The 57,671-nt window shown below is 59.6% G+C and carries 48 protein-coding genes and 1 riboswitch (2 of these 49 only partly in view); of the genes, 17 read left to right on the forward strand and 31 right to left on the reverse strand.

The window, feature by feature from the left end; genetic code table 11:
• The 8 genes from TBK1r_RS32820 to TBK1r_RS32855 all read right to left on the reverse strand — a co-directional run.
• Positions 1-288, reverse strand: partial view of a hypothetical protein gene (locus TBK1r_RS32820; protein ID WP_145219776.1) — the 5' portion only. 36 nt of this gene lie to the left of the window's left edge; 288 of the gene's 324 nt are visible here — the first part of the coding sequence; it begins with the start codon at positions 286-288; its stop codon lies off the left edge, out of view.
• A 601-nt stretch (positions 289-889) separates the two neighbouring features.
• Positions 890-1,744 carry an endonuclease/exonuclease/phosphatase family protein gene (locus TBK1r_RS32825; protein ID WP_145219778.1) on the reverse strand — a complete coding sequence of 285 codons (855 nt, stop codon included), beginning with the start codon at positions 1,742-1,744 and terminating at the stop codon, positions 890-892.
• Positions 1,745-2,434: 690 nt separating this feature from the next.
• Positions 2,435-2,860: a hypothetical protein gene (locus TBK1r_RS32830; RefSeq protein WP_145219780.1), complete on the reverse strand. Its 426-nt coding sequence runs from the start codon at positions 2,858-2,860 to the stop codon at positions 2,435-2,437.
• 135 nt (positions 2,861-2,995) lie between these two features.
• A complete protein-coding gene (locus TBK1r_RS32835; RefSeq protein ID WP_145219782.1) occupies positions 2,996-3,469 on the reverse strand; it encodes a DUF3806 domain-containing protein in 474 nt (157 codons plus the stop codon).
• A 44-nt stretch (positions 3,470-3,513) separates the two neighbouring features.
• Positions 3,514-3,999 carry a hypothetical protein gene (locus tag TBK1r_RS39290; protein ID WP_419580628.1) on the reverse strand — a complete coding sequence of 162 codons (486 nt, stop codon included), beginning with the start codon at positions 3,997-3,999 and terminating at the stop codon, positions 3,514-3,516.
• Between the two features lie 432 nt (positions 4,000-4,431).
• A complete protein-coding gene (locus TBK1r_RS32845; protein ID WP_145219786.1) occupies positions 4,432-4,899 on the reverse strand; it encodes a hypothetical protein in 468 nt (155 codons plus the stop codon).
• 111 nt (positions 4,900-5,010) lie between these two features.
• A complete protein-coding gene (locus tag TBK1r_RS32850; protein WP_145219788.1) occupies positions 5,011-5,601 on the reverse strand; it encodes a hypothetical protein in 591 nt (196 codons plus the stop codon).
• A gap of 16 nt (positions 5,602-5,617) precedes the next feature.
• Positions 5,618-6,091: a hypothetical protein gene (locus tag TBK1r_RS32855; RefSeq protein WP_145219790.1), complete on the reverse strand. Its 474-nt coding sequence runs from the start codon at positions 6,089-6,091 to the stop codon at positions 5,618-5,620.
• Positions 6,092-7,383: 1,292 nt separating this feature from the next.
• Here TBK1r_RS32855 and TBK1r_RS32865 point away from each other — a divergent pair.
• Together TBK1r_RS32865 and TBK1r_RS32870 are read left to right on the forward strand one after the other, a co-directional pair.
• Complete coding sequence (locus TBK1r_RS32865; RefSeq protein WP_095740871.1) at positions 7,384-7,704, forward strand: flagellar biosynthesis anti-sigma factor FlgM; 321 nt, start codon at positions 7,384-7,386, stop codon at positions 7,702-7,704.
• A 291-nt stretch (positions 7,705-7,995) separates the two neighbouring features.
• Positions 7,996-8,544 (forward strand): Fur family transcriptional regulator, encoded by a 549-nt coding sequence (locus TBK1r_RS32870; protein ID WP_095740872.1) that lies wholly within the window; start codon positions 7,996-7,998, stop codon positions 8,542-8,544.
• 163 nt (positions 8,545-8,707) lie between these two features.
• Here TBK1r_RS32870 and TBK1r_RS32875 read toward each other — a convergent pair whose 3' ends face one another.
• Complete coding sequence (locus TBK1r_RS32875) at positions 8,708-9,142, reverse strand: hypothetical protein (protein ID WP_145219792.1); 435 nt, start codon at positions 9,140-9,142, stop codon at positions 8,708-8,710.
• Positions 9,143-9,519: 377 nt separating this feature from the next.
• On the opposite strand from TBK1r_RS32875, the gene TBK1r_RS32880 reads away from it, so the two are divergent.
• The 4 genes from TBK1r_RS32880 to TBK1r_RS32895 all read left to right on the forward strand — a co-directional run bounded on the left by TBK1r_RS32880 (position 9,520) and on the right by TBK1r_RS32895 (position 12,668).
• Positions 9,520-10,419, forward strand: coding sequence for a tetratricopeptide repeat protein (locus TBK1r_RS32880; protein WP_145219794.1), 900 nt, complete (start codon positions 9,520-9,522; stop codon positions 10,417-10,419).
• Between the two features lie 115 nt (positions 10,420-10,534).
• Entirely contained in the window at positions 10,535-10,753 is a 219-nt protein-coding gene (locus TBK1r_RS32885) for a hypothetical protein (RefSeq protein WP_145219796.1), read from the forward strand.
• 115 nt (positions 10,754-10,868) lie between these two features.
• Entirely contained in the window at positions 10,869-11,087 is a 219-nt protein-coding gene (locus TBK1r_RS32890; protein ID WP_145219796.1) for a hypothetical protein, read from the forward strand.
• Between the two features lie 1,257 nt (positions 11,088-12,344).
• Complete coding sequence (locus tag TBK1r_RS32895; protein WP_145219798.1) at positions 12,345-12,668, forward strand: hypothetical protein; 324 nt, start codon at positions 12,345-12,347, stop codon at positions 12,666-12,668.
• Between the two features lie 21 nt (positions 12,669-12,689).
• Here the strand turns inward: TBK1r_RS32895 and TBK1r_RS32900 are convergent, their stop codons facing one another.
• From TBK1r_RS32900 to TBK1r_RS32910, 3 genes are read right to left on the reverse strand one after another with little or no spacing between them, the layout of a single operon-like run.
• Positions 12,690-13,634: a CNNM domain-containing protein gene (locus TBK1r_RS32900; RefSeq protein ID WP_419580629.1), complete on the reverse strand. Its 945-nt coding sequence runs from the start codon at positions 13,632-13,634 to the stop codon at positions 12,690-12,692.
• A complete protein-coding gene (locus TBK1r_RS32905) occupies positions 13,631-14,923 on the reverse strand; it encodes a CNNM domain-containing protein (protein WP_419580630.1) in 1,293 nt (430 codons plus the stop codon). Before TBK1r_RS32905 ends, TBK1r_RS32900 begins: the two co-directional genes overlap by 4 nt.
• Complete coding sequence (locus tag TBK1r_RS32910) at positions 14,924-16,690, reverse strand: ABC-2 transporter permease (protein WP_145219799.1); 1,767 nt, start codon at positions 16,688-16,690, stop codon at positions 14,924-14,926.
• A gap of 253 nt (positions 16,691-16,943) precedes the next feature.
• Between TBK1r_RS32910 and TBK1r_RS32915 the strand changes: the two genes are divergently transcribed.
• Positions 16,944-17,138 (forward strand): Flp family type IVb pilin, encoded by a 195-nt coding sequence (locus TBK1r_RS32915; protein WP_095740877.1) that lies wholly within the window; start codon positions 16,944-16,946, stop codon positions 17,136-17,138.
• A 245-nt stretch (positions 17,139-17,383) separates the two neighbouring features.
• A complete protein-coding gene (locus TBK1r_RS32920; RefSeq protein WP_145219800.1) occupies positions 17,384-18,286 on the forward strand; it encodes an NAD-dependent epimerase/dehydratase family protein in 903 nt (300 codons plus the stop codon).
• A gap of 23 nt (positions 18,287-18,309) precedes the next feature.
• Here TBK1r_RS32920 and TBK1r_RS32925 read toward each other — a convergent pair whose 3' ends face one another.
• On the reverse strand, positions 18,310-19,128 hold the full coding sequence (locus tag TBK1r_RS32925; RefSeq protein ID WP_145219801.1) for a DUF4465 domain-containing protein: 819 nt from the start codon (positions 19,126-19,128) through the stop codon (positions 18,310-18,312).
• An 82-nt stretch (positions 19,129-19,210) separates the two neighbouring features.
• Positions 19,211-20,035, reverse strand: a complete 825-nt coding sequence (locus TBK1r_RS32930; RefSeq protein WP_145219802.1) for a DUF1559 domain-containing protein — start codon at positions 20,033-20,035, stop codon at positions 19,211-19,213.
• Between the two features lie 140 nt (positions 20,036-20,175).
• Positions 20,176-20,455: riboswitch (cobalamin riboswitch) on the reverse strand.
• 52 nt (positions 20,456-20,507) lie between these two features.
• Here TBK1r_RS32930 and TBK1r_RS32935 point away from each other — a divergent pair.
• The 3 genes from TBK1r_RS32935 to TBK1r_RS32945 are packed head-to-tail and all read left to right on the forward strand — an operon-like array spanning position 20,508 to position 23,424.
• Positions 20,508-21,395: a 3-deoxy-manno-octulosonate cytidylyltransferase gene (locus TBK1r_RS32935; protein WP_145219804.1), complete on the forward strand. Its 888-nt coding sequence runs from the start codon at positions 20,508-20,510 to the stop codon at positions 21,393-21,395.
• Positions 21,392-23,032 carry a CTP synthase gene (locus tag TBK1r_RS32940; protein ID WP_145219806.1) on the forward strand — a complete coding sequence of 547 codons (1,641 nt, stop codon included), beginning with the start codon at positions 21,392-21,394 and terminating at the stop codon, positions 23,030-23,032. Before TBK1r_RS32935 ends, TBK1r_RS32940 begins: the two co-directional genes overlap by 4 nt.
• A gap of 20 nt (positions 23,033-23,052) precedes the next feature.
• Positions 23,053-23,424: a DUF1844 domain-containing protein gene (locus TBK1r_RS32945; protein ID WP_145219808.1), complete on the forward strand. Its 372-nt coding sequence runs from the start codon at positions 23,053-23,055 to the stop codon at positions 23,422-23,424.
• Positions 23,425-23,848: 424 nt separating this feature from the next.
• Here TBK1r_RS32945 and TBK1r_RS32950 read toward each other — a convergent pair whose 3' ends face one another.
• The 10 genes from TBK1r_RS32950 to TBK1r_RS32990 all read right to left on the reverse strand — a co-directional run bounded on the left by TBK1r_RS32950 (position 23,849) and on the right by TBK1r_RS32990 (position 36,760).
• Entirely contained in the window at positions 23,849-25,558 is a 1,710-nt protein-coding gene (locus TBK1r_RS32950) for an IS1182 family transposase (protein ID WP_419580133.1), read from the reverse strand.
• A gap of 743 nt (positions 25,559-26,301) precedes the next feature.
• Positions 26,302-28,011: an IS1182 family transposase gene (locus tag TBK1r_RS32955; RefSeq protein WP_419580133.1), complete on the reverse strand. Its 1,710-nt coding sequence runs from the start codon at positions 28,009-28,011 to the stop codon at positions 26,302-26,304.
• Positions 28,012-28,754: 743 nt separating this feature from the next.
• Positions 28,755-30,464, reverse strand: coding sequence for an IS1182 family transposase (locus TBK1r_RS32960; RefSeq protein ID WP_419580133.1), 1,710 nt, complete (start codon positions 30,462-30,464; stop codon positions 28,755-28,757).
• 367 nt (positions 30,465-30,831) lie between these two features.
• Positions 30,832-31,299, reverse strand: a complete 468-nt coding sequence (locus TBK1r_RS32965; protein ID WP_145219812.1) for a DUF420 domain-containing protein — start codon at positions 31,297-31,299, stop codon at positions 30,832-30,834.
• Between the two features lie 55 nt (positions 31,300-31,354).
• Complete coding sequence (locus TBK1r_RS32970; RefSeq protein ID WP_145219814.1) at positions 31,355-32,023, reverse strand: SCO family protein; 669 nt, start codon at positions 32,021-32,023, stop codon at positions 31,355-31,357.
• Positions 32,024-32,026: 3 nt separating this feature from the next.
• On the reverse strand, positions 32,027-33,106 hold the full coding sequence (cyoE, locus tag TBK1r_RS32975) for a heme o synthase (RefSeq protein WP_145219816.1): 1,080 nt from the start codon (positions 33,104-33,106) through the stop codon (positions 32,027-32,029).
• Between the two features lie 6 nt (positions 33,107-33,112).
• Positions 33,113-34,135: a COX15/CtaA family protein gene (locus TBK1r_RS32980; RefSeq protein WP_145219818.1), complete on the reverse strand. Its 1,023-nt coding sequence runs from the start codon at positions 34,133-34,135 to the stop codon at positions 33,113-33,115.
• Between the two features lie 70 nt (positions 34,136-34,205).
• On the reverse strand, positions 34,206-34,382 hold the full coding sequence (locus TBK1r_RS39295; protein ID WP_372895783.1) for a hypothetical protein: 177 nt from the start codon (positions 34,380-34,382) through the stop codon (positions 34,206-34,208).
• Positions 34,379-35,656 carry a cytochrome c gene (locus TBK1r_RS32985; protein WP_145219820.1) on the reverse strand — a complete coding sequence of 426 codons (1,278 nt, stop codon included), beginning with the start codon at positions 35,654-35,656 and terminating at the stop codon, positions 34,379-34,381. Before TBK1r_RS32985 ends, TBK1r_RS39295 begins: the two co-directional genes overlap by 4 nt.
• Positions 35,657-35,977: 321 nt before the next feature.
• Positions 35,978-36,760 (reverse strand): cupredoxin domain-containing protein, encoded by a 783-nt coding sequence (locus TBK1r_RS32990; protein WP_145219822.1) that lies wholly within the window; start codon positions 36,758-36,760, stop codon positions 35,978-35,980.
• A gap of 1,048 nt (positions 36,761-37,808) precedes the next feature.
• Here TBK1r_RS32990 and purD point away from each other — a divergent pair.
• On the forward strand, positions 37,809-39,098 hold the full coding sequence (gene purD / locus TBK1r_RS32995) for a phosphoribosylamine--glycine ligase (RefSeq protein WP_419580631.1): 1,290 nt from the start codon (positions 37,809-37,811) through the stop codon (positions 39,096-39,098).
• Between the two features lie 175 nt (positions 39,099-39,273).
• Here the strand turns inward: purD and TBK1r_RS33000 are convergent, their stop codons facing one another.
• From TBK1r_RS33000 to TBK1r_RS33030, 7 genes are all read right to left on the reverse strand, one after another.
• Positions 39,274-40,317: a hypothetical protein gene (locus TBK1r_RS33000; RefSeq protein WP_145219826.1), complete on the reverse strand. Its 1,044-nt coding sequence runs from the start codon at positions 40,315-40,317 to the stop codon at positions 39,274-39,276.
• Positions 40,314-42,437: a hypothetical protein gene (locus TBK1r_RS33005; RefSeq protein ID WP_145219828.1), complete on the reverse strand. Its 2,124-nt coding sequence runs from the start codon at positions 42,435-42,437 to the stop codon at positions 40,314-40,316. The genes TBK1r_RS33000 and TBK1r_RS33005 overlap by 4 nt, the downstream gene beginning before the upstream one ends.
• Positions 42,434-43,864, reverse strand: a complete 1,431-nt coding sequence (locus TBK1r_RS33010; RefSeq protein ID WP_145219830.1) for a MotA/TolQ/ExbB proton channel family protein — start codon at positions 43,862-43,864, stop codon at positions 42,434-42,436. The genes TBK1r_RS33005 and TBK1r_RS33010 overlap by 4 nt, the downstream gene beginning before the upstream one ends.
• Positions 43,865-44,263: 399 nt before the next feature.
• Positions 44,264-47,017: a hypothetical protein gene (locus TBK1r_RS33015; RefSeq protein ID WP_473772472.1), complete on the reverse strand. Its 2,754-nt coding sequence runs from the start codon at positions 47,015-47,017 to the stop codon at positions 44,264-44,266.
• 203 nt (positions 47,018-47,220) lie between these two features.
• Positions 47,221-47,643: an ExbD/TolR family protein gene (locus TBK1r_RS33020; protein WP_145219832.1), complete on the reverse strand. Its 423-nt coding sequence runs from the start codon at positions 47,641-47,643 to the stop codon at positions 47,221-47,223.
• Positions 47,644-47,646: 3 nt separating this feature from the next.
• A complete protein-coding gene (locus tag TBK1r_RS33025) occupies positions 47,647-48,669 on the reverse strand; it encodes a MotA/TolQ/ExbB proton channel family protein (protein ID WP_419580632.1) in 1,023 nt (340 codons plus the stop codon).
• Between the two features lie 2 nt (positions 48,670-48,671).
• On the reverse strand, positions 48,672-51,986 hold the full coding sequence (locus tag TBK1r_RS33030; RefSeq protein ID WP_419580633.1) for a tetratricopeptide repeat protein: 3,315 nt from the start codon (positions 51,984-51,986) through the stop codon (positions 48,672-48,674).
• A gap of 296 nt (positions 51,987-52,282) precedes the next feature.
• On the opposite strand from TBK1r_RS33030, the gene TBK1r_RS33035 reads away from it, so the two are divergent.
• The 5 genes from TBK1r_RS33035 to TBK1r_RS33055 all read left to right on the forward strand — a co-directional run.
• The gene (locus TBK1r_RS33035; protein WP_145219834.1) at positions 52,283-53,278 is read left to right on the forward strand and encodes an NAD-dependent epimerase/dehydratase family protein; all 996 of its coding nucleotides are present in this window, start codon (positions 52,283-52,285) and stop codon (positions 53,276-53,278) included.
• 333 nt (positions 53,279-53,611) lie between these two features.
• Positions 53,612-53,851, forward strand: coding sequence for a 50S ribosomal protein L31 (gene rpmE, locus TBK1r_RS33040; RefSeq protein ID WP_095740899.1), 240 nt, complete (start codon positions 53,612-53,614; stop codon positions 53,849-53,851).
• 176 nt (positions 53,852-54,027) lie between these two features.
• Positions 54,028-55,107, forward strand: coding sequence for a peptide chain release factor 1 (prfA, locus tag TBK1r_RS33045; protein ID WP_145219836.1), 1,080 nt, complete (start codon positions 54,028-54,030; stop codon positions 55,105-55,107).
• On the forward strand, positions 55,107-56,006 hold the full coding sequence (prmC, locus tag TBK1r_RS33050; RefSeq protein ID WP_145219838.1) for a peptide chain release factor N(5)-glutamine methyltransferase: 900 nt from the start codon (positions 55,107-55,109) through the stop codon (positions 56,004-56,006). Before prfA ends, prmC begins: the two co-directional genes overlap by 1 nt.
• 381 nt (positions 56,007-56,387) lie before the next feature.
• On the forward strand, positions 56,388-57,671 hold the 5' portion of the coding sequence (locus tag TBK1r_RS33055; protein WP_419580634.1) for a circularly permuted type 2 ATP-grasp protein. It continues 1,272 nt past the right edge of the window; only the first 1,284 of its 2,556 coding nucleotides appear in the window; it begins with the start codon at positions 56,388-56,390; its stop codon lies off the right edge, out of view.

A 57,671-nucleotide genomic window follows, 5' to 3' on the forward strand; every position in this document is an offset into this window, starting at 1 on the left:
GGATTGCGTGTATCGGATCAGAGCATCGGCAACAGCTTCTGCATCTGCGTGAGATTCAAGCAATTCAGACAAAGCAGCACCGTGTTGGCTCATCGTGATCTCTTCGTCGTCCGGCGGGTGTTTCTCTGCTGTCGCGACGTCCCGGGCCAGCGACAAAACTTGCTCATCATTATCACCATCGTAGTGGCGCGGCGTGATCTTGATGCCCGCACCACGACCGCGTCCATACACAAAGGATTTCAACTCGTCGATCGGGTGCATCAGTACGGCCTGCGAATACTTGGTCAAGAAAGCGAGTCATTCGCAGAACGTCGGTGGTCACCGCGTCGGTGCGATGGACCTGAACTCAAAAACAAACTCGACTCGCCGACTGCGGTGCACCACTTGGTTCACGCGGATCGGCCACGACGCCAGTTTGAGCCATCGCCGCTGGTTGCCAATGTACTCACTCCGAAACGCCGCGGGAAATCGAGACGCCCATTTTCCGGTCGGCATGCCAGGCGACGGTTGTCAGCGTTGGTATCGACAGGCGTCGGTTTGCCTCGTTCGGCCGAAACGACCGCGCACCAAGTGAGACAAGAATCACGCAAAGGCGCCAAGCCGCAAAGGAGCGGGTTCAAATCTTTGCGGCTTGGCGACTTTGCGTGAGCTCCTTCCGGCAAGTACGGCAGCGCACCTGTCGAACCGTGACTTCAGGAGCGAACCCCAGGAAACAGAGGTCTGATGAAATCCGGTGAGCGCAATTCGAGCGTACCAATCGCAGTCGGGATGTCAGGCGTTGGACAACGCTGGGAACCGCGGAAGCGAGGTGACCACGAAACAGACCAATCACACGAAAGAGAAATCGGCATTGTCGTCAGGCGTCGGTTAGCAGCGTGAACGTTGCGGATCACGGGGACCGAGCGGTTGACCCTGGCTTCAGGATCGACTGCGCCGAGGTCTCCCGTGCATCCGATGGTTCGCCGCATTTGAGCACGGCGACTACCAGAGAATGGTCAGACCCATCTCGACGGACAATCTCGGATTCCATGGTTGTGAAGTGTTGTGTATGAAAAATGTAGTCGATTCGTAGTGCGAGGGGCAACGGTCGGGTGGGCCAACTCCAGGTTGGGTGAGTGTCAGCATCATCGTGAACCGAGGCGTACGCATCGATCAAGCCGAGTCCAGCGAGTCGTCTTGGAGCCCGAAAGGAGGAGATGCTATTGAAATCACCAACAACGATCGTCGGACGTTGACAATCAATTGCGTCGACGATTGCATCAATCTCGATTGCGTGCTTATCTTCGGTTGTCGATAGTGCAGCCATCGCATCACGAATCCCGCCGCCGCGTTTGATCTGGAGCGGCGTCAAATGGACGTTGACAATGCGTACATGCGTCCCAGAGAGATTCAGATTAGCGGAATAGAAACCAAATAAGCCGGCGGTAGGCGGGACGAAGGTCACGTCCGTGAGTTCGATCTTCGAGGCGAACGCGAATCGTTCACCGGCGTAGCGTCCGTCGTGTCCCGTCGCGTGGAAATACGGGTAAGTCTTGGCGAGACGTTCGCGAAGAAACCGTTCGGATGGCACGGTCGTTTCTTGGAAGCAAATTAGATCAGGGTTAGCAGCGCCGATTGCGTCCAGCACTTGGTCCCCGCGACGGTTGCCCCAATTCAAGTTATACGTCGCAACTCGGATCGAATCGGCACTCGCATTAGAAGCAAGTGTCAATGCGACGATCAGCAATGATGCGAGTGTCTTCATTCTGTGTCGGCGAACGGCGGTGGTCACCGCGTCGGCGCGATCGACCGGAACTCAAATACAAACTCAACTCGCCGACTGCGGTGCACCACATGGTTCACGCGGATCGGCCACGACGACAGTTTGAGCAATCATCGCTGGTGGCCAATGTACTCGATTGGAATCGCCGAGGGAAATCGAGTCTCCCAGCCAGCAGTCGGCTTTTAGGCGTCGGTTGTCGGCGTTGATATCAACAGACGTCGGTTTGTCGTCATTCAACCGAGACGAACCGCGCACCAAGTGAGACAAGAGTCACGCAAAGGCGCCAAGCCGCAAAGGAGCGGGTTCAAATCTTTGCGGCTTGGCGACTTTGCGTGATGCCCTTCCAGCAAGTATGTCAGCGCACCTATCGAACCGTGAGATCAGGAACGAATACCAGGAAACAGAAGTCTGATGAAATCCGGTGGGCGCAAGTTCGGGTACTGGCATTAGCGTTCATCAGTGTTCATTAGCGGTGCAAAAACTTCGGAAACACGAACCGCTAATCCACGCGAATGAACGCTAATCTCGGAACCCGTTTCAAGCAGTCGAGAGCGTGAACGTTGGCGATAACCGAGTCCGAGCGGACAAGTCACCACTTGTAAAATCGTTTTCGAGGACTTCGGTTCATCGCATGGTTCCCCGCTTTGTTGAGTCAGGGCAAACGGTGAACCGTCAACCAATATTGAACCCGAGATTCATGCGTTCAGCAACATCCAGAGCAGAACGAAATCGGTTCACGTAAGTTCGAATATCTCGCGCGCCACGTACGCGAAGCCGTCGAGCGCGTTGTGAGCGTTGCACCGGGCAGAACCGATCAATTACCTCATAAGGCCAGATGTCGTGAGCGATCGCACGAGCATTCCGATGGATCATGGCAAGTTCATCGCGAAACGCATCGAATTGGTCGGGCGTCACATACAAGTCGCTGTTCTTAAGCGTCGGCATGAACGTAGCACCACGTTCGGTCAACGAGCGAGATCCCCACAACCGTGTCCGGTAGCATTCAAAACCCGCCGCGCAACGGTTGTCGATATCGGGGACGGAAACGAATTCAAGTCGTTCGGTGTCATGACGATAGAGCGAGACGGAAAGTGTCATCGATACGCCGAGGTGTCAACGGTTGCGTTTCACTCAGTCGGGGAACGGTACGGATCACGCGGTCGCCGCGAGCGATCCTCCACTTCAATAACCACGACTCGGCGACTCGTCCTGCATCCGATTGTTCTGCCCAGTCTACCAAAACTTCCACCATGGCGATTTCGACTGGGCGTCCCACGAATCGCGAACACTGTTGCGTTGATCAATGACTGCGTGATAGATGGGCACAAGGAAATCTGCCTCTGTTGATTCCCATCTCTTGGCAACCATGCTCGCGGGGCAAATCAAAATGTCACCTCTTTTCGGTAACGCGCGAACACCAACTTCCGTTCCAAATTGATCCGTTACGAGCGTCCACTCGAATCCATCTTTGGCGACCAGAAACTGACCGAATGCAAATCCGATCGCGTGCACAACGTCATTAGCCTGTTTGTCGATCTCGGTTCCGCTATTTAGCCAATGTCTATACGCGGCGTCGAGGATTTCGGGAGTCATATCGCCGTTGCCATCATCAGCGTGTGCAGCCTCTACGAGCGCACGCGCATTTGCAATTGAGAGTGAAATCCATTCCCGTTCCGCATCGTTGAGCTCGCTGAACTTCTGTTTCATGTCGTTGGCAGAACGGCAGCGGTAACCGGGCCGCCGCCAAGAATCTATGATTTCAAATCCCGCGTCATCGGCGGCTCCGGTTCACCGCATTGTTCTGTGCCGGGCGCTGCGAGAACAGCATCCACAGGGACAGCCAGTGGCACATTGTATTTTTCCGTGATCGTTGCAGCACGTGACGAAGACCGAGGTTTGATTGTAATCGTATCGTCGCGGACGGCAATTGATCCGCAGAGTGGGTAGACGTCATTTGCAGACAACAATTTCGCAAGCGTCAAGCGGCCGTTTTGCCCCGTTCGTTTGTCGAAGTAGGACACGAACGCAATGGATTGTTCTTGAAGCGGCCGAATTTGAAATGACACATCCACCCGATAGGATGCGGTCTCTTTCGTTTTCACGATCACTTCGAGTTGAGAACGATATCGCTTCAGGTCATTGGCGACATTTGTTAGTGTATCGGCATAGACATCAATAGCAGTGAGCGCCGCACACGTTAGGTCGACAACGTGGTCATGTTTTGAGTTGTCATCCAACGAGTTCCAATGATCCTGCGAGAGTCCGACATCGACGTATCGAATTCGGGCGTCAAGGTTCAGTGTTGACGGTTGAACATGGCCGGGCGGCAATGCGGGCGTGAAGATTACGTAAAGGTGATCGAAACCGGGAAGCGAGAATTCATGTTCGCGAAGCTTGCAAGCAAACCGGTCGCCAATTGCGCCAAAGGATCGGAACGGAATCGGGAAAAGCGTTCCGAGCGAATCGTGGCGAACGCTTCCGTACTCGGTACGCCCCGGATTCTCGTAGTAGCGGATGTCCGCAATCAGTTTGGGTTTCGCGTTCATCCGAGAAAGTTGAGGCACAGAACGGTAGGGTTCAGCGGGGCCGCGCGAACGACTCACCACTTCAACAACGGCAACTCGCGGCCTCCGTTGCAACCCATGGTTCGCCGCAATCGGTCACGCCGTTCACTTTGTCCCGTGAAATTGTAATGAGATTGCAAACCGCTTAGTCGACGCATTATACACGCCGTAGAGTTTGGGGAACCGCCCACCATATCCGAACAAGACATCGGGCGTTTCGTCGGAAGTGGATTCCGGCAATGCGATCTTTCGATCCACCAAGTACTCCAGAATGTCATTTCGGTCAGCGATGTTCGTTCCGTTCTTGGACAGCGAAACCTCTGCGTCATGGCAGAACGCAAGCACCGATTCCGAGGTTGCAGTTCCAGTGATGGTGAATGTTCCGCCACCGTGGGGATGTTCGTAACCGCGGAAACTGGCAGGTTCGAGAAACACCAGTTCGGACAGATCCGCTCCAACGATCGGGATGTCGTTCGGCGTTGTCACATCACCGCTGAATCGGGAACCGGTCGCTTGATATGCGAGCCAAGCAAGCAAACCAATGACGGAGATGATGATCACGGCTTTGCGCATGTGTCAGACGAGAGTTGGCCATCTTCAGTTGGCGAACGGTAGAAATCACGCGGGACGGGCGAAAGACTCGCAAGCAGACCAATATCCGCGACTCCCGTCCTCGCGTGCATTTCATGGTTCTGCATTTCCGAGTTGATGTTTCGCCCAGGCGAGCGTTTCCGTGTCGACATAGTATCCATCACCACGGATGACTTGTTCCAACGTGTCACGAAACACGTCGCCAGGTGATTCACGCTGCAACCATTCTAGCGTTTCAATATCCGGTTCGCCAATTTCAAGATTGGTCATCATTTGGGTTTGTAGCTCGATATCCCGCGATCGTTGCAGAATGTTGTTGAAATACTGGCGCGACTCCGGTTTGCCATCAACGATTATCTCGTAGGTGCTGCCGAGTCCGTCAAGTTGGCGGAGCACTGCCAAGATAGACTGTTCGATCTCGTCGTGGTCGAGGCCAAAAACCGAACCAACCGGGATGGCAGTTTGTCGACTCAGAGCTTTCCGGATATCGGATACGGTGGCATTCGATGCTACGCGGAAAAGTTTGATGACAGCGACCTCCTTGTCCACACTGACGACGCGAATTGCCACGGGTGTTCCGCGATCTGACATTTGATTTGCCTTGTATGCAGAACGGCGGACATAACCGAGTGACGGCGGACGACTCACCACTTCAAAAACCCCGACTCCGTCACTTCGGTTCATGTCATGGTTCGCTGGCTCAGCCAACGGTTTTCTCCAGGGCAGAAAGTATCTCAGGTCCCAGATCAGGCATAGCGTAGCACATTAGCCAACAGATCAGGGTCGTCGAAAACATCAATCCGAGTGGAAGAAACTCGGGCGATACGATCCACGATCTCGACACTGCAAGCACAAGTCCGATCACCAACCCGAATCCGGTGCCCGAAACAATTCCGAACACACCGGCGATACGTCGTGCAGTCGCCGGATCATTCATCGCGCCATCGCGGTTGGTTTCATCTGCGTCCGATTTGGCGAATGGGAGTCTAGCAAAGAACAAGGCACCATAACCCCAACAAACGCATGCAAGCGTGCATAGCGAAGCAAGCTCCCATTGCCGAAAAACGGCACATGCGATAGACGCAAGCAGTGCAGCAAACGCCCATACAAGAAGTGACCCGATCCAGATTGCGATGGCGAGCCCGATGAGGGTGGACAGGATTTTTCTCAGCATCAGGTTTGAACGATCTTGTCCAGCGAACGTCAGCGATCACCTCGCACACGGGCCTTCACGATTGAGACGGCGTGAGCGTGATGATCGAATCTGGGTGAAAGTTTGCGTCTCGCAATAATGAGTGTGCTGGGGTGCATCGCCGGGTTCGTGGCGCCGGTCGGCACGCCGGGTTGAAACATCGTCGCGGTTTGCCAATGTACTCGATTTGAATTGCCGTGGGAAATTACAACGTCCCAATCTCCAGCCGGCACGTCAGGCGTCGGTCGTCAGCATTGAAGTCGACAGGCGTCGGTTTGTCTTTCGTCAGGTGAGTCGACCGCGCACCCGTCAAACCGTGACATCAAGAGCGAATCCCAGGCAACGGAGGTTCGACGATATCAAGTGGGCCAAATTCAAGCGCACCCGTCAGCAGCATGGACGACAGGCGTTGGACATTGGCAGTCACGTCTACCGCCACGAACAATCAATTATTGGTGGTCCGACCACGGTAAAAAGTACATATTCCGTGGTTGGACTGCGGAATATCTCCCGCCACCCAATCTTACGGCACCCTGCAGGGGTAATCAAGTCGCTCTCGAGACGATAGGTTTGTTCCATTGATGAAAAAGGTCGTCAATGGGCGTTGGTGTCTCGGTGTGGTGAATCTGTCTGATCGGGATCGCGAGTGGTTTCCCAAGGGAGTGGGCAGCGATGCTAGCTTCCCCGCCGTATGAACCCAAACAGGTGCTTCCGAAGACCTCGTGGTCCAGCGTGATCTGGTGATCGAGGTCCTTCGTCGCCACCTTGCCTCCAAGACTCCCGCGTGACAGCGGCTTCCGCCGGCACGGGCGACTCACATGCTCGATGACGGGGCGGACGTTCGTAGCGTGCAGGAATTGGGCGGGCACAAGGAGGTAGAGTGGACGCAAGCTGGAAGCTGACGCCACTTCCAGAAATCGACTTGCAATTGCCGCGGCCGCTTTGCTACCGTCGCTGCGAGTGTCTCGGGTTGACCCCCAGAAAGTTCACGAATGGACTCAACTGACGCAGAGCGGCGAGCCGAAACCTATACTGTTTCCGCTGCTTCGCGCTTAGCAAAAGTCTCTTCAAAGCTGTACGGATTGCATCCTGGGACACGGATCGCGGCGCTGACGGTCGATGCGGAAATGACTGAATAAGTCGGTGGGGGCTCCCCCCATCGGTCCGGTCCGGCCTACGTCGCCTAAATCCCCTCATTGCTATCAACCGATCTGTTTCAGCAGTCGTTTGTGATGCGGTGGGGTAGTCCATTTTGTCTCCGGAGCATCGCTCAAATGCAGATTTACGGTCCCTATCGGGTTTCCACCACGCAATCCGCTTCCAACGTCCAATCCACTTCGCAAGTCGATCGCGGCTCCGCTGCGTCCAAGGTCGATCAAGCGTCGTCGCCGGCGTCGGCCGGCCCGGTCGACCAGCTCGACCTCAGCCAAGCAGCTACCTCGGCCAATCGCATCGAAGGCAACGCCGCGGTCGCCGGTGAAGGCATTCGATTTGAACGGGTCGCCGAGCTGCGGCGGCAAATCGCCGACGGATCCTACGACTCGCCCGAACGGATGGACGCCGCCCTGGATCGGTTCTTGGACCTGTTGGGTTAACGGCCTGTGACACCAATCGGGGTCGATCTTGGTCGCGGAAGGGCGCCAGCCCTCCGGTCGTCCAAGGTGTTTTCCAGCTGAAACCGGACGGCTCGCGCCGTTCCGCGAACTCGTTCGTGCCACAGAAAGTGGCCATCGGAAGACAGGTGCCCGGCGGAGACAGACCCCGGCGAAGACAGCGATTGACCGGTCGTGTAGACTTCTAGATGACCGGACTCGTCGACCAAGCGTTTCGAGAGGGTGCTCGCCCCGCGCTGACGGGCTGTTTCTACGTTCCCTCTGACACGCACCATGGCTGAATTGTCGGACTCAACCTCCGAAACGGCGAACTCGAATTCCGAAACGGTTGCGACAAAAGTCGAGCCGTTGGAGGTTTCGCTTTCGCCTCAAGAACGGTTCAGCGAGTACCTGCAGTCGCGCGGGCTGCGGCAAACCAGCCAGCGGAAATTCTTGATCGACCAAGTGTTCAGCCAGCACGAGCATTTTGACGCCGAAGAGTTGATCGAACGACTGCCACGGCGGGGGGAAGCGAACTACGTCAGTACCGCGACGGTCTATCGCACCCTGCGTGAATGTGTCGACGCCGGGCTGCTCAATAGTTTTCAACTCGACGGCCGCACCGTCTACGACCACGATTACGGCTACCCCCAGCACGACCACCTGTACTGCACGCGGTGCCGAAAATTGCTGGAATTTCAAAGCGACGAACTGGTCGAAATCCGTGACCAAATGGCCGCCTTGCACGGCTTTCGCGTCGAATCCCACCGGATGATCATCAGCGGCGTCTGCCGTGAGTGCTCGCGGCGGCGGCGAAAGAAACGCAAACAGGACCTGGTGTAGCGGGACCCGAGGGCTCCGTGTCACCTTGCGTTTCGGGTAGGCGGTAGTGGACGAGGCGACGAGTCCTTGCCAATACGCCCACTGCAGAGGACTCGTCGCCTCGTCCACTTGCAGAGGACTCGTCGCCTCGTCCACTACCGGAAATTTGAGCTGGGACGGAGCACTAGGGTGCGATCTGTTTCAGGATCGCCGCAAACACGGCCTCGTTTTTGTCAAAATCGCGGCTCTCGGCCTGCATCTGAACCATCAGCACGTCCTCGCCGGCGGGGTCCCCGTCGGGCCGCAGGATCACGATCCGGCTGACGATCAACAGATCCAGGTAGTAGAACCGCAGGTCCGTCACCGGCGTGTCGGCCGGCAGCACCTCCATCGTGACATCTTCACGCTCCAGGTCCTCGTAATCTGCCGCGATCGCGTCGACGATCTGCTCGATCAACCCCGGGACTTCGTCGGCCTTGGTCCGTTCGATCGAAAAAAAACCTCCCCCCGGAATATCCAACGTCGCCCCCTGATCCCCTTCCTCGTCGGCACGGTCGGCGACGGTCCAGTTGTCGGGATAGAGAAAACGGAGTCCGAAAGAATCAAATTGAGCAGGCATCAAATTGGCGGGCAAATCAGGAGGCTGTAAAAGGCGCAATTGCAGTGCAACGCATTTCGCTGGTATTTCTTGTTTCTGTCAATGCGTCGAAGTGCCAAAAATCCCCTCGGCCGTCACGGCCCCCCTCGGCGTCGACCTTTTCCACCCAGACTCGTCCGGTGACCTGCGTGCGTTCGAACAACCGCCCCAACCCGCCCCACGTGGCGCCGCCGCGCGACACCGGCACCCGCTGGCGTGCGCCGCCCGGGCAACGCTGTGACGCATTTTTTAGCGGCAGGGCGCGAGCCCTCCGGTGTGTTGGCAAAGATGCGGAACCGGCGGGCTCGCGCCCTGCCGCTAACAACTTACGAAACAGAGGGAAAAAATGCTTCACAGCGTTGCCGGTCGTAGTGGCGTTGCTGTCATTGCTGTGTTGCACCGCAGGCTGCCGTGCGATTCACGGGATTGGCGAAAGCCGACAATCGATCGCCGCGCGAAAGTTGTCACGCCAGGGGCTGCAGAAAATGCGAGTGGGCAAGTGGACCGACGCCGAACAATTATTTGGCGAAGCCCTGGCCCTGTCCGATAAAGATGATCGAGCCCATCGCGGTCTGGCGGAGACCTATTGGAATCGGGGGCAGCGGGTTTCCGCGATCGAGCATATGGAAAAGGCGGTCGCGTTGAGCGCCGGTGATCCACGTTTGGTCGGTCGGCTCGGCGAAATGTACTTGCAGGAAGGGCAGCTCGAAAAAGCGGTGACGCAAAGTGAAATCGCACTCGCTTCCGAACGCAACTCCGCCGAAATCTGGACCCTGCGGGGCGACTGCCTGCGTCAGAAAGGAAACGAGGAGGAGGCGTTGGCGGCCTACCATCGCGCGCTCGCCCTGCAGCCGGATTACGTCGAAGCCAAACTGCATGTCGCCGAGTTGTATCTGAACAGCAATCAGTACGATCGCATCCTGGCAACACTCGACCAGCTCGATCCGGTCGGTGACGAATCCGCCGCCCCCACTCGCGTGCACATGCTGCGTGGGATCGCGATGCGGAACCTGGATCGCCCCGAATTGGCAGCAAAACACTTTGCCAAGGCCGCCGAGAGTGACCCGCTGCGCGCTGAGCCGCATCTGCAACTCGCCGCGATCGAACTGGAAAAGGGCCGTCCCGACCTGGCCAGCCGATCCGTCGCCCGCGCCCTGCAACTCGATCGCCAGCTGGTCGAATCGAGTGGCTGGAAGAGCTACCTGTTGTCGCCGGAGCAATTGGCGGCGCAGCAAGCCGACGACGAGACACGTCGCTGAGGCTCCCGCCCCGACCGCCCGGGGACTGTCCCCGGTTGGCGTCAGCCGAGACAGGATGGGTCGTGAGGAATTTGGGCGGACGGAAGATTGCAAATTGAGAATTGAGAATTGAGAATTGAAAAATGTAAATTTGCAATTGGAAGTGTTCAATTTGCAATTTTCAATATCTTGCTCCTTGTCCTGCAACGGCATTGGCCCGGGGTCTGTCCCCGGTTGGCGTCCCCGCGCCCTGCAACTCGATCGCCAGCTGGTCGAATCGAGTGGCTGGAAGAGCTACCTGTTGTCGCCGGAGCAATTGGCGGCGCAGCAAGCCGACGACGAGACACGTCGCTGAGGCTCCCGCCCCGACCGCCCGGGGACTGTCCCCGGTTGGCGTCAGCCGAGACAGGATGGGTCGTGAGGAATTTGGGCGGACGGAAGATTGCAAATTGAGAATTGAGAATTGAGAATTGAAAAATGTAAATTTGCAATTGGAAGTGTTCAATTTGCAATTTTCAATATCTTGCTCCTTGTCCTGCAACGGCATTGGCCCGGGGTCTGTCCCCGGTTGGCGTCCCCGCGCCCTGCAACTCGATCGCCAGCTGGTCGAATCGAGTGGCTGGAAGAGCTACCTGTTGTCGCCGGAGCAATTGGCGGCGCAGCAAGCCGACGACGAGACACGTCGCTGAGGCTCCCGCCCCGACCGCCCGGGGACAGTCCCCGCGTGGCGTCAGCCGAGACAGGATGGGTCGTGAGGAATTTGGGCGGACGGAAGATTGCAAATTGAGAATTGAGAATTGAAAAATGCAAATTTGCAATTGGAAGTGTTCAATTTGCAATTCTCAATATCTTGCTCCTTGTCCTGCAACGGTATTGGCCCAGGGTCTGTCCCCGGTTGGCCCAGGGTCTGTCCCCGTTGGCGTCTGGGGTCTGTCCCCGGTTGGCCTTGGGAGCAATTGGCGGCGCAGCAAGCCGACGACGAGACACGTCGCTGAGGCTTCCGCCCCGACCGCCCGGGGACTGTCCCCGGTTGGCGTCAGCCGAGACAGGATGGGTCGTGAGGAATTTGGGCGGACGGAAGATTGCAAATTGAGAATTGAGAATTGAAAAATGCAAATTTGCAATTGGAAGTGTTCAATTTGCAATTTTCAATATCTTGCTCCTTGTCCTGCAACGGCATTGGCCCAGGGTCTGTCCCCGGTTGGCCTGGGGTCTGTCCCCGGTTGGCCCGGGGTCTGTCCCCATTGGCGTCTGGGGTCTGTCCCCGGTTGGCCTTGGGAGCAATTGGCGGCGCAGCAAGCCGACGACGAGACACGTCGCTGAGGCTTCCGCCCCGACCGCCCGGGGACAGTCCCCGGGTGGCGTCAGCCGAGACAGGATGGGTCGTGAGGAATTTGGGCGGACGGAAGATTGCAAATTGAGAATTGAGAATTGAAAAATGCAAATTTGCAATTGGAAGTGTTCAATTTGCAATTCTCAATATCTTGCTCCTTGTCCTGCAACGGTATTGGCCCAGGGTCTGTCCCCGGTTGGCGCGGCTTGGCCTGGGGTCTGTCCCCGGTTTGTGTGCCGTGTCCCCGGTTCGTGTGCCCGACCGCATCAGGGTCTGTCCCCGGTTGGGGCGCGGGGTCTGTCCCCGGTTGGGGTGCGCCGCGGCCCGATGGACGCGGTCTGACGATTGTGCCGATTGTCGGGCGTTGCCTGCCGCCGGCGTGCCCGTAACCGGAACCTAACGCGCAGGAACCGGTATTCCCCTGATGGGACGCAGCGTTTTTTGGGCACTTTGGACGCGTCTTCCCCGCCAATGACCTACGGTTGAGTGACGAACTGCGCGGGACGGGGTGAATTCGGCCACACGGCAACGTCGCCGATTCCGTCGTTACGGACACTCAACGGAAGCCGAACTCCCAATCCTTCCTCAGTCCTTTTCTTAACGAGAGCTCTTCATGTCGCTATACAATGCTGCCAACGCAACGCCATCGAGTGATTTCGCTGCTTCACCCATCGCCCCGGGCGTCACAGGGCAGGGCAGCAGTCACGACCGATCACAAGCTAACGAGTCCGGTGGATTTGTCGATCGACGTCGCGAAGGCGGGTCACAGGCAGGATCCGAGCGACGTCAATTCGGCAGCTCACACGACGGCCTTTCCGACGCCGGACGCGAACTGGCACTGGCAATCGACCAGTACAAACTGGAGCACCATCGCCGGTACATCACCTGCGACGAAATGCTGCTGGTGATCACCAATCTCGGTTACGCCAAGTCGTAATCGGTTCCGCGATCGTTCGGTCTACTTGTTCATCGGCTGCAAGAGTTGGCGGCGGGTGACGACGGAGCGGACCTCATCGTGATCATCGCACAACAGCGCGACCTCGCTGGCTTCGTCATACAACTTCAGCAACGTCGTCAGGTGACGTTCGGCGAGATTGACTCGGATCACCGGTCGGATTTCCACCTGAGCTTTGCCGGTCGCCAGTTCGGAGTACCGCAGGTAGCCGACGATCTTCTTTTTCTGCTGGACCAGCACGATGGGGTGGTTCTGCCGTCGGGCCGCTGCCGTCGTGGCGAGCTTGTCGATCGGCAACTCGACCGTGGCCAATCGATCCAGCGGGACGGCGAACGAGACGGCCAGTTCGTTCCCCACGTCGAACAACTTGCCGGCAAGCGAACGCTGGCCCGAGTGCAGGATGCCCGCTTCTTCTCCCGCGCGGAACAATTGCGTCAGTTCCCCGCGGGCCATCGCGACGGAGATCCGAAACGGCGCCTGGCCGGTCAACGCGCCCAGGGCGGCCGCAAGCACGCCTAGAAAAATCGAGACCGGCAGGAACAACACGGTCGCCAACAGCAACACCGGCCGGACCAGGGTCAGCAGCCGGTACGGAGCTTGAAAGAACCAATGCTTGGGCAGGAGTTCGCCGAACACAAACACGACGGGCGTCATCAGGATCGGCCCGATCAGTTCGGCCGCGGACGAATCACCGAAGAGTGCGATGACGGCCAGAACGATGGCGAAACTGGTCAGGAAATTCGCCAAGTTGTTTCCCACCAGCGCCGTCGCGACGAACAACACGGGTCGATTCAAAACCCAAATCAGCGCGCGGGCGCTGCGGGAACCGTCCAAGCCGTCGAGCACCAATCGGGTGCGGGAGACGCGATACATTCCCGTTTCGCTGCCGCTGAAAAACGCGCTCAACACGAGACCGAACAAGAACAGCACGATGGCGAAAAAGATCATCGGAAATCTCGCTCGTCGTGTGCATGGGATGCATCGGATTGCGATTGCCGCCGGACTTCAATTCGCAATGCCCCCTCCAGCTCTTCGACGACCGTCAGCAGGTAGTCTTCCAGCGTGGCTTGATCGCCCAGTCGCGGCAAGCGTTCATTGGTGCGTTGAATGAATCCGGCGACCGTGGCCACCGATTCGTCGGGGACATTGACGGCCAATTGTTTGGCCAACTGACGCAGCGAGATGCCCCCGGCGACACGATACAAATCAGGCTCGAGCTGCTCGATCGCGGCCGAATCGGTGTCTTCTTCGAACTGGTCATGTTCGGGCGCGAGCAGGCGGCGAAAGATCCGGTCGATCGAAAGCGCCCCGATCCCATCGCCGTATTCATCGACCACGATCGCCACGCTCAAATCGTTCTCGTTCAATAGATCCAAGACTCGCGCCACCCGCGCGGACCAGGGGACATAGATCACCGGTTCGACCAGATCTTCGAAATGATCGATCTGGCTGGGCCGCAACATCCTGACGCCGAGAGCACCGACCATCGTCTCGCCCGTTTCATCGGTGATGATCGCATAGCCGCCCGGCGGCGATCGGGCAAACAGGGCCTCGGCTCGGATCGGGGATTCGACCAGGTGCAAACGACTGCGGGGACGCATCAGCTCACTCGCCCGCATCTCCGCGATGGCGACCAAATTCTGCAGCGCCAAACGCTCCCGTTCCAGCAGCGCGGCATCGTCGGTGCCCAGTTCCACGGCCCGCTCGATGTCCACCAAGTCGATTTCATTCTCGGGCTGAAACGACGGCCACAGCAATCGGCCGGCCAACAGGTTGGACGTCTTGATGATCGGCAGCAACGGACTGACCAACCGCACCGCCAGGTTCAGCACCGGCGCGATCAAGACCGAAGCCTGCATCGGAGCCAGCAACGCCAGACTCTTGGGCAGCATCTCACTGAAAAAAATGATCGTCAACAAACTGGCCGACGTGAACACCAACGCCACGCTCGCCCCGGCATCGACGGAGGCATCGAGCCGGCTGGCAACGATCGAAGCGATCGCGAAGTAGGTCATGTTGATCAGCAGGTTCCAAAACAGAATCGCCGACAACAGTTTTTCCGAATCGCTGAGCATCCGATCGGCGATCCGGCCGCCGACGCCACTGCGCCGCAGTTGCCGGCGCTGTCGCAGGGTCAACGAGAACAGGGCCGCTTCGCTGCCACTGAACAACGCACTCAGCAGAATCAAAACCGCCATCGGCACCAACCAGCCGACGTACTGCAGCAGCTCGCTCAATCAGCCATTTCCCTCGGCCCCTCGATCGCGTTCGAGCGACACATCGAATTCGCTGAGAGCGGGGATCATCAACGCAGCAATCGTGAACCCGTAACCCACCGCCATCGAAAAGAAGACGAACAGGTGGTCGGTTTGCAGCAAGAACTGTGTGATCGAATAAAACGTGATCAGGGGCAGCGTGAAGGACGCCAGGAAGATCGCCGAGGAAGGGTTCCGCCAACCCAGTGACGCGAACAACGCGGCGCCGCCGCCGAGAATCATGACCAAAAACGGCGCCAATTGCAGCTGAAACGCACCCCGAAAACTGACCATGATCGTCATGCAAATGGCGATCCCGACACAGAGAAAAAAGACCGTTCCCAGACTCGCCAGCGTCGCCGTCCGACCGGCCACGTAGTTAAGCCCGGCGTGAATCCCCAGCATGCTGACGAATACGTACAAGATCGCCGCCCCCAACATCGCGTAGACCATATTTTCATACGTCATCACGCCGTTGACGGCCAAAAACAACAACAACGCCAGCGGCAACAAAATCATCTCCTTGCCGACATACAGCACCCCCAACAATTTGCCGAACACAAATTCGCGGGGACTTAAGTCCGTCACCAACAACAGATCCAGAGCCAGACCGTCACGTTCGCCGGTGACCGCGTTGACGGCCAATGCGTTGATCAACACCAAACTGACCACGCCGATCGCCGCGACGGGCAACGTCGCCGCCGGCAGCGCGCGACCGATCCGAGCCGCCGGCTCAAACGCGGTCCCGTTTTGCATCTGCCCATAAATCACCGCCGCGCCGAGCAGAAACAACAATCCAAACGCGAACCGGATCACCACGACCTTGCGACCATAGGCCCACGTACGGACTTCGCGCCAGAGGATCGGATTTTTCCAAACCTGTCGCGGCGCCCGGACTTTCCAACTGCTCGGTGCTTGCTGGTTTTCCATCTCTTCGCTCGTCTCCGGCTCGGGCGCTTTGAGCCGCACTTCGCGGGACGGGTTCCAGACACGCACGCGGGCGACGCCGACGGCCAACACAACGACCGAGGCGATCAGCGTGGCGGCGGTGAACGACCAGACGCCCAGCGACGTCTGCGGCGAAAGACTTCCCAGCGGCGACGCCGCCGCGGCAAGCGCTCGCACGGGGCTGAGAGACAACACCAGGACCTCGGGTAAATTCAGCGAGGCAATCGCGATCTCGCCGGCACCCAACAACATCAACAAGATCAATACCGTCAACGCGATCGCTTGGAACGTCTTCTCACGCCACAGCCCGACCACGGTACCGATCGATCCGGCAAAGATCACGGTCGCAGCGGTCACCAGAAAAACCGAGAACACCTGTCCGGGCGAAACGCCGCCCAACAGCGGCAGCACCAAAAACAACGGCAGCGCGGCGAGCAACATGGCCAACGGCCCCAGCAGTGTCGCGGCCAGCTTCCCGACGACGACCTCAAATCCGCTCAGACGCGTCATCAGCAACAACAGCAGCGTCCGCCGGTCCTTTTCTTGCGCCACACTGGCCGCCGATCCCACCGCCGCCAGACTGGACAACACCAAGAGCTGCAGCGGAGCGAGCATCAAGAACATCCAACCGCCGAAACGGGCCGAATCGGACACCGTCGCCAACGACCGCGAACCGTCCAGCACCAGGTACCCGGTGCAAAGCAGCCCGAACAGCGTGATCAGGTACAAGCCGCGGGCCAAATACGTCTTGGGACGTTTGGGAACAACGGTCGCCTCGCGATTGAATACTGGACCGATCATGTGAGCTTGGGTGGGAGGACGAAACTGGCACCAGGGTAAAACGCGGACAAGCCGATGACAATGCGCGATCCAAAGGCGTCACCGAGCCGGGGAATCCGAAAGGACGCTGCAATCCCTACCGGATGAACCCCGCGGTGACGTCCGGGCATGCAAAAAGTGTGCGTATTCGAAGTGAGTACGCAGATTCCTGGCCTATGTTTCCTTGGCTGTGCCTTTTCCCCGAGAAAACCAACCAAAAAGATATATCCCCACCATGACCAACCAAGACCCACTCCCCGAGCGACAGTCGCTGTGGCGGGATGAGGAGGGCACAACGGCGGTTGAATACGCCGTCATGCTCGCCCTGATCATCGCCGTCTGCGTCGGCTCGGTCGCCACCTTGACCACTGAAACCCAAAAAAGCTTCGACGCCTCTGGAGCCGCGATTTCCGGCGCCATGGGCAACTAATCAGCGGGTGAACCGTGCGTGGGATAGGCTTCCAGCCTGTCCTTTCCAAGCTCAACAGGCGGGAAACCGATCCCACTTCGAAGCTTCGACTCCTCTCCTCCTAGCCTCCCCTCACGACCAACCGCCTTAGCCGGCAGCCGGAATGAATCCGCCGCCAACGCTGGAGGCGGTTGTTTGCTGCGCGATTGCATGTTTCGATAGGGCGCTTGATCGCCCGATTCCCACTCGCAACAGGCACTCCCTACATGCGCATCGCACTCACCGGCGCCACCGGATTCCTGGGCCGTTACCTGATCCGCCGGCTTCTCAACGACGGCCACACGATCACGGCGTGGTATCGCACCCCACCGGCAACGGCGCCCGAATTCGACCCGATCAGCTGGATCCGCGGAGAACTCGGCGTCCTGGACCACGCCGAACAACTGGTCGAATCTGCCGATGCCGTCGTCCATGCCGGTTTGTTTCGCAGCGGAGCGTCGTTCATGGACAGCGGCGACGACCCGCTCGAGTACTGGCAACGCAACGCGACCGGGTCGCTGCAATTGCTCGACGCCGCCGAGCGGGCCGGCGTCAAACGCTTCGTGTTCGTTTCCTCGGGCACCGTCCACGACACCGTGCTGCCGGACCGCCCACTCGATGAAACCCACCCCTTGCTGCCGTCGACGCTCTACGGCGCCTACAAGGCATCGGTCGAAACCCTGGTGCACCACTACGGCGCCAGCGGAAAACTGCTCGCCGCCACGGTTCGTCCGCCATCGATTTATGGCCTCGCCGATCCCGCCCAAGACTCACGCTGGTTCGATCTGGTCGCCCAGGTCTGTGCCGAAAAAGACGTCCGAGCCGGCGGCGGCAGCAAAGCCGTTCATGCTGACGACATCGCCAAAGCCGTCTCGCTGCTGCTCACACAAGACGACGCGATCGCCGGCCAAACCTACAATTGCTGTGACCGAATGATCAGCGATTTTGAAGTCGCGACGATCGCCAAACGCATCACCGGCAGCTCGTCCAACATCAGCGGCCATGCCAAGACCGCCAAACACGAAATCGTCACCGAGAAACTGCAAGCCTTAGGCATGCGATTCGGTGGCACCGCGTTACTCGAGCAAACGATCGCGGAATTGATTTCGGCGATTCGCGGTGACGCGTGAACAAAGGCAGCCCCGACGAACCACTAGCGCCGACGTCGTAAGGCGCAAACGCCACCGACCAGCGCCAAGAATCCTGCCGCCGTCGGCTCCGGGATCGCCGTGACCGAGTACTGCAGATTGTCGATGAACAGATACACCGGCGTGTTGATTCCGAATTGTCCTGAGTCGCTGGATTGGAACGTCAGGTCGATCGAACGAGCGTTGCCAAGCGGCGTCAAATCTTCATTCACCTGCCACGTGTCGACGATGTAGTCTTGGTTATCGTCGCTGAACGTGTAATCGGCCAGATCCAAGGTCACCGATCCGGTGGCGGCGCCGGTCGCGTTCAAGTCGCTGTAACCGGTCAGGATCACACGAAAGTAGTCCGGCTCGGATCCACTGGCACCGCCAAACTGCGTCGCGAACGCGTCCCCGTCTCGCATCGAGAGATACGGGTACGTCCCGTTGGTCCAATCGACGCTTTCAATCAGGGCGCCCGTGGGCAGGTTGATCGTTGCGCCGGAGCCGAATGCCAACGCATAGGTTTCACCACTGACCGATCCGCCGGCGCCGTTGCTGCCGCCGCCGGTGATCGCGGAATGCTCGTTGGTGAACCCCGGCGTCGTCGTATCGGTGGTGTTGCTGTACGCCCAACCGCTCCAATAACCCACAAACGTGGTTCGGTTACTGAATTCAAACCCGTCCACCACCCACGGATCATTGTTGATCTGTGACGTCTCGCCTTTGTAAAACGAATCGGGTGTGGTCAGCAGGTTTTCAAACGTCACGGTTTCGGCGCCGGCCATCGAACAGAGCGAACCGGCGGCAAACAGGACAAACAGACACTGGCGAGAGATATTCATGGTGAAACGATTTCGTTGTTGTGAATCTTGGAGTTCAAAGGTTGGAGTTTCAGATTGATTTGCGCGTCGGCACGACGCGTCACTACCAGGCGTCGGCCGGGATCACTTCGTGACCGTCCCGCGTGATCAGCTGGCCGAGCACGATCGTGTCGAGTGATTCGTTCAACAGATGCACACTGCCGTCGAGAAACAGAACCATGGCGCCGGCGGGATGCAGCGATCGGATTTCGTTGTCGCCGACCCAGGCTCGATCATCGTTGATCGGATGGGCTTGAACGAACACGTTTCCGCCGTTGATCCATTCGCTGTCCGGCCCGACCATGTCTTCGCCGGTAGCCATCGTGTTGGACAAACCGTCCAAACAATCGCGATACCGGATCCGCTGCTCGTACAAAAACACGCCATCGTCGGGGCGTCGATCGACCAGACGTTCGCCGAACAGGCCGCCGTAACTGATCTCGGCGCGGCGATTGCCTTGAGGAATTTCCGTCGGACACAGATACGATTCGACCACCACCGACGCCGCATCGGCATTGCGTGGATGGTCAAACGCGTAGTTGAAATCGACGGCCTCGTACAACGCCTGTTCGCCCATCTGCGGCAACAGAAACGCCGACCACGCCAAGTTCTTTCGCGTGCTCGGCTGGCCCCAAAACCGCCACTCCAAACATCCGATCGGCAACGACCGGTGCATGTTGTGATAGGCGTGGAGCGCGACACCGATCTGGTGCTGGTGGTTGCGACAATTGGCCTGACGAGCCGCCTCGCGGGCGAACTGGACCGCAGGCAACAACAACGCGACCAGGATCCCGATGATGGCGATCACCACCAACAGTTCGACCAGGGTAAACCCGATGCGAATCGGCCCGCTGGCGGTGCGACGGATTTGACGGTTACGGTAACGCATGACCAGACTCGGATGTCCCGGCGGCAGCGAACGCTCTAGTGTACAGACCGATGCGCGCATCCCGCATCCGACACTAGGGGCGATGCAGTCGTGCGTGCGCAAGCCAATCTGTTGACGCCGACCTCACCCTGGAAGGTCCCTAAAGCGTCCGTCGGGTGGTAGGTCTTCTGACTCCCGATGACGTCCTGACGCTTCGCCTTCTCGTCATTCGGTCATCTTGCATCGAGCAGGATGATCCGCGGACAATGGCTAAAAGAGTGAAGCGTAGACGGCTGATCCCCGCGTCGCCTTTGTTCAGACGACGTGAAAACCAACAGCATCGGTTACAGCGGCCGGGCCGTCTTGGAGTTTCACCAAAGTTCCCTGTTCCCGCGGACGATTCATCACCGCCCAATCGGCACCACCAAACGTTGATTGCGAAAGGTAGACCCGCCCGCACCAACTGTCAACCGTTTTCCCGACGCGACCCCACATGCCCGAAACCCAAATCGTGCTGCCCGCACGCCTTGCCTCGACCCGTTTGCCGGAGAAATTGCTGCAGAAAGTGGCCGGCAAGAGCGTGTTGCAACACACCTACGAGTCGGCGTCGCGGGCCGCATCGGCGTCGGCCGGCGTGATCGTCGCGGTCGACGACCGGCGGATCGCGGACGAAGTGGAATCGTTCGGGGGCCGCTGGATCATGACCCCGACCGATTGCCCCAGCGGCACCGACCGCATCGCCCTGGTCGCCGACCAGTTTCCCACCACCGAAATCTTTATCAACGTCCAAAGCGACGAACCGGAGATCGACCCGGCCGCGATCGACGCGGTCGCCGAGGCGCTCGCCGGCGATCCGCAGGCCGACATGGCGACCGCGGGGACACCGATCCGGTCGGCCGAGGCGTTGCACGACCCGGCGATCGTGAAAATCGTGATGGCGGATTTCTCCCCGACCGGCAGCCCCCAGACCGACAGCCAGACAGCGACCCGGACGGCCGCCGCAGCAGGCCAGGGCAGTCTCGCAGCAGGGCAGGGCAGGGCGGTCTACTTCAGCCGCGCCTGTGTCCCCCACCGTCGCGGCGGCGACCCGGCCGAGCTGCTCGCGCAAACCCCGCCGATTTACTGGCACCACCTGGGGCTTTATGCCTATCGCCGCGACTTCTTGTCCTGGTTCGCCGGCTCGCCCCCCAGCGTGCTGGAAGAAACGGAGAAACTCGAACAGCTGCGGGCCATCGAAGCGGGAAAAAAAATCGTCGTCGCCGCAGTCGGCCCTGCCATGCCCGGAATCGACACGCCGGAAGATCTTGCCGCGTTTCGACGTCGCATCGAGGATCCCGCCACTTCCGGTTTTTCCTCAGCGCGGTATCATCCGCGTCCATGACCAAACACATCTTTGTAACCGGCGGGGTTGTTTCCTCGCTAGGAAAGGGCCTGACGAGCGCCTCCCTGGGCATGCTGCTTGAATCTCGCGGATTGCGAGTGCGAATGCAGAAGCTGGATCCCTACATCAACGTCGATCCGGGCACGATGAGCCCCTATCAGCACGGCGAAGTCTACGTGCTCGATGACGGCAGCGAGACCGATCTGGACCTGGGGCACTACGAGCGTTTCACCAGCGGGGCGCTCACCCGCGACTGCAACTACACGACCGGCCAGATCTATCTGTCGGTGATCGAAAAGGAACGCAAGGGGCGCTTCCTGGGGAAAACCGTCCAGGTCATCCCCCACATCACCAACGAGATCAAATCCGTCATCTCCCGGATGGGCGGCGACGACGTCGACGTCGTGATCACCGAAATCGGCGGCACGGTCGGTGACATCGAAAGCCTGCCGTTCCTCGAAGCGATCCGCCAATACTCCCAGGACGTCGGCCGCGACAACGTGCTGTACATGCACCTGACCCTGGTGCCGTACCTGAAAGCCGCCGACGAGCTGAAAACCAAACCGACCCAACACTCCGTCGGCCAACTGCGTGAAATCGGCATCCAGCCCGACGTCCTGGTCTGCCGCTGCGAACACTCGATCAGCCGTGAGGAGCGTGACAAGATCGCACTGTTTTGCAACGTCCCGACCGAAGCGGTGATCGAGGAAAAAGACAAGGACTTTTCGATTTACGAAGTCCCGATCTCGCTGGTCGACAACAAACTCGATGAATTGATCGTCAAGAAACTCGGGCTGCCCAGCAAGGCGCTGGACATCACCCCCTGGACCGACCTGCTGCATCGCCTGCGCAACCCGCGGCACGAAGTCAGCATCGCCGTCGTCGGCAAATACGCCGAACACAAAGACGCCTACAAATCGATCTACGAATCGATCGACCACGCCGGAATGCACCACCAGGCGCAGATCCGCATCGGCCGAATTCAAAGCAGCGATATCGAACGCGAAGGATGCGAACGCCTGCTGAGCGGATTTGACGGCATCCTGATCCCCGGCGGCTTTGGCGAACGCGGCGTGGAAGGCAAAGTCCAAGCCATTCGTTTCGCCAGGGAACGCGGCATCCCGTTTTTCGGCATCTGCCTGGGCATGCAGTGCGCCGTGATCGAATATGCACGCAACGTGTGCGACCTGGAAAACGCCCACTCCAGCGAATTCGACAAAGACACCCCGCACCCGGTGATCTGCTTGCTGGACGAACAGCAAAACGTGACCCAAATGGGCGGCACCATGCGACTGGGCAGCCAGCCGACGCACCTGTCCGACGACAGCCGGGCGCAGCAGTGCTACGGGACCGATGACATTCACGAACGCCACCGGCACCGCTACGAATTCAACAACGCCTATCGCGATCAATTCCGCGAACACGGCATGAAATTCTCGGGAACCAGCCCCGACGGAAGCCTTGTCGAAATCGTCGAATTGCCCGACCATCCCTGGTTCCTGGCCGTACAATACCACCCCGAATTCAAAAGCAAGCCGCTGAAAGCGCATCCGCTGTTTGCCGGATTCGTCGAGGCCGCGATTGATCGAGGAACACGCAAACACGAACGGGAACAACCCGCCGTCAGCCAACGTTAATCCCCACGCCTGAAATCCTGATGTCTGAAAACAAAGAAGAACCGGAATTGGTCGTCGACAACGATTGGAAATCGCAGGTCGAGAAAGAAAAGACGCTCGCTGAGGAACCCCAGCAAGCCGCCGAGGAGGACCCCACCGGCGACCTGCCCCCGGCGTCCTTGGCGATGCTGATCAGCACCTTTTACAGCCAAGCGATGGTCGCACTGGGCGTCATGGAAAACCCCGCGACCGGCGAAAAATCGACCGACCTGCGGATCGCCAAACACTTCATCGACACCTTGGAAATGCTCGAAGAAAAAACCAAGGGCAACACCGACAAAGACGAAGACAAGATGTTCGACGAAGTCCTGCATCTGCTCCGCATGGCCTACGTCGGCGCCAAGAAGGCGTAGCGATCGCGCATGAGTGTTGGTGTTTAGCCTTTAGGCGATTCAGGGTCGCTGCGTCGCAGCGACAGCAGGCGGCGCGTGACGGGCTCACGCCCAATGGCACCCACAGTGACACAAACGCTGGCAGCATTTGTTAGCGGCAGGGCGCGAGCCCTCCGGTCTTTCGAGCCGGCACCGGACGGCTCACTCCGTTCCGCAAACGCGGGCAGCATTGTTAGCGGCAGGGCGCGAGCCCTCCGGTCTTCTGAGCCGCCACCGGACGGCTCGCGGCCTGTCGATTTAGTTCCTGGGGACGGTTGATTCGATTTTGGTTCCGGACGAGGCTTTTATGGTGCTATGCGGGGCATCCAGAGTCGTTGGTAAGCGTGTTGACGGGATCGTGGCGTTCGCTTGTGGCGGATTTCGTTCGAAATGCCCCCTATCTCCCCTAGTTTGCTGTTCCGAGCGATTGTGTCGCCGCGGCGGCGCGCAGCTTCGCCAAGTAACTCATGATTTTCTTCAGATTGAATCCGGTCGCCGCCCAGCGCCATTCTTGATTCACACCTGCGATACCTCGAAGCAGGAATCGCCGCATATCAAGCGTGCTCTTGATCACGGCGAAAGGCGTTTCACCGAAATGCTGACGACGAGAGTAAGCCTCTTTGGCTGCAGGCGTTTCCATTCGCGCACGCTGCCGACGTCGCGCTCCTTCATGCTCATCATGCATCGTCTCGCGACCACGTGGCGGGCCAGGCTTGCGACCACGTCGCTTGCCCGCTCGCTTGTCCGACGAGGTCGCTTCGCTGGACTCCTGGGACGATGCCTCGCTGCTGCTTGCCTCGTCTTTTGGCTTCACGTTCTTGCGACAACGCCCAGCCAGCGTGCAGCCCTCGCATTCAAAACAGGTGTAAACCTTTCGCTGCACCGGAGAGCCGTCGCCATGCGTCGTGTTCTCGGTCGTCCGATGTGAAAGCACTTTGCCTGCCGGGCAGTAATAGCAGTCGTTCGCTTCGTCGTACACAAACGCTGCTTTGTCAAATCGTTTGGTTTGTGGATTAACCGGCAACTGATCAATCTGATCGGCGGCAACGGGCTCAGTCAAATCCGAACGCTCGGCAGGGTTGTTCTCGCGATTGGTTTCGGCAAGCGGGCCAATCAGTTCGATCTGTTTTTCCTCAGCCGCAGTGAGGTTTTTGCCCGTCGTGTAAGCCGAGTCAGCCATGACTCGCTTAATGTCAATTCCAAAGTCGTTGGCCACACAGTCGACGATGGTGGCAAATTCGTGGTGTTCGACGTTGCCGATCAAGACGTCCGCCGCAACGATCAGGCCGCTCTGCGTTTCGGTCGTCGCCATCGGAGTAAAGTTGGCTGCGTAACCACCCTCCTTATTGGGAAGAATGCGACTGTCCGTGTCAGTCTTGGGTAACTGGGCGGGGCCCTTCGTCCCATTTTTCCTGCGGACTTCGTCCATCGCATTGACCGTCTCCAGATGAGCGGCCAGTTGTGAGCGGCGTGACTTCAAGTTGGCGACGGCGGCGGGGAGGCGGTCCGCCGAAACGTCCTGGCCGATGAGATCTTCGTCGCATGCGTCGTTGACTTCGAAGGTTTCCAGGGCCTCATCAATTTGCGCGTCAAGTTCTTCGAGTGCTTTGGCTAATCGTTTGGCCGTCCAAGTCTTGTATTTGTTGGCGTCAGCCAGGATGCGTGTGCCGTCGATGCACAGTTCCGAGAGATTGGCGATCCCCAGGTTGATCGCCAGCTTGACCATTTGTTTGAAGATGCCTTTGACTGCATCACTATTGTTTCGGCGGAAGTCGCTGATCGTGCTGTGATCGATGCGGCGACCGCTGCTAAGCCAGATAAAATCGATCGAATGCTTGAGTTCGTATTCAATGTTCCGGCTGGATCGGATTCGCCGAATCATGGCAAACAGCAGGATCTTTGCCATTACGCTGGGATGGATCGGCGGCTGACCGAATCCGCCGTTGTAGGCCGCCTCCCAATCAGTCCAGTCCATCTGATCGAGAATCTCGTCGACCAAGCGAACGGGATGATCCTGAGGGATGAGTTCCTCCAGGGCGGTGGGAATGAGGACCAGTTGCCCGCGTGGTGTAGGAGCTTCCTGCCAATAGCTGGTCTTGGGTTGTCTCTGGCTCACTGGGCAAGCCTCCCTGCGTGAGAAGTGAATCGCGACGACGATCCGCCAAGAATAGCAAACATCGTGACGATGCCTACTAAGCCACCTCCCCTCGTTTTGTGGATACACTAAACCGACAGGCCGCTCGCGCCGTTCCGCAAACGCGGGCAGCATTGTTAGCGGCAGGGCGCGAGCCCTCCGGTCTTCCAAGCCGGCACCGGACGGCTCGCGCCGTTCCGCTAAAACGGGCAGCATTTGTTAGCGGCAGGGCGCGAGCCCTCCGGTCTTTCGAGCCGACACCGGACGGCTCGCGCCGTTCCGCTACAACGTGCAGCATTTGTTAGCGGCAGGGCGCGAGCCCTCCGGTCTTCCAAGCCGGCACCGGACGGCTCGCGCCGTTCCGCTAAAACGTGCAGCGTTTGTCAGCGACAGGCCGCGAGCCCTCCGGTCTTCTGAGCCGGCACCGGACGGCTCACTCCGTTCCGCAAACGCGGGCAGCGTTTGTTAGCGGCAGGGCGCGAGCCCTCCGATCTTCCGAGCCGACACCGGACGGCTCGCGCCGTTCCGCTAAAACGTGCAGCGTTTGTCAGCGGCAGGGCGCGAGCGGCCTGTCGATTTAGTTCCTGGGGACGGTTGATTCGATTTTGGTTCCGGACGAGGCTTTTATGGTGCTATGCGGGGCATCCAGAGTCGTTGGTAAGCGTGTTGACGGGATCGTGGCGTTCGCTTGTGGCGGATTTCGTTCGAAATGCCCCCTATCTCCCCTAGTTTGCTGTTCCGAGCGATTGTGTCGCCGCGGCGGCGCGCAGCTTCGCCAAGTAACTCATGATTTTCTTCAGATTGAATCCGGTCGCCGCCCAGCGCCATTCTTGATTCACACCTGCGATACCTCGAAGCAGGAATCGCCGCATATCAAGCGTGCTCTTGATCACGGCGAAAGGCGTTTCACCGAAATGCTGACGACGAGAGTAAGCCTCTTTGGCTGCAGGCGTTTCCATTCGCGCACGCTGCCGACGTCGCGCTCCTTCATGCTCATCATGCATCGTCTCGCGACCACGTGGCGGGCCAGGCTTGCGACCACGTCGCTTGCCCGCTCGCTTGTCCGACGAGGTCGCTTCGCTGGACTCCTGGGACGATGCCTCGCTGCTGCTTGCCTCGTCTTTTGGCTTCACGTTCTTGCGACAACGCCCAGCCAGCGTGCAGCCCTCGCATTCAAAACAGGTGTAAACCTTTCGCTGCACCGGAGAGCCGTCGCCATGCGTCGTGTTCTCGGTCGTCCGATGTGAAAGCACTTTGCCTGCCGGGCAGTAATAGCAGTCGTTCGCTTCGTCGTACACAAACGCTGCTTTGTCAAATCGTTTGGTTTGTGGATTAACCGGCAACTGATCAATCTGATCGGCGGCAACGGGCTCAGTCAAATCCGAACGCTCGGCAGGGTTGTTCTCGCGATTGGTTTCGGCAAGCGGGCCAATCAGTTCGATCTGTTTTTCCTCAGCCGCAGTGAGGTTTTTGCCCGTCGTGTAAGCCGAGTCAGCCATGACTCGCTTAATGTCAATTCCAAAGTCGTTGGCCACACAGTCGACGATGGTGGCAAATTCGTGGTGTTCGACGTTGCCGATCAAGACGTCCGCCGCAACGATCAGGCCGCTCTGCGTTTCGGTCGTCGCCATCGGAGTAAAGTTGGCTGCGTAACCACCCTCCTTATTGGGAAGAATGCGACTGTCCGTGTCAGTCTTGGGTAACTGGGCGGGGCCCTTCGTCCCATTTTTCCTGCGGACTTCGTCCATCGCATTGACCGTCTCCAGATGAGCGGCCAGTTGTGAGCGGCGTGACTTCAAGTTGGCGACGGCGGCGGGGAGGCGGTCCGCCGAAACGTCCTGGCCGATGAGATCTTCGTCGCATGCGTCGTTGACTTCGAAGGTTTCCAGGGCCTCATCAATTTGCGCGTCAAGTTCTTCGAGTGCTTTGGCTAATCGTTTGGCCGTCCAAGTCTTGTATTTGTTGGCGTCAGCCAGGATGCGTGTGCCGTCGATGCACAGTTCCGAGAGATTGGCGATCCCCAGGTTGATCGCCAGCTTGACCATTTGTTTGAAGATGCCTTTGACTGCATCACTATTGTTTCGGCGGAAGTCGCTGATCGTGCTGTGATCGATGCGGCGACCGCTGCTAAGCCAGATAAAATCGATCGAATGCTTGAGTTCGTATTCAATGTTCCGGCTGGATCGGATTCGCCGAATCATGGCAAACAGCAGGATCTTTGCCATTACGCTGGGATGGATCGGCGGCTGACCGAATCCGCCGTTGTAGGCCGCCTCCCAATCAGTCCAGTCCATCTGATCGAGAATCTCGTCGACCAAGCGAACGGGATGATCCTGAGGGATGAGTTCCTCCAGGGCGGTGGGAATGAGGACCAGTTGCCCGCGTGGTGTAGGAGCTTCCTGCCAATAGCTGGTCTTGGGTTGTCTCTGGCTCACTGGGCAAGCCTCCCTGCGTGAGAAGTGAATCGCGACGACGATCCGCCAAGAATAGCAAACATCGTGACGATGCCTACTAAGCCACCTCCCCTCGTTTTGTGGATACACTAAACCGACAGGCCGCTCGCGCCGTTCCGCAAACGCGGGCAGCATTGTTAGCGGCAGGGCGCGAGCCCTCCGGTCTTCCAAGCCGGCACCGGACGGCTCGCGCCGTTCCGCTAAAACGGGCAGCATTTGTTAGCGGCAGGGCGCGAGCCCTCCGGTCTTTCGAGCCGACACCGGACGGCTCGCGCCGTTCCGCTACAACGTGCAGCATTTGTTAGCGGCAGGGCGCGAGCCCTCCGGTCTTCCAAGCCGGCACCGGACGGCTCGCGCCGTTCCGCTAAAACGTGCAGCGTTTGTCAGCGACAGGCCGCGAGCCCTCCGGTCTTCTGAGCCGGCACCGGACGGCTCACTCCGTTCCGCAAACGCGGGCAGCGTTTGTTAGCGGCAGGGCGCGAGCCCTCCGATCTTCCGAGCCGACACCGGACGGCTCGCGCCGTTCCGCTAAAACGTGCAGCGTTTGTCAGCGGCAGGGCGCGAGCGGCCTGTCGATTTAGTTCCTGGGGACGGTTGATTCGATTTTGGTTCCGGACGAGGCTTTTATGGTGCTATGCGGGGCATCCAGAGTCGTTGGTAAGCGTGTTGACGGGATCGTGGCGTTCGCTTGTGGCGGATTTCGTTCGAAATGCCCCCTATCTCCCCTAGTTTGCTGTTCCGAGCGATTGTGTCGCCGCGGCGGCGCGCAGCTTCGCCAAGTAACTCATGATTTTCTTCAGATTGAATCCGGTCGCCGCCCAGCGCCATTCTTGATTCACACCTGCGATACCTCGAAGCAGGAATCGCCGCATATCAAGCGTGCTCTTGATCACGGCGAAAGGCGTTTCACCGAAATGCTGACGACGAGAGTAAGCCTCTTTGGCTGCAGGCGTTTCCATTCGCGCACGCTGCCGACGTCGCGCTCCTTCATGCTCATCATGCATCGTCTCGCGACCACGTGGCGGGCCAGGCTTGCGACCACGTCGCTTGCCCGCTCGCTTGTCCGACGAGGTCGCTTCGCTGGACTCCTGGGACGATGCCTCGCTGCTGCTTGCCTCGTCTTTTGGCTTCACGTTCTTGCGACAACGCCCAGCCAGCGTGCAGCCCTCGCATTCAAAACAGGTGTAAACCTTTCGCTGCACCGGAGAGCCGTCGCCATGCGTCGTGTTCTCGGTCGTCCGATGTGAAAGCACTTTGCCTGCCGGGCAGTAATAGCAGTCGTTCGCTTCGTCGTACACAAACGCTGCTTTGTCAAATCGTTTGGTTTGTGGATTAACCGGCAACTGATCAATCTGATCGGCGGCAACGGGCTCAGTCAAATCCGAACGCTCGGCAGGGTTGTTCTCGCGATTGGTTTCGGCAAGCGGGCCAATCAGTTCGATCTGTTTTTCCTCAGCCGCAGTGAGGTTTTTGCCCGTCGTGTAAGCCGAGTCAGCCATGACTCGCTTAATGTCAATTCCAAAGTCGTTGGCCACACAGTCGACGATGGTGGCAAATTCGTGGTGTTCGACGTTGCCGATCAAGACGTCCGCCGCAACGATCAGGCCGCTCTGCGTTTCGGTCGTCGCCATCGGAGTAAAGTTGGCTGCGTAACCACCCTCCTTATTGGGAAGAATGCGACTGTCCGTGTCAGTCTTGGGTAACTGGGCGGGGCCCTTCGTCCCATTTTTCCTGCGGACTTCGTCCATCGCATTGACCGTCTCCAGATGAGCGGCCAGTTGTGAGCGGCGTGACTTCAAGTTGGCGACGGCGGCGGGGAGGCGGTCCGCCGAAACGTCCTGGCCGATGAGATCTTCGTCGCATGCGTCGTTGACTTCGAAGGTTTCCAGGGCCTCATCAATTTGCGCGTCAAGTTCTTCGAGTGCTTTGGCTAATCGTTTGGCCGTCCAAGTCTTGTATTTGTTGGCGTCAGCCAGGATGCGTGTGCCGTCGATGCACAGTTCCGAGAGATTGGCGATCCCCAGGTTGATCGCCAGCTTGACCATTTGTTTGAAGATGCCTTTGACTGCATCACTATTGTTTCGGCGGAAGTCGCTGATCGTGCTGTGATCGATGCGGCGACCGCTGCTAAGCCAGATAAAATCGATCGAATGCTTGAGTTCGTATTCAATGTTCCGGCTGGATCGGATTCGCCGAATCATGGCAAACAGCAGGATCTTTGCCATTACGCTGGGATGGATCGGCGGCTGACCGAATCCGCCGTTGTAGGCCGCCTCCCAATCAGTCCAGTCCATCTGATCGAGAATCTCGTCGACCAAGCGAACGGGATGATCCTGAGGGATGAGTTCCTCCAGGGCGGTGGGAATGAGGACCAGTTGCCCGCGTGGTGTAGGAGCTTCCTGCCAATAGCTGGTCTTGGGTTGTCTCTGGCTCACTGGGCAAGCCTCCCTGCGTGAGAAGTGAATCGCGACGACGATCCGCCAAGAATAGCAAACATCGTGACGATGCCTACTAAGCCACCTCCCCTCGTTTTGTGGATACACTAAACCGACAGGCCGCGAGCCCTCCGGTCTTCTGAGCCGGCACCGGACGGCTCACTCCGTTCCGCAAACGCGGGCAGCGTTTGTTAGCGGCAGGGCGCGAGCCCTCCGATCTTCCGAGCCGACACCGGACGGCTCGCGCCGTTCCGCTAAAACGTGCAGCGTTTGTTAGCGGCAGGGCGCGAGCCCTCCGGTCTTCCGAGCCGACACCGGACGGCTCGCGCCGTTCCGCTAAAACGTGCAGCGACAAACTCGCGCGGCGCTACGCCGCCGGGTACAACTGATACAGCATCAGGTACACCAGCACGCCGGTCACCGACACGTACATCCAAACGGGGAAGGCGAAACGCACCAGTTTCTTGTGCGCGACGATCCGACCCTTCATCGCCAAGTACACCGCACGCAGTGCCAAGAACGGCACGGCGATCGCCAACAACAGGTGCGTGCCCAGGATCCCATAATACGTGTACCGCGCCGCCAGCGGTGCGACATCGGTATCGGTCGGAAAACGAGTGTTCGGCTCCCCGGTCGTCAGATACAACGCGACCTTGTGCAACAGATACAGCAACAAGAACAACGCGCTGATCGCCAGCGCCGTCAACATCATCTTCTTGTGCCCGCGCGGATTGCCTTGACGAATGCGGATCAACCCGAGGGCCAACACGACCGTCGCCGCGGCATTCAGTAACGCCGTGCAGTGCGGCAAATAATCAGCAAGTACTTGCCACATTTTTGATTCAGGTTTCAGGTTTCAGGTTCAACTTTCAACAGCTATTCGCTCCCCGCTAGAGCATTTCGCTGATCGCGGATTCCAGCTTGTCCATCTGCCGCGACTCCGGCCAGCTGTAAAAGCCCTCGATCTTTCCTTTCGGATCGACCAGCACAAACTTTTCCGTATGAAAGCCCTTGTCAATCGGCTGCTGAAAAATCTCAGCGCCGATGCGACGGATGTAGGTCAGATCGCCGGTCAAGAACAACCACTGGTCCTTGTCGGCACCGAAGCGGGCGGCATACTGCCGCAACACTTCCGGCGTGTCACGCTCCGGGTCGACGGAGATGGCGAGAAACTTGACGCCTTCGCCTCGGAAACGCTCCTGCAACTCCTTCAGTTTCTGATTCTGCTGTGGGCAAACACTCGGACACGTCGTGAAAAAGAAACTGACCACATACGGCTGGCCCAACAAGTCTTCGCTCTTGACCAACTCGCCGCTCCGCTCGGTCAGCTCAAACCGGCTCAACCAAGCCTCGTCCTCGGGCGGATGGACGACTTCATCGTTGGCAATTTCGCTGCTGTCGGTGACCCGCGGTTCTTCCCCGGGCGCCACCTCCGCGGTATAGACCACCTCTTCAGGCCCCGGCCCCGCAGGTGCCGACCGTTGGCGAAGCGTGCGGCCCACCAATCCCAAAATGATTCCCACGAACAAGATCGCGGCGATGTTTGACGCGGTTCTCATAGATCACCAAAAGACACGAATCGTAACAACCGCCAAGACGGCGGGCAGCACCAACAACGAGGACCGCAGCAATCGGCGTGCGGTCACGTCCGTTCGGCTCCGCGCGAAACGGATCGATGCCTTCAACATCGGGACCGTGGCGGCCAACACCGCGACGCTACACACGATGGCGGGAACGATCCCCGGCGACAGACAACACAACACGACGCCGCAAACGATGACCGCGAGCGACCCCACGATGCTTTGAATCGCCGCAGAGATCCCGGTCGGCTCGACCGTCGTCGACATGCAGAATCCGGCCTGTTCATACTGGCGTCGGTACAGCCATGCGATGGCCATGAAATGCGGATATTGCCAAGCAGCCAACACGCCGAACAACAACCATCCGGTCTCGTCGGCCAACGAACCGCCCAGTGCCGTGTAGCCGATCAACATCGGCAATGCACCGGCGATCGCTCCGACTGTCGTGTTCCAGGACGTCCGGGTTTTCATCGGCGTGTACAGAAACACGTACAACAACCAGGTCGCCAACCCCACACCGGCCGGCGTCAATGAGAACCCCATCCACAAGATCGCCAACCCCAGCGTGCCCATCGACGCGGTAAACGCCGTCGCCATGCCGGTCGACATCCGAGCCGACGGCAGCGGACGCACCGCGGTGCGCGGCATGTTGCGGTCGATCACGCGTTCCCAGATCTGGTTCGCCCCGCCGGCACTGCCGGCAACCATTCCGGTGCCCAACAGCAACAAGGCCAGCGTGCCGAGCGAAACCGGTCCGCCGGCAGCGATCATTGCCGTGGCGACCGTCGTCACCAAGATCATCACGACGATCCGCGGCTTGGTCAGCTGAATCAGATCAGAAACCAACACGCGCATCGACACCTCCGTCTGGTCCACCATCTGATTCAATGCCGGTGTTGCCTGGGCCGTCACTTCCATGCGTCGAGTCGCTTCCCTGCGTTGTGCCGGCAGATCGAGGACGGCCGTTGCCGAACCGCATTCCCGGGCGGCAGTGTACGGGGCACTGACGCCTCGGCGATCGGTTTCATAGCGGGAATCGGTGGCAAGAACGTTGCTGGACATAAATGATTAAACGGGGGTGGCAAGCGTTCGCTGACGTAAAACTTGAACCAGGATCACCGCCGCCGTCGCCAGAATCAGCGACCCGACCGCGACATGCGCGGTCACGATGATCGAATCCACGAATCCCTTTGAGCGAACCAAAAAGCCTTCGCCAAACGGAAGAAACTCCAAAACGCTCGGCCAACCGTACGTGACGATCCATGTCCCGGTGCCGAGCAAGATTTGACAGCCCACAAACCATATCAGCCAACCGGCCGGCCTGGACAGCGTCAAATCGCCGCAGCGACGCACCAAAACGAACAAAACCGGCGTCAACAACCACAAACCGAAAGCAGTGACGATGTGGACCGCCACAATCAGCGTGAAGGTTCCCGGGGTGGTCAACGGCTGGACATGTCGCAGCTGCGCCCCCAGGACCAACTGCAAATAGCTCAACAGCACGGGCACCGACGCCAACGCGACGACCCAGCGGCCGAGCGGCTTGACCGATTCGGCGCCCTGTGCCGCCCGTTTCGCCGTCAGCTTGCGGTCCCACCAACGACGGCTGGTCACCGAGGCGGCGATACAGCACAAGGCAAACACGACGGGGCCGAAACAGCCATGAATCATCGCGGTGGTTCGATCGCTTAACAACACGCGGACTCCGCCCAACGCGCCTTGCGAAATCACGGCGACCAGGATCCCGACGGTCAGCCAGACGACCGGGCGACGATCTTCGCGCCGAATCGCCGCGATCACCATCGCGATCGCCACGAAACCGACGACCGCCCCCAACAGCCGGTGGCCGTGTTCGATAAACAGGTCAAACGGACCGTACAACCAAGTCGACAGCGGGTACAAAAACAGATTGTATCCGTAAGTCCCGGGCCAATCGGGAACCGCCATCCCCGCGTCGTACGTGGTCACCAAACCGCCGACCCAAATCAACGGCCAGACCAGACACACCGACAACACCGCCAAGCGATGCAGCAACGGTGACCGCTCTGCGGCGAGGCTGTGATTCGTTTCGCTGAATTCGTTTTCGCTCATCAATTCTCAATTAGGTCTGACACGGTGGGATCGACAGGCTGCGAGCCTCTCCCAGGGCGACCGCCAGCCGCTATCCTCCATGACGCATCGCGTGGATTTTCTCACCGAGGATGCCGCCGGCCAGCGCCCCGCCGGCACCAAAGATCGCTCCCGGCAACACCCCACGTTGCCCGGCCATCACCATCAAGGCGATCCCCAGCCCCAGCCCCACGATGGCTCCGACGCTGCGGTAACTGTCACGACTCATGGTTTTGCCTCATCAAGCGACCGAACGTAATGCACGATGTCCCAAACCTGGTCGCTGGTCAGTTCTTTGTCCGACGGCTGATCCGACACGCTTCGTCCGGCCATCGGTGTGCCGGCGATCCCGGCAACAATCCGGCGGTACAGCGTCTCGGGATCTCCGCCGCCGCGATAAACACCGTCGGTCAACTTTCTGGGGCGAATCTGCCGCGGTCGCAATGCCCCCGCTTTGCGGAACGGCCGCACCGCCTCTCGATCGGTCGGCGTGACCGCGATGCCTTCGGTAAATTCTTTCGTCCAGTCGTCAAAGTCGAAGGTGACGATTTCTCCACCGCCTTGTTTTCCATGGCAACCGACACAATTGGCGATCGGGCCGTGAAACAACTCATTCCCCCGCGCGATCGAATCCGCATCGTCCGGTGTTTCCTCCGGCACGGCGATCACATCTTGCGGGGCGTCGACCCATTGGCCGGTGATACGGTCCAGGGTGTCTCGGGCCACCTCCATGGCGAACGCGTCTTGGTCAAAATTCGCCAGTGTCAACAAACTGGCGTCGTCATCGGGCCGCGACTCTTCATAACCCAACTCGACCACCGCTTCGGTCAGCAAACGCCGTTCGAATTCGCCTCGAACCGACAAGTAGATGACGTAGTCGACCAAGGCCTCCAAATCCTCATCGGAAAGCCGCTGGAACGACGGCATCGCTGTCCCGGGCGCACCGTGACGTAGAATCGTCATCAAGTCCTGGCGGGTCGGCTTGGCACCCCGCTGGGTCGATTTCCACTTGTAAACGCCGGGGCGAAAGTCACGCGGATAGGGGTTTTGCAACAACGATGCAGGACCGTTCCCGCCGCCGGAAACCCCGTGGCAGGTCACGCAGTGCTCGTTGAAGAGCCCGAAGTGCCGATTGTCTTGATCGCTGTAAACCGGCCCGGCAGCCCGCTGCAAATTCTCCAGCCGAACAAGCGACTTGGCTGCGTCGCGCGACATCTGGTCGGCGGGCCAGCGCGGTTCGATCGGCGTGCCGAACCAAGCTTCCAACGCCGCGGTCGTATCCTCTGCGGCGAGCTCGGTCGGGGCATCCAGCTTGGCCGAGACGACCAGCGAATAAACCCGATTCGGCGGATAGTGCTCCACCGGTGCATCACAGCCGCACAGTAAGGCCGCCGCGGACAGGACCCCAGCCCACAGGATTGGGACAAGCCGAACCGGGACGAACACGGGTGCCGAGCCAGGCGGCACCGAAAAAATCGACGTTTTGCAGAGGGTTGGTCTCATAGGAGCAGCGTAACCGAACGCGATCGAATGAACCAACCGAATCAATTGTCGCAGTTTCCCCGCAGCGGCCAGATCGAACCGCCACGGACAACGCTGTGAAGCATTTATCCCTGCGTTTGACGAGGTGTTCGCGGCAGGGCGCAATCCCTCCGGTCGCTCATCGTTCCCGAAACACCGGAGGGCTCGCGCCCTACCGCTAAAAAAATGCTTCGCAGCGTTACGCCGCAGGGGTCGTTCATGGCCGGGCACGTCTCAGACCGTGGAAAGCACTTGGCGATCCAGCCGCCGGCGACGCGCCGGTCCGTCTCATCCGCTCGTCGCTTAGAACGCGTCGGCGGGGACCTCGATCGTGCCCATGTCGTTCAGACCGGGTTTGATCTCGACTTCGAACTTGCTGCTTCGCCATTCGGTTTCTTCACCGTTGACGATCACGTCTTTGAGAGATCCGTTTTCGTGATTGGCACGAAAAATGACTTCTCCGACGGGCAATCCCTTGATCTCCAACACGCCGTCTTCATCGCTGACCGCGGCAAAGGGGTGATCGAGCACGACGACTTGAGCCTTCATCCAGTTATGAATATTGCAGGCGACCGGAATCGGCGCCGGCTCGTCTTCTTTCAGCTCGATTTCGACCGCCCCACCCGCGGGAACGGTGAGGTTTTGCTGGGTGTTGTTGAAGAACTGGAAATTGGCGTTGTGTCCGACCTTGTCCGGGTTGGTGACCTTGATCGTGTCACCTTTCTTGGCGATCACGACATGGGGCTCGAAACGACAATCCTGGTTCGCCAAGGTGTGGGTTTCGGGCTCCAATTCCATCGGCGGCAACTGGGTGCCGCGACGCCCGGTGTAGACGTACACGATCACGTTCTTGATGCCGTTGTTCTTGGAATTCACGACCAAGGTCTCGTCCGGGATCATTTTCGAGCCGCAGAACGCTTGGTCCACGTTGGGCGTGATCGGAGGAAAACTCTTCGCGGCGCCCTTGAGCTTGAACGTCATCCGCAACGTTCCAGTTTCCTGGGCCTGGGCCTGGGCGGGAGAAACCGCGGTCAGCAACGTGCTGACGGCGATCACGACGGCCGTCGGAACAAACAATCGGGTCATAGATACAAAGTGGTTCACACTTAAACTCCTCGAGTGGTGGATGCCTAGAACGCAACGAGTGTAATTGGTCCGCGAGCGCAGATTAAGACCGCGTCCAGCAGTGACGTCGAAAGCTCTCACAAAGCCTCGTTCAGGACGAGCAATGAAAAAGGCGGCGGCCGAACCGGAGCGGGGGACTCAGTCGGCCGCCACCTTCTCAAAAACTAGTCGTCGGGAGTCGCGTCGCCATTGGGGTGGGGTGGGGTGCATAGGCGACAGAAACACGACTCCCGGGGGGTCACGTGGGATTATACGCTCGAAGGAAAAAATGTCTACCGCTAATGAACGATAAAGCCTCTGGAAGTCCCGTCGGCGCGGGTGGAAATCCTCCCCCATGGCCCGCACCGCGCTGCGGTCGGGAGGTTCAGTCACCCTCCCGAATCGAGGTCGTGCCGTTTTCTCGCGGCACCCTCTTGGTAGGCATCGGTCTCCACATCTTTTGCCTGTCAGATCTGTTCTGGGTGGATGGTTTCGGCCAACGGCCGTTTACATCCATAGCCTTGGGCAACGCCCAAGGTCCGCAAACGAAAACGAGAGCGATTGGCCAACGGCCATACACAAATGCCTCGTCAAACGCGAAGGTTGTGCATGGCCGTTGGCCAATTGAAACTCCTTGCGACGGTGTTCCTGGGGCGGCGCAACCCTCGCAAATGCGCGGTTTGCTTGCCCCAGGCTAGGGATATGCATGCCCTTTGGGCAAAAAGCGACTTGTGTCGCTAACACTGCTTTTATGCGAAGCTACACGGACAGAGCCCAATACCGCAAAATCAACATTGGTGGGCGCCGCTCGCGCTGGCGCGAACCGGCTGATGTCAATTGATGATCAGCCGTTTGGCGCGAGCCTACGGGCCCCGCGCTGGTCAAAACTTTGTCGATTGAGCGGTATTGGGACAGAGGCCCACGGCAAGCAATCGCAGAAAGGCGCCATCTGCCATCAATCGCGTCAAACAATTACATTGCCCCCAATTAATGAAACCCCTTTGGATGAATCCTTCCCGCGGTGAATGTGATGAAAGTTTTGGTGGTCGGCAGCGGCGGGCGAGAACATGCCCTCGCCTGGAAACTGGGGCAGAGCCCCAAGGTGACGGAAGTGTTTGTCGCGCCGGGCAATGCAGGCACCGCGCTGGAAGCGACCAACGTTGACATTGCGGCCACGGATGTCGACCAGCTGGTCGAATTTGCCAAGACCAACGCGATCGACTTGACCGTCGTCGGACCCGAAGCGCCGCTGGTGCTCGGACTGGTCGACGCACTCGAAGCCGCCGGGCTGCGCGTCTTCGGCCCCTCGGCCGCCGCGGCGGAACTGGAAGGCAGCAAGGTGTTTTGTAAAAACCTGCTGCACACCGCCGACATCCCGACGGCCGATTATCGCACCTTTCGAAATGCCGACGACGCCTCGCGGTACATCAAAGACAAGTACAGCGAGCCGACCGACCAGGTCCCGGTCGTTGTCAAAGCCGACGGGTTGGCCGCCGGCAAAGGCGTCATCGTTTGCGAAACACGCAGCGACGCGCTGCAGGCGATCGATCGCATCGCCGGACAAAAGGAGTTCGGCGAAGCGGGTAACGAATTGATCATCGAAGAAAAACTGATCGGCCAGGAAGCCAGCGTGCTGGCGATCACCGACGGCGAAACCATCATCTCGCTGCCGGCCGCCCAAGATCACAAACCGGCCCACGATGGCGACCGCGGTCCCAATACCGGCGGCATGGGCGCTTACTGCCCCACACCGATCGTCGACGAGGCGATGTTTGAAAAGATCGAATCCGACGTGCTGGTCCCCGTCGTCCACGCGATGAAACGGGCGCGGAAACCGTTTAAGGGCGTGTTGTACGCCGGATTGATGCTCACCCCGGCCGGCCCCAAAGTACTGGAGTTCAACGTCCGCTTCGGTGACCCGGAATGCCAACCGCTGTTGATGCGACTGAAATCAGATTTGTTTGACGTCCTGGTCGCCGCCGCCGACGGAAAACTGTCCGAACTCGAACCGCTGGAATGGGACGAGCGCCCCAGTCTGTGCGTCGTGATGGCCAGCGAAGGCTACCCGGGCAGCTATGAAAAGGGTCGTGTGATCACCGGACTGGACGAGGCGGCAAAGGTCGACGATGTGAAAGTCTTCCACGCCGGAACGACCACCGTCGATGGCAACGTCGTCAATGACGGCGGGCGTGTCCTGGGCGTCACCGCAATCGGCAACACCATCAGCGCCGCAAAACTGAAAGCCTATACCGCCGTCCAAAAAATACGCTGGCCCGGCGCCTGGTGCCGCAAAGACATCAGCGACAAAGCGCTGCAGTAAGTGGGGTCAGCATCCTGCTTGCCACCCTCGCCGGCTCTGCCGGCCGGTTCGTAGCCTGTTGATTTATCTGTAGGGCATGCTGTGCATGCCAAAGCAAACACGTAGGGCATGCTGTGCATGCCAAAACAAACGCGTAGGGCATGCTGTGCATGCCAGATGCCACGCACATCGTGACCTACTGCGCCACCGACCTCGTCCCGCCGCCGGCGAAGTTCACGTAGATCGGACTGCCCTCTTTGATCGGTCGCGCCGCCGACGCGTAACCCTTGGCATAAATCTTTTCGCGCAACTTGCGGAATGAACCGTAACTGTCTGGATAGACAGCGACCGTCACCGTCGTCGAGTCCGGCGGGTATCCCGACAGCTCGACATCCAACCAGTCGTCATTGGCCAGCACCTGATCGATCGGCGTTCCATAGGGCTCTCGCAGCGGCTCGAACGACGCGACCACCACGCGAGCACGACTCATCCGGGCGATCGCATTGCCGTTGCTGACCAATTCGTTGCTACGGTTGAGCACGTACCGCGCGACGTAGCCGCGGACCGGACCGACTGCCGCATCACTGACGCCCTCGCGAAGACTCGACGACGTGCGACGAAAATTGCGACCGATCTCATCGGCCAACAACTCAAACGGAATCACGGACAATCGATCGTCCTTCAAACGAAAATAGACCTCTTCGCCGAACACGGTCTTGGCCATTGGAGTCGGCAGGTGGGAGATCGCGACGATCGGCGGCTGCTTACTTTCCAGTTGCGTTCGCGCCCCGGCCAACTCGGCCAGTTCGTTCTTCAGCTTTGACGCTTCGGCGCTACGGATCGCGGCTTGACGATTGGCATCGTCCAGCTTCGCTTGTTCGTCTTCCCAAGCCGCTTCGGCTTCGGTCAACAATGTCAACAGGATCGTACGACGTTCGGCTTGTTGTGCGATCTTGGAATCCAAGACTTTGATCGTTCGCTCCAGTCGCATCGAATCGGCCTGAGCCGACGCGGCGCGGGCCGCCATCGTGACCAACGATTCCATCTCCGCTTCACCGGCAGCGCGTGCTTTGGGATCCAGCGGTTCTTGCACCTGCGGCTTTGCTTCGCGCATGATCGCTTCTGATTGGGCGCCTAACACCACAACCAGAATGATCAGGATGCCGACCAGGTTGGCGACGATGTCCAAAAAGGCATCGTGCCCCACCGAAACTCCTTCTCTGCGATGTCGCCCGCTCATTTCCGTTCACCTCGCGGGTTGTTTTCTGCCTGCGTGTACCCGGCGGCTTGGTTGTCACCGGTGCGTTGGATCGGTAGCCCGCTGCCGGTCATCAATCGGCTCCACTGGTCGTATCGCAGTTCAGCTCCTGGCATGACGTCCACCTTCAACCGTGGCGACCATCGCGCACCGGGCGCCGCGGCCCCCCAACGTTCGATCCGATCTCGGACTGAAGTTGCCAGTTGCAGCGTCGCCAGATTGACGCCGTCTGGTTCGATCAAAAACGTTTCGCTCTGGCGCATCCCGGCGTCGGGCAACAAGATGAAACGATCGGCGTGAACTTGCAGACGAACCGAACGAACGATCTCGTTGCCACGCGCCAACACGACACTGCTGGGCAGCGCCCAGTCGGCGCCGTTGCGCTGCACCAACGAACCGGCCTTCCGCGAATTTGTTCGTTCGCTGGACGCGGGTTTCTGATCGGCCGCGCTGGGAACTTGGCCGTCAGTCGGTTGACCGGCTTTCGTGCGCTGTGAAACCTTGGGCTGATCCAACCGATTCATCCCCATCGGCGCACCGGCCATGGGACCGATCCCTGCCGGATTGTCCTTGGTTTGCGCACTCGCCTTGCCACTGGTCCGTTGTCGACCGCCAGAATCCGCGTTGCCGTGCGCCAACATCGCCGATTGGGAATCGGCATCACCGCTGGACGCGTTCGGCAATTCCAGTGCGTTTGCATCGGGTGTGTTCGGTTGGGGCTGGGTTTGATCCGGCGATCCCGAGTTTGCCCCCGTGGCAATCTGGTCGACCGCCGTCATCGCGGCCTGATTCAGATCGCGATCGGAGTCCACCTCTGCAAACGAAGACGCTGAATCTTGCAGCTGCCGCTCCAACCGTCGCTTGGCGGCTTCGGACGTGATCGGTGAGGGCTCGCCACCGCCGCTGCGGCCGTAGGTTCGTGTCGGAAACATGCGATGGTCGCGAAAACCGCTTTGTCGGCCCTGACGATCCATCTGCGAAACCGACAGACGCGGCACCGGTTTGACAGGCTCGGACGATTGGCCCGCGTGTGAACCGACGGAGCCCGAACCGCCATACCGGCTTTCGGCCACCGCCGCTTGGCCGGACGGTGCCGACGACTGCCCGCCGCCACCGGCCGACGTTTGGCGATCAAAGTTTCCGCCCGTTCCGCCGGGACCGGCCGGAGAGCGGCTGCCCGCCCCACGGATTGATCGTGCGATCGATTGTTGCGTCATCCGATCGAGTGCCTGGTTGATCGCATATTCCATCCGCTCCCGCATGGCCGGGTCGGGGTTGGGGTAGGCGAGGTTGACGTCCGACGGAACCAGTTCGTACCCGAACTGATCGTCCCAATCCAACATCGCCGCGCGGGCGGCGTAATAGCTGTCGACGCCCTCGGGGCGGACCAACAACATGGGATAGGGCGGGATGGCGTCGCCGTATTGTTGCATCGCGTGATAACGTGCGGCGCGGAGCGCGTCATCGAGTGGATTGGCGTGCCGCGATGTTTGCTCGAGTTGTGTCCGAGTGATGGCGACGCCTTCGGGCCAGATCGTCACGCCCTTGGCGGTGCATTCCAAATAAATCGGCCGACGCTCGGTGCCGTTGGGGCCTTGGTGCGGAACGATGACGAAACGCGGCTTGGCGGTTTTAATTTCCTCCCGCAACTTCTTCACGACCAACTGCTCTTTGACCAGCTGTTCGTTCAACGATTTCAGTTCTTCGGCGGTCGCGGCCGACGGCGGGTCATCCGACATCGCCTGCTCCATCGCCTCGCCGATCTGTTTCAATCGCTGACGGATGCGTCGCATGTGATCTTCGACGTGAGCCAATTGGTTGCGTCGGTCTTCCAGGTCACCGGTCTGTGCTTCGCGAAACGAAATCAATTCGCCCAAGCGAAACGCTTCCTCTTCGACCAACAGTTCAACATCCCCTACGGTCAACTGCCCCGGAACGTGGGTGGGTTCTTGGGCCGCCGTCTCAGCGATCTGCTGTGCCGCGTCGGAGGTATTTTGTGCCACCAATGCCAACAACAGAATCAAGGTTCCCAGCGTGCAAACCAAGACGGCCAGGAACGGAAACAGCGTCGGCGAAAGGGTCTTTCGTCGCCGCCCGCTCATGCAGCCCGCCTCGAATCGTGCGTCACGTTCGACTTGACCACGGTCATTTCACGGGCCAACACATCGACGGCCCGCGCCAACACGATCATGGCATCGGCCATGCCCTGTCCTGCCGCTGCGCCGATGTTATCATCGATCCGACGGTTTGTTTCGTCCAGCAAGTTCAAGTTCGCCGCCAGCGTTTGCTGTAGGTTCAACACCGAACTGGCTTGCTCGCGAACCAACGCGGCCTGATCGACCTGGTCCAACATCATCGCCTGCTGTTTCGTCATCGCGTCTGCACCGGCAATGATCGTTTGTTGCCACGCGGCGAGTTGCGACTGCCACTTGTCGAATTGAATCCCGAGCTGTTCGCGATTCCGCTGAGTCGAAAACTCCATCTGCCCGGCGTGATCACGCAGTGCGGGCACCAGCGTTTGCTCCACCGCATCGATGAAGCTTTGTGATTGGACGTTGTGGGCTTGTTGCCAGTAGCCTTGTGCTTCGTCGATCGTTTGACGCCATAACGTCGTCTGATTGCTCAACGATTCTGCGACGGCCGCGCGGACGCCTTCGCACAACTGGGCCAACAATTCGAATTGATTGTCGGCGGCTTCGTCACCGGGCAGATGCAGCCCGGTCAGATAGCCGACGCGTTCGTCGATGGCGGCCAACAACTGTTGTTCGCTGCGTTCGACCGGAAACTGTAAAAAGATCGCGACGATCGACAGCACCAACCCCAACGCGGTCGTATCAAATGCGACGTACAAGCCGCTCTTCAAGTTGTCGACCGCGGCGTTGCCGTTGGAAAAATCCAACCCGCCGAGTGTTTGCGTGATCCCGATTACGGTGCCCAGAAAGCCCAGCATCGGAATCGCCCACACGATGATGCGGATCAAGGCGAAGGAGTCGTGGGCCGAATCGGCATCCCGCGACGAAAGCTCGCGCAAGTCGTCCGCCAAGTGTTTCGTCGTCCCGCGGCCGGATTGCCGCATCAGGACCTCGCGGAGACGAACGACCAGCTGAGATCGACCGATGTCGCGCGGCAGCTTGGCCAGGTTGCTCGACCACGCTTGGGCGACAAACCCCGCGTCGTGGCGATCGCGAAACTGTTGGGTCGGCGAATCGGTTTCTCGCCGCGGTGCCAACGCCGCGTCATCGGCCCGGCGAAGCAGCGACCATTGCTGACGCGTCGCCCATGACTTGAGCGACAAGATCGAAACAGCGACACAGAACAAAATGGTCGCCGCGATGGCAACGGGGTGACCGAGGAAGTAGCGTTCCAGCGCGGCCCACTGCGTGACGTAGATCACCGCGTAGAACACGCCCGCCAACACGCCCCCACCGGCGACCGCGACGATGCCGCTGAGCCGGTCGCGATGATCCGCAACACGACTGTCCTGGTTGCTATCAAACTTGCCTGCGTTTTGCGATTCAGTCTTGCTCACGCCAGCGTCCTTGCCGGTTCGAGGGGTCAAAATGTTGCACCGGGGTCCAAGCACAATCCTTACCACCCCATCGTCTTTCCCCTCAGGTCAACTTCACCCAATCCACAGAATTCAACACCGAGCCGTGGCGTAAGCTTCCAGCTTGCGCCCCGTCGTAGGGTGGGTCAAGCAAACGCTGCACATCGGCAAGGGCTTCGTTCGCAATGGGACCGCCAGCACAAGCAAGGCTTCCATCGCACCAGTCACGCTTGTGAAGCCCCACCGAGGGTTCATGCGAACTTGACCCACTAGAGAACAGGTTTTCCGTGATCGTCAGGCCGTTGAGTCCAAAGAGGCGGCCGAATAGTGGTCAAAAAATGAAGTGGTCAAAAAATGGGGAGCGGACGTCGCCGGGCAGCGTTACTCCTTGGCGGCGGTGTCTTCATAGATCGGCAGATGCCGGTAGTAGACTTCCAGGTTCAACAGGTTCATGGTCGTCACGTACACCCGGCCGGCATGCGCACTCCAGCGGTCGGGGATCGGCAATTCGGGGTCCCAGGAACCGGCTTCCGGCCCGACCTTGATCTGCGTTTCCAGCAACAACGGATTGAGGTGCCGGTTCCAGCGATCCCAGTAATCGCCGCCCATGTGAAACATGAACTGCGTGGCGTAGTACCAATAGTATCCGTCGCGCAAGGGGCGGCGTCGTTCACCGAGTTGGGGCGGATATTTGAGCAAGTATTCAGCGGCCGACTGCATCGCCGGTTGCTCACGGCTCCAACCGTTGTACATCCGCATCAGCATGCCGACGGCGGTCATCGTCGGGGTCGGCAAACGCCCGTGGCGCTGCTGGGGCGTGTCGGGGGCGAACGGATTGTATCGGTATCGATCCAAACGATCCGATCCCTCTTCGCGTGCCAGCGACAACCACAGGTCGATCCCGTCGTAGGCATCCTGTGACACTTGCAGCCCCGACAGGTCACCACTTTTGAGCGCCATCATCATCCATCCGGTCACACTGGTGTCGCTGCTGACTTGGGGCGAGTATCGCCAGCCGCCGCGGCTGCGATGCTGGGTGGCCATGATGTAGTCCAAGGCTTCTTGGGCACCCTGACGGAGTTCGCGATCCTGGGTCATTCCATAGGCTTCACAGAGCGAAAGGGCGGCGATCCCGTGACTGTAAAACATCACGTTGCGGTCGCTCATTTCGTTTTCGCTGCGATACAGGTTTCCGTTGGTGCGTTGGTTGTCCAGCAAAAACTTCAGCCCCTTGCTGACGGTGCCGGCGTATTGGTGTTGCGTGTGGGTGTAGCCGGCGCCTTGAAAAGCTAACAAACACAGACCGGTCGCGGCGGTGTCGCTGCGCAGCAAGACTCGATCGCCATGCCCCTGCAACGACCAACTACCGTCTTCATTTTGGATACTGGCCAGATACGCCAACCCGCGTTCGATGGCTTCTTCGGTCGCCGGACCGCCCATCCCGGGCGCGCTCGACGCCGCACCGCCACTGGTTCGCATCACGCGTCGCGAAAAGGATTCCACCGCGGCGATCTTGGTGCCTGCCGGAGTGGCCGGCCCGCCGACTTGGCGTCGCGGCCTGGCCTCTCGGGGCAGTTCCATGACCGCGATTTCCGGCTGCACGTCACTGGGCAGCAAACCGGCCAGCGGCGCCGGTGTGTTGCTGATCCCGACGGGCCCGAGTTCGGCCAACAGATCAAGCGCCATGCCGGGCGCGCCGGCCGGGGCCAAATCGTTCGTTGCCGCGCCGCCCATTTCGGTTTCGCGGCGGACCGCCGGATCCGAGGCTCCCAACCGATCATCCAGTTGATCCGACATGCCCGAACCGGCGATGCCCGCGGCGCTGGCGGGTACCGATTCGGCAGGGTTGATCGATCCCATCGGTGACGTTCCCCGCGTCACGTTCATGCGACGCGCCCGCCCAGGGGCGCGTGTGGCCGGTCCGGCGTTGACGTTGGGCGCCCCGACCGCGGCCGACAGGGTGCTCCGCGCGACCGTCGCACCACCGGTGGGACTCAGATCGGTCGTTTCGGCCATGAAGCTCGGCGCGGGGCCGTCGGTGATCTGCGCCCCGGTCGTCTCGCCGCGGCGATCGGTGGGAATGTCCGTCGGGGCCAACATCATCGACGCGTCATCGCTGGTCCGCGCGATCGAGACGACGACCGGCGCCGGTGCGGCACCGGCGACCGCTGAGGGTTTGGCGATGGTTCGCGAACGCCGGGCGCGTTCCAGCCCCGCGTCACCGATCGTCGGCATTGCATCGAGCGCACTTAAGGAAGCCGCCGAAGGCGTCGTCTGGGTCGCCCGGATCGATTCGCTCGGCTGCGGCGCGACGGCCGGCATGTCCAGGCGTGCCGGCGCCTGCCGCGATGACCGCGGCGACGCGCGGTCGGCCAGTTGGCGTTCGGACGGTGCGGCCTGCACGGGGCGTGTCGTGTCCTTGGACTCCGACGGCACATCGATCGGCTCGGATCGAGGATTGGGTGCCGACTGGTTGTTCTGCCGCCGCGCCAATTTGCCCGGCGAGTCGGCCGGCATCGGCTCGGCCGCGCTGGGCTGACTCCGCTCCATCAAGTACTTCTGCATCGGTTGGTTTTCCGGTTGCCGAGGCTTGGGGACTTCCAAGCGTGGCTGGGAACGCTCCACCGGTGGCAGCTGTCGCTGTTCCTTGGGAATCTCACGCGACTTGGTTTCCGCATCGACCGGCTTGGACCAATCCGGTGTTTCTTTCGATTCCTTCGGGGCCTGGAAGATGTGTTCGGGGATCGTCTTTCGAATCGGCGTCCGTTCGCGTTTTTCTCCCTTGGACGCCAGCGGTTGGTAAGCCGCAAACACGACGTAATGAATCGCAAAAATCAACAGCAACAGGTGGACCGAGATGCTGAACAGCAAGCCCAGCAGGATCGCTTTCCGCAGGAAGCGAGAGGTGATCGCACGTAAGACCAACGACAGAATCACCGCGACACAAACGATGGCGACCAGATACGTCGTCGCGTTGTAGAGCAAGCGGGGATCGTCAAACCGGAACGGCGTGGCGATCAGAAACAGCACCAATCCGGCCAACGTGACGACCGACAAGTCCAGCGGCCACATCCGCCCCGAATCGGCCGGTGTGCTCTCGACAAGTGGACGGTCATAGTCGGAATCTAAATGCAAATCAAACGCCCCGCGGCAAACGGTTAAGTTTCAGGTTTCAAGCAAGTTGGCAGGTAGGAGTAGGCAGGTGACTGAAAAATGGGAGGCAGAAAAGGAGAGGTGGGGAAAAAACGAGACAAGAAAATGGGTGACAGGAAAATAGCTGGAACTGATTCCAAAACTCAAAACTCAAAACTCAAAACTCAAAACTCAAAACTCAAACCTCACCCCTCCGGCCCTTCTTGTGTCGTGACGGAATAGTCGCTGATGCCGCTACGGTTGCAGACATCCATCACGCTGACGACGGGTTGGAACGACGTTCCTCGGTCGGCCCGGATCACGGCGGATTGGTTGGTCGGGTTCGACGCCACGCTCGCTTTGAGCAATTTCTCCAGATCGGCCAACGACGTCGCTTGTCCACGCAGATAGATTTCACCGGCCTGGTCGATATCGATCACGATCTCACGGGGCTTGCCGATCATCGGGACCGCACTGGTCGCCGTCGGCAACACGATATCCAAACGCCGCTCTTCCTCTTCGAACTCGCTGGTGACCAGAAAGAAAATCAGCAGCAGAAACACCACGTCGATCAGCGGGGTCAGACTGAGCGTCCCGGCGACGCTGGAGCGTTTGATTTGAACGGCCATCGGTCAACTCGCCTTGGCTTGGTTGCCGGACTCCGCCACGCCCGCGGACGATGCCGTCGCGTGTGGGGGCGGGGGAGGGGAGGGCGGGGGCGGCGTGATGGCGTTGCCCGGTGAATCGACATACTGGATCGGGATCAGCGTACCATCGGAATCCAACCGCTGGCGCCCGTCAAAGCGGGCCAAGCCGGGTGCCAAGTCAAACACCAGTTGTTCGATGCTGTGAAACAGTTTGGCGATCCGGTTTTCCAAATATTGGGCAAAGATCGCCGCGGGGATCGCAACCGCCAATCCCGCCAGGGTTGTCACCAGCGCCGTGTAAATTCCTTCGGAGAGTTGTTCACTGCGGGAGCGATCGGCCGACAGCGAAGTGGACTCGTGGAACGCGACGATCATGCCCCAGACCGTTCCCAGCAATCCCATCAGCGGCGTTGCGGCGGCGGCCAGCGTCAGCCAGCGGACCGGCGACGCGTAGCGGTCGGCTTCCCGTCCGATCGTCTCGGTGGCGGTGCGTTCGATTTCCCCCAGCGGTTGACCGGTTCGCATCAACATCGCTCCGACGATGCTAGCCGTCGGCGACGGATGCTGTAAGCACGCCTGATAGGCGGCCGGTGGATCAAACGATTCGACCGGATCGGCCAGCCGACGGAGTTCGCGGACGAGACGCCGCGGCATGACTTTGCCACGGCGAAGACTGAGAAGTCGTTCGACGGCCAGCGTCACGACCAACAGACTCATCAATCCGATCGGAATCATGAACCGTCCGCCACGGAGGATTAGCGACAACATGTCGATGCCCGTCGGTTCGGCGACCGGCGGCGGTTCCTCGGACGCAATCTCGGCGTTCATGACCGCTTGGATGTCGGCGGCATTGATCGGCGGTTCGGGCTCCGCCTGAGCCATCGCTTGGGGCGAGTCGGCCAACCCGCACAGCCAACCCGCGCACAAGACCACACCCAGACAGATCAACGCGATGCGTTTTTGCTTCGCGCGTTCCTGTCGATTCGGGTTTATCGGATAGGAAGTCACGACTACTGCAACGCCTCCAGACGCTCGGCGGATTTCTTCGCAAGTTCGTGTCCGGCATGTTTCTGGACGACGTACTGATAGAACTGTGTCGCGAACTGACGCGATCGTTTTTTTGCATCCGGTGTTCTGGCGGTCTGCATCAGCAACTCGCTGCAGCGTCCCGCTTCGAACCCACTTTTGGCTTGCCAATTCTTGATCTCCGCCGGCGCGTTGTCGCCGCCGAAACCGAACATCACGCTTTGAAACTCGGGGATCGCTTTGTCGAATCGTTTTTCACCAAAATGGATTTCACCCATCATGAAACGGGCCCGCGCACCGACCTCGCGACGGCGATACTGTTCGGCGACCTGCCCAAAGTATTTGAGCGCCTTGTCGAGATCATTCTTTTGCTGATAAGCGAACCCGGTTTCATAAAACACCTGCGGCAAGTAGGCCGTGGCAGGAAAACGCTCCTTCAGTTCGTCGTACCAGCCGATGGCTTCATCCCAGCGTTTCAGTTGCGCCGCGGACTGGCCTCCGTGCAACAAAATTAATTCGCGGACCTGTCGCTCGGCAGCATCGCGTAGCGAATCGGCGTTCTCGTTTGCGTCGCGAATCTGTTGCCGCCCTTTGGTGTAAGATTCCAGCGCCTCGGCGAACGCTTCGGCCGCGAAGAAACACTCACCGACCATCATCCGCGCGTCAATCGCCAGCGTACCGGTGGCATGCTTTTCGACCTGTTTAGCGAACGCCTGTCGGGCTTCGTCCAGCTTGGATTGTTTGAACAGCGACCAACCGAGACGATACAACGATTTTTCGCTCATCGCGTCATCGCTGGTCTTGTCCGCGGCGAGCTGAAAATAGGTTGCCGCGGTTGCCCAATCGCTGGCCGAATACCGTTGCTGTCCGACGAAGTAAGCCGCTTCGGCAGCCAGTGTCGTGTCGGGGTACTCCTTCAACAGGCGACGAAATTGCTCGACGGCTTGCTCGTCCTGGCCGGACTCACGCAACGACCAGCCTAGTTCATAAAGCACTTTGTCCATCGCGGGATAGGCGGGGACTTCGTCGACCAAACGCTGCAGCTTTTCCGCCGCGTCGGCAGGGCGTCCCTGCTTTTGATCCACCAGTGCCAACTCGTAAAGCGCGTGCCCCAAATTGACTCCGGTCGGACCGAGTTCCAAATACTTCTTCAGATCCGATTGAGCGGAGGAAAGATCCCCCAGGGTCCGGTGCGAGATGCCTCGCGCGATCAACGCATCGTCACTGAGTGCATGGCCTGGCGCCTGGTTCAGAATCTTGTCGAGTGACTGGATTGCTTCGGCGTGTTTGCCTTGTTGCATCTGTGACCAACCACGACCGTACAGTGCGTAGGGGATCAGCCCCGCGTCACGGTCGGCGTCGATGATCTGGCTGTACAAATTCACCGCCTGGTCATAGTCACCCGACGAGCTGGCGAGTTGAGCCAGCTTGTAACGGGCCTGATCGGCCATCGCGGACGACGGGTCGCGGCCGATCAATGTTTTCCAGGTGGCTTTGGCTCGGTCGCCTTGCCCCGATGACAGCAGCGCGGTGCCTTGCAGCAGCATGGCCTCTCCGGCTCGCGGCCAATCCGCCGCCACTTCGGTGACGCGACCGAACGACTCCGCCGCATCAGCCGGTCGGCCGGACATCAAGTGCGCTTGGCCGACCAAGAACTGCGCTTCGGCTTTTTGCGACGCTTGCGAAAAACTCTCGTACTCTTTCTTCAATAGCGCGATGCTTTCGTCAAATGCCTTCATTGCATTCATCGCGACGGCGGTCCGCAAGACCCACACGGGGCGTTGCGCGTGGTCGGCCGAAGCGGCACGCAGCAGTTGCCGATAGCTGTCCAGCGCCGCTTCAGTCTGGCCCAGAAAAAGCTGGCTTTCGGCGACGATAAAACGAACATCACTGGCGAGCTGGTCGGAAGCGAACTGCTGTAAAAATTCAGCGGCCAGTTTTCCCGCCCGCTCGTACTGGTTGACTTGCAACGCAGAGAACGCGGCGTTGTAGAGGGCGCGGGGTGCCAACGCGTCGGCAGGCGCGTCGCGATAGGCCGCTTCGGCCACGTCGATCGACTCTTGGACGGTTGCCGGGTTCATCGACAACGCTTCGGCCAAATCGACCCGCAAGTCAATCGCAAAGTCACCCTCCAGTCCGGCGTCGATCTGTCGCTTGGCGATCGCCACGGCCGCGGCCGGATCACCCTTGGTCAGTTTGATCCTTGCCAACCAGTGCGCCGCCTCGGTCGCCGCGACCGGGTTGTTTTGTGTCAGCACCTTTTCAAATCGCGTCGCCGCTTCATCGATGTCACCGCCCCGATACAGACTTTGCCCGGATGCCAGCGTCGCGTTGGCGGCATACGGCGAATCGGGAAACTCTCGTTGCAGTCGGTCGTAACCGACGGCGGCTTCCTTCGGCTTGCCGCTTTGCACCAGCGCGTACGCCTGACGAAAAATCGCATAGCTGGTATCGGCATCTTCCTTCGACGCCGCAATCGCTTTGTCGAACGAGGTGACCGCGGCATCAAAGTCACGTTGCATGATCCTCAGATCGCCCATTCGCAAATGCACGTCGACGACCAGGGGACTGTCCGCACAACCGGACAACAATTGCTGAAACGACGCGACCGCTTTATCGGTTTGCTCCAGCTCTTCGTGCGCGATGCCCAAGGCGTACAACGCGTCACATCGCAGCGGCGAATCCTTGGCCGCCGGCAGCGACAAGAATTTGTTGTAGTAATCGATCGCGCGGGATCGATCGCCCAACCCGTATGCCGCTTCGCCACTGTAAAAGTACGCGCGGTCGATGTAGGCGCTCTTGGGGTTCTCTTTGCGGAGCGTCTCGAAGGTTTCGATCGTCTGTTTCAATCGCGCCGCGTTACGCTGGGGTCCGTCACCGGCTGACGCGTAAAAGCACCAACCGCGATTCGCCAAACTCTCCTCTCGAAGCTCATAGGTCTTGTCTTGCAACGCCACACCGAATGCCTCGGCCGCGGCGACGTAATCCGGATTTTCTTTCTGCATGTAGCAGACGCCCAGATAGTGCGCCGCTTTGGATGCCAGATCATCATCGGGATACATCTCCAGAAACTTCTTCCAGTTCTGGATCGCCAATTCGATCGCACCGCCGGTTTGAAAGTTGGCCGCATCGGCGTAGAGCGCAATCGACGCCTCGGTCGATTCCGCCGCCCCGGCACGCATACCGACCGAGACCCCGAGGGTGATCGCGACCGCCGCGCATCCAAGCCCCGTCGCGGGCACGAACAACGCCAGGGTAACCATCAAGCGAACAGCAATCGCACGGACAGAAGACTGCAAGGAAGAATCAGAACGCACGGCGACGTGGGGGCCAGAGGAGTCCGAAAGACAGCGACGACATCGTCCACAGTTTAACGGTGTGTCGATTCAGTCGATAGTTCGCCATCGGGATTGCCCAGTCCGAAAAGTCGGTCGTAATGCCTGTTGATTCGGCACACGCGTGCCAAATCGTCGCATTTCCCGCCGTTTTCCCATCTGGACACTTCCGCAGTGAACCGTTCGCGTCCCTGGCGACGTATCAGTAAGCTTCGCAGTAGTCGTGAAGGACACCTATACAATTTCACAGTGATTTTGACGTGACGCAACTCAGCTCCCCCGGCAGCACCCACTTGATCACCGGCGGCGCCGGATTCATCGGCTCGCACCTCGCACAGCGACTCCTCGCGCGGGGGGACAAGGTCTTGATCGTCGACGACCTGTCGACCGGGCAACAAAAGAACCTGGCGCCGATCATCGATCACGAGAACTTGGAATACATCGAGGGGACGGTCGAAGACGATCGGTTGGTGGCGGAAGTCGTCGGCCGCGCCGACAGCGTCTACCATCTGGCCGCCGCGGTGGGCGTCGCCTTGATCGCCAAGCAACCGATCCAAACGATCGAACGCAACGTCTATCCGACCCAGTTGATCCTGGACCGATTGGGCGAACGAGCGCGACGGGGAGCACGGATCCCATGCTTCATCGCCAGCACGAGCGAAGTCTACGGCAAGAACCCCAAACCGGTCTGGTCCGAAGAAGACGACCTGGTGTTCGGCGCGACGACCAAGCCTCGTTGGAGCTACGGCGTGTCCAAAGCCATCGATGAATTCTTGGCGTTGGCGTTCTACAAGGAGCAGCAGTTGCCGGTCGTGGTGGGACGGTTCTTTAACGTCGTCGGTCCACGCCAAACCGGCGCGTACGGGATGGTGCTGCCCCGATTCGTCGAAGCGGCGCTGAAAGGCGAAAAGCTGGTGGTCCATGACGACGGTGCCCAGATCCGATGTTTCGCACACGTCGATGATGTCGTCGGCGCGGTCGTCAAGTTGGTCGACACCCCGCAGGCCCATGGGCGGGTCTACAACATCGGCAGCGACACCCCGGTGTCCATCCTGGACCTGGCCAAACGCGTGATCGAGCGAGTCAACCCGAAGGCGGAGATCGATTTCCGGTCCTACTCCGACGCCTATGACGAAAGCTTTGAAGACATACGTCGTCGGGTGCCCGACCTGAGCCGGATCGCTGAAACCATCGGCTACGCCCCGACCAAAGACCTGGACGCCATCATCGACTCGGTCGCCGACTCGATGCGTTAACGTCAAACGATGATCAGCCGTTTGGCACGAACCTACGGGCCCTGCGCTGGTCAAGGCCTTGTCGATTGAGCGGTATTGGGCTCGCGGCCTGTCGATTTAATCGATATTCCGAAATCAACGCCATCATGCCAGCCCGACGCGTCAGCGAGGGGCGCCGCGTAGGCCCCTTGCTAACGTGTGCGGGCTAGAATCAACAGGCCGTCACGCCGCGTGCCGAGATGCTTCTGCGAGAGCCCTTGCCGAACCGGGGGCTGATTGCCTATTCTGTGGGGCTTCGCGGTTCTGTACGCCAGCCAGGCCCGCTTGCACCCCAAAAACAACGAGAGAAATGCCATGAAAGAAGGCATCCACCCCAAGTATCAAGCGACCACGATCAGCTGCGGTTGCGGCAATTCCTTTGAAACCCGCACCGTCCGCGGCGGCGAGTTGAAGGTCGATATTTGCAACGCCTGTCACCCGTTCTACACCGGCAAGCTGAAATTCGTCGACACCGCCGGCCGGATCGATAAATTCCAGAAGAAATTTGCCGCCGGCTCGTACGGCAGTTTGCAGAAAAAAGGCAAAAAGAAATAGCCGGTTCATTTCCGCCGCCAGACCGCTCCGCCCCCCCTCGGGCGCCAGCAGCGTGCTGACGACAGGCTACGCCAACCGCATGGTCCTCGCCCCCCGGCAGGAACATGCGGTTTTTTTCTTCGATTTTCTTCTCCGAATCCTGCCCCCCCGAAGTCCCAAACGGACTGTTTGCGACCATGAGCACCATCCGCGACCTGCTGGAAGAAAAACTCAACCGGTTCGAGCAACTTGAACGCGACATGTCGGACCCCGAAGTGCTCGGTGACGGCGCGCGGATGAGTGCGACGGCGCGAGAACACGGCGGACTGGCGCGGCTGGCCGGCAAATATCGCGAATTCAAGCGGATGAGCAACGAAATCGCCGGCTGCAAGGAAATGGCAGAGGCGGCCGAAGACAGCGAAGAACGTGAAATGGCCGAAACCGAAATGGCCGACCTGCGGCGACAACGCGAAACGCTCTGGGAAGACCTGCTGTCGATGACCATCGGCGGCGAAGACAGCCACCGCACCCGCTGCGTGATGGAAATCCGCGCCGGCACCGGTGGCGAAGAAGCCGCGCTGTTCGCCCGCGATCTGTTCGAAATGTATCGCCGATATGCCGAACTGAAAAAATGGAAAGTCGAATTGATGGACAGCAGCCCCTCCGACATGGGCGGGTTCAAGGACATCACGTTGACGCTCGAAGGTGACAGCGTTTATCGCGACCTGGCGTATGAATCGGGCGGGCACCGCGTCCAACGCGTCCCCGAAACGGAAACCCAAGGCCGCGTCCACACCAGTGCCGCCACCGTCGCCGTCATGCCCGAACCGGAAGACGTCGAAATCGACTTGAAGGCAGACGACTATCGCGTCGATAAATTCGGCGCGTCCGGCCCCGGCGGTCAGCACGTCAACAAAACGGAATCCGCGATCCGGTTGACCCACCACGAAACCGGCATCGTCGTGCAGTGCCAAGACGAAAAAAGTCAGCACAAGAATCTGGCCAAAGCCCTCCGGGTCCTCAAGGCGCGGATCTATGAAAAGAAACGCGAAGAGGAAGCGGCCAAGCAAGCCGAACAACGCAAGGGATTGATCGGATCGGGTGACCGCAGCCAACGCATCCGCACCTACAACTTTCCCCAAAACCGGCTGACCGATCACCGGATCAATCTGACGCTCTACAAATTGGACCAGATCCTGGCCGGTGACTTGACGCCGGTGACCGAAGCGCTGATTGAATACGACCGAGATCAACTTCGTGGAGACATGGTCGACTAATGTCTGAATCACAAACGTCCGAACAACCTTGGACCGTGTTGCGATTGCTGCAATGGACGACCGAGTTCTTTCAAAAACGCGGCAGCGGCTCGGCGCGACTCGATGCGGAAATCCTGCTCGCCCATGCGCGACAGTGCAGCCGCATCGAACTCTACACCGCGTTCGAAGAAGAACCGGATGAAGCACAGCGGGCCGCGTTTCGCGAACTGGTGCGGCGGCGTGGCGAAGGAACCCCGGTCGCCCAACTGGTCGGTTACAAAGAATTCTATTCGCTGCGATTCCGCGTCAACGAACACACGCTGATCCCGCGCCCCGAAACCGAGCACCTGGTGATCGAAGCGCTCGACTGCGCCAAAGCGATGTCGGCCGGCGATCGACCGTTGCGGATCGCCGATGTGGGGACCGGTTCGGGCGCGATCGCCGTCGCCCTGGCACTGCATCTGCCCAGCGCCCAAGTCACCGCAACCGACATCAGTGCCCAGGCCCTCGAAGTCGCTCAATGGAACGCCGATCAACACGAGGTTGCCGATCGCGTCGACTTTGTCTGCTGCGATCTGTTGGCCGACGTCGAGCAACCCGAGACGTTCGATCTGATCTGCAGCAACCCGCCTTACGTCAGCGAAAGCGAATATGCGCAACTGGATCGTTCGGTGCGGGAACACGAACCGAAATCGGCACTGGTCGCGGGAGAGGACGGGACGGAAACCATCAAGCGGCTGATGGCCGAAGCTTATCCGCGACTCGAGCCCGGCGGGCGGCTGATCATCGAACTGAGCCCGATGATCGCCGACGCCTGCGAAGACCTCGCCGAACAAATCAGCGAACTCGGCGATTTGCGGTTCATCAAGGATCTCGCCGGACACCGCAGAATCCTCTCGCTCGGCCGGCTTTCTTCTTAGCGGTAGGGCGCAAGCCCTCCGGTCTTTCACGGTGTTTCCAAGCCGAAACCGGACGGCTCGCGCCGTTCCGCTAACACCTTGTTTGCCGAAGCAAAAATCCGGACGGCTCGCGCCGTTCCGCTAACACCTTCGTTGCCGAAGCAAAAGTCCGGACGGCTCGCGCCGTTCCGCCGATTCTCTTAGCGAGAAAGTGGGCGGCATTGCGCAGGACCACGCAACAGCGCCAACCGGCACCAAATCCGCCGGAACTGCGGCCAGCGTCCTCCTTGCACCGCATTCCCATCGACGATCTATCGTTGGCGGCTATGATGTACCGCACGATGTGCCCTGTGAACGAATCCGGGGCAACTTCTGAATCTCTTAGCGGCCGAAAAAAACCGATTGAACACCACGCTCCAATCCAACTCTCTGTGGAACGACTCCGCTCTAAACGCCCAAGATTATTACGAGCGTTGTGATGCGGCAGGAGCGGTGCGCCCCCACTGGGCGACGGTCACCGAGGAGATCGATCGCCTGGGCCTGCCGGAGCTACGAGATCGCTCCGCGGCGATCGAACGGTTCTGCCGCGAGAATGGCGTCACCTTTCACGCCAGCGAGACCCCCGACGAATCCAATCGCCCCTGGAAATTGTCCGTCGTACCGTTCGTGATCGGCGCCGCGGAATGGGAGACGCTGTCGACCGCACTGGCCGGGCGGACGCGGTTGCTGGAAACCGTCCTGGCGGATCTGCTGGGCCCCCAGCGTTTGATCCGCGAAGGCATCGTGCCGGGCGAATTGCTGTGGGCCAATCCGTCGTTCAAACGCACATACCACAATCTGGAAACGTCGCAGCAACACCTGCACATCACCGCGACCGACCTTGCCCGGGACGCCGACGGTGTCTGGCATGTCACCGGTGATCGCACCCGCGCCCCCAGCGGTCTCGGCTATCTGTTGGAAAATCGAATCATCACCAGCCGTGTCTTGCCGACGTTGATTCGACGCAGCAACACGCTGCGGCTGGCTTCGTTTTTCGAATCCCTAAAGGACCACCTGTATTCGTTGGCGACCACCCACCGCGACGATCCTCGGGTCGTATTGTTGACGCCACCGAGCGGCAGCTACCGTGAATTCGAAGACAACTACTTGGCGCGTTATCTCGGTTTGACGTTGGTCCAGGGCAGCGACTTGGCCGTCCGCACGGGCGAGTTGAATTTGAAAACACTCGGCGGGTTGCAGCCGATCCAGGTCTTGTGGCGACACGTTTCGGATCGACGCTGTGATCCGCTGGAACTCGATCCGGCGTCTGGGGAAGGCGTCACCGGTCTGCTCCGCTGTGTCCGCCGCCGCAGCGTCGCGGTGGTCAATACGATCGGCAGCGTGCTCGTCCAAACGCCGGCATTGCTGCCCTACCTGGACAAGGCACACCAATTCTTCTTTGGCGACGAATTAAAACTGACCGCGGCACCGACGTACTGGTGCGGTGACCCGAACCACCGCAGCTACGTGATGGAGCATCTCGATTCGCTGAACTTTCGAAACGCGTTCGCCGTCTCGGGTGGATCGGCGATCGTGTTGTCCGAGTTGTCGCCGCCGGATCGCGAGGCCTTCCTGCAACGCCTCAGCGCCAAACCGTCGGACTACGTGGCGCAGGAACGTTTGCAATTCAGCAAGACACCGGTCTGG

Origin of the sequence: Stieleria magnilauensis, assembly GCA_007753675.1 — a bacterium.
Taxonomy (GTDB): domain Bacteria; phylum Planctomycetota; class Planctomycetia; order Pirellulales; family Pirellulaceae; genus Stieleria; species Stieleria magnilauensis.

Bases quoted from the DNA above. Each gene is read 5' to 3' on its own strand.
- TBK1r_RS32990 (WP_145219822.1), bottom strand. From the start codon at position 36,760: ATGACCCGATTGTTTGTTCCGACGGCCGTCGTGATCGCCGTCAGCACG.
- TBK1r_RS33000 (WP_145219826.1), bottom strand. From the start codon at position 40,317: ATGAGCGGGCGACATCGCAGAGAAGGAGTTTCGGTGGGGCACGATGCC.
- TBK1r_RS32875 (WP_145219792.1), bottom strand. From the start codon at position 9,142: ATGCCTGCTCAATTTGATTCTTTCGGACTCCGTTTTCTCTATCCCGAC.
- prfA (WP_145219836.1), top strand. From the start codon at position 54,028: ATGAGCACCATCCGCGACCTGCTGGAAGAAAAACTCAACCGGTTCGAG.
- TBK1r_RS32850 (WP_145219788.1), bottom strand. From the start codon at position 5,601: ATGAACCGAAGTGACGGAGTCGGGGTTTTTGAAGTGGTGAGTCGTCCG.
- TBK1r_RS32940 (WP_145219806.1), top strand. From the start codon at position 21,392: ATGACCAAACACATCTTTGTAACCGGCGGGGTTGTTTCCTCGCTAGGA.
- TBK1r_RS32900 (WP_419580629.1), bottom strand. From the start codon at position 13,634: ATGATCTTTTTCGCCATCGTGCTGTTCTTGTTCGGTCTCGTGTTGAGC.
- cyoE (WP_145219816.1), bottom strand. From the start codon at position 33,106: ATGTCCAGCAACGTTCTTGCCACCGATTCCCGCTATGAAACCGATCGC.
- TBK1r_RS39295 (WP_372895783.1), bottom strand. From the start codon at position 34,382: ATGAGTCGTGACAGTTACCGCAGCGTCGGAGCCATCGTGGGGCTGGGG.
- TBK1r_RS32835 (WP_145219782.1), bottom strand. From the start codon at position 3,469: ATGAAACAGAAGTTCAGCGAGCTCAACGATGCGGAACGGGAATGGATT.
- TBK1r_RS32920 (WP_145219800.1), top strand. From the start codon at position 17,384: ATGCGCATCGCACTCACCGGCGCCACCGGATTCCTGGGCCGTTACCTG.
- TBK1r_RS32915 (WP_095740877.1), top strand. From the start codon at position 16,944: ATGACCAACCAAGACCCACTCCCCGAGCGACAGTCGCTGTGGCGGGAT.
- TBK1r_RS33005 (WP_145219828.1), bottom strand. From the start codon at position 42,437: ATGAGCGGGCGGCGACGAAAGACCCTTTCGCCGACGCTGTTTCCGTTC.
- TBK1r_RS32935 (WP_145219804.1), top strand. From the start codon at position 20,508: ATGCCCGAAACCCAAATCGTGCTGCCCGCACGCCTTGCCTCGACCCGT.
- TBK1r_RS32845 (WP_145219786.1), bottom strand. From the start codon at position 4,899: ATGCGCAAAGCCGTGATCATCATCTCCGTCATTGGTTTGCTTGCTTGG.
- TBK1r_RS32830 (WP_145219780.1), bottom strand. From the start codon at position 2,860: ATGACACTTTCCGTCTCGCTCTATCGTCATGACACCGAACGACTTGAA.
- prmC (WP_145219838.1), top strand. From the start codon at position 55,107: ATGTCTGAATCACAAACGTCCGAACAACCTTGGACCGTGTTGCGATTG.
- purD (WP_419580631.1), top strand. From the start codon at position 37,809: ATGAAAGTTTTGGTGGTCGGCAGCGGCGGGCGAGAACATGCCCTCGCC.
- TBK1r_RS32870 (WP_095740872.1), top strand. From the start codon at position 7,996: ATGGCTGAATTGTCGGACTCAACCTCCGAAACGGCGAACTCGAATTCC.
- TBK1r_RS32970 (WP_145219814.1), bottom strand. From the start codon at position 32,023: ATGAGAACCGCGTCAAACATCGCCGCGATCTTGTTCGTGGGAATCATT.
- TBK1r_RS32930 (WP_145219802.1), bottom strand. From the start codon at position 20,035: ATGCGTTACCGTAACCGTCAAATCCGTCGCACCGCCAGCGGGCCGATT.
- TBK1r_RS33020 (WP_145219832.1), bottom strand. From the start codon at position 47,643: ATGGCCGTTCAAATCAAACGCTCCAGCGTCGCCGGGACGCTCAGTCTG.
- TBK1r_RS32855 (WP_145219790.1), bottom strand. From the start codon at position 6,091: ATGCTGAGAAAAATCCTGTCCACCCTCATCGGGCTCGCCATCGCAATC.
- TBK1r_RS32980 (WP_145219818.1), bottom strand. From the start codon at position 34,135: ATGAGCGAAAACGAATTCAGCGAAACGAATCACAGCCTCGCCGCAGAG.
- TBK1r_RS32945 (WP_145219808.1), top strand. From the start codon at position 23,053: ATGTCTGAAAACAAAGAAGAACCGGAATTGGTCGTCGACAACGATTGG.
- TBK1r_RS32925 (WP_145219801.1), bottom strand. From the start codon at position 19,128: ATGAATATCTCTCGCCAGTGTCTGTTTGTCCTGTTTGCCGCCGGTTCG.
- TBK1r_RS32965 (WP_145219812.1), bottom strand. From the start codon at position 31,299: ATGTGGCAAGTACTTGCTGATTATTTGCCGCACTGCACGGCGTTACTG.
- rpmE (WP_095740899.1), top strand. From the start codon at position 53,612: ATGAAAGAAGGCATCCACCCCAAGTATCAAGCGACCACGATCAGCTGC.
- TBK1r_RS32985 (WP_145219820.1), bottom strand. From the start codon at position 35,656: ATGAGACCAACCCTCTGCAAAACGTCGATTTTTTCGGTGCCGCCTGGC.
- TBK1r_RS32825 (WP_145219778.1), bottom strand. From the start codon at position 1,744: ATGAAGACACTCGCATCATTGCTGATCGTCGCATTGACACTTGCTTCT.
- TBK1r_RS32895 (WP_145219798.1), top strand. From the start codon at position 12,345: ATGTCGCTATACAATGCTGCCAACGCAACGCCATCGAGTGATTTCGCT.
- TBK1r_RS32865 (WP_095740871.1), top strand. From the start codon at position 7,384: ATGCAGATTTACGGTCCCTATCGGGTTTCCACCACGCAATCCGCTTCC.
- TBK1r_RS32910 (WP_145219799.1), bottom strand. From the start codon at position 16,690: ATGATCGGTCCAGTATTCAATCGCGAGGCGACCGTTGTTCCCAAACGT.